Genomic DNA, 56,781 nt, shown 5'->3' on the forward strand with positions numbered 1-56,781 from the left:
CTTGTGGCGCGGCGTGATCGTCGGCGCTTTGGCCGGGCTGCTGTTCGGCTTCGACACCGCGGTGATCGCGGGCACCACCGAGGGCCTGCGCCGCGCCTTCGCGCTCGATGCGACCGAGCTCGGCATCACCGTGTCGAGCGCGCTGTGGGGCACGCTGCTCGGGGCGATGTTCGCGGGGCGGCCGGGCGATCGCTACGGCGCGCGCGCCTGCCTGCGCTGGGTCGCCGGCCTCTATCTGCTCTCGGGCCTGGGCTGCTTCCTCGCCCCGAGCTGGGGCGCGCTGATCACCTTCCGCTTCCTGGCCGGCATCGCGGTCGGCGCCTCTTCGGTGCTCGCCCCGGTCTATCTCTCCGAGATCGCCCCACCCGCGCGCCGCGGCGCGCTGGTCGGCGCCTTCCAGTTCAACATCGTGTTCGGCATCCTGATCGCCTATCTCAGCAACTATCTGGTCGGCCTGGCCGGGCTCGGCGCCTATGACTGGCGCGTGAAGTTCGGGATCACCGCGCTCCCCGCCGCGCTGCTGCTCGCCCTGCTCTTCGCGATCCCGCAAAGCCCGCGCTGGCTGGCGCTCAAGGGCCGCCGCACCGAGGCGCTGCTGGTCATGGAGGAGATCGGCGTCGCCGATCCGCAGGCCGAGGTCGATGCGATCGCCGCCGCGGGGGAAAGCGGCAATGCCCGCCTCAGCTGGGCGCGCCACAAGCGGCCGATCCTGCTCGCGGTCGCGGTCGCGATGTTCAACCAGCTCTCGGGGATCAACGCGATCCTCTATTATCTCAACGACATCTTCGCCGCCGCCGGCTTCCACGGCGTTTCGGCCGACAGGCAGGCGATCGCGATCGGCGCGATGAACCTGGTCTTCACCGGCCTCGCGCTGGCGGTGATCGACCGGCTCGGGCGGCGGACGCTGTTGCTGATCGGCGCGGTGGGACTGACGGCGATGCTCGCCGGCGTCGCGGGAATCATGATCACCGGCCTGCACCGCGAGCTGTTGCTCTACCTGCTCGCCGGCTTCATCGCCTTCTTCGCCTTTTCGCAGGGCGCGGTGATCTGGGTGTACATCGCCGAGGTCTTCCCGACCGAGGTGCGCGCCCGCGGCCAGGCGCTCGGCGCCGGCACGCACTGGCTGATGGACGCAGTCATCGCCACCGGCTTCCCGGTGATCGCCGCCCGCTCGGCCGGCGCGCCCTTCGCCTTCTTCGCCGCGATGATGGCGCTGCAGTTCGCCGTCGTCGCGCTGTTCTTTCCCGAGACCAAGCGGCTGCCGCTCGACCGGCAAATCCCTGAATGACTGGAGTTGAAGAATAGGCATGATTCAGATCGGGGTGGATTTCGGAGGTACCAAGATCGAGGCGGCGGCGCTGGATGCCAGCGGGCGCTTCCTCAGCCGCGGGCGCGTGCCCAATCCGGGCAGCTACGATGCGGCGATCGAAGCGGTGCGCGCCCTGATCGCGCGCGCCGAGGACGAGGCGGGCAGCGAAGGCACGATCGGCATCGGCTCGCCCGGCTCGATCAGCCCGCGCACCGGGCTGATGCGCAACGCCAATTCGACCTTCCTCAACGGCCGCTCGTTCCGCGAGGACCTCGAGCGCGCGCTCGGCCGCGAAGTGCGCATGGCGAACGACGCCAATTGCCTGGCGCTTTCCGAAGCGGTGGACGGCGCCGCGGCGGGCGCGCGCGTCGCCTTCGGGCTGATCCTCGGCACCGGCTGCGGCGGCGGGCTCGTCGTCGACGGGCAGATCGTCGAGGGCGCCAACGGGATCGGCGGCGAATGGGGGCATGTGCCGCTGCCCTGGCCTTCGCGCATGGAATATCCCGGCCCCGAATGCTGGTGCGGCCAGAATGGCTGCCTCGAGACCTGGATCTCGGGCTCGGGCCTGCGCCGCGATCACGAAGCGCGCACCGGCGACACGCTCGACGGCGCGGCGATCGTCCAGGCGTTCCGCCGCGGCGACCCGTCCGCCACCGCGACCTTCGAGGCCTATGTCGACCGGCTCGGCCGCGCGATCGCGATGCTCGCCAACATCGTCGACCCCGACGCCTTCGTGCTGGGCGGCGGCATGTCGAATGTCGAGGAGCTGTACGCGCTGCTCCCCGCCGCGGTGCGCCGCCATGCCTTTGCCGACAGCTGGGATGCGCGCATTGTCCAGGCGCGCTGGGGCGACAGCTCGGGGGTGCGCGGCGCCGCGCGGCTCTGGGCCGCGGCATGACCGCGCGCCTGCTCTAGGCAAACGGGGCGGACCGCAGCCCGCCCCGCCCGTCGCTTAGTCCTCCGCCGCCGGAGCCGGCGCGCCGGCCGGCGTGCTGGCCCCTTGGCGCATCTGCCGGCGAAGCTTCTTGCGCGGCTTGTCGGGGCCGCCGCCCTTGCCGTGGCCGGCACCGGCCTCGCCGCCCTCGAGCTTGCCCTTCACCACGCCGCCCGGCTGGCGTTCCGGCCAGGGATCGACGAACGACTTGGCCGCCCACTCCTCATATTGCGCCGCCAATCGCTGCACGACATCGGGATGCGCCGCGGAGAGGTTCTTCGTCTCGGTGCGGTCCTTCGCCATGTCGTAGAGCTCCCACGGAGCGCCCCAGCGCGCGACCAGCTTCCAGTCGCCGTCGCGCACCGCGCGGTTGCCCTCATGCTCCCAGAACAGCGGCTTGCCGCGGGTCAGCTTCGCGCCGCTGAACGCCGGCACCATCGAGCGGCCTTCCATCGGCAGGATGTCATGCCCCTGGAACTGGCTGGGATATTTCGCCCCCGCCAGCTCGAGCACCGTCGGCATCACGTCGATCAGATGCCCCGGCTCGCGCACCAGGCTGCCGTCGAGCCTGGGGTCGATGCCCTTCGGCCAGGAGGCGATCATCGGCGTCGCGATGCCGCCCTCCTCGGTATAATGCTTGAAATACTGGAAGGGCGTGTTCTGCAGCGTCGCCCAGTTGAGCCCGACGAACACCATCGACTGCGGTCCGCCCATCGGCGCCTGCCCGCCGGTGCGCCCGTCCGGGCCGCTCTCGGCATTGCCGCCATTGTCGGCCATGAACAGGATCAGCGTGTTGTCGAGCTCGCCCTGCTTCTTCAGGTCCTCGACCAGCGTGCCGACCGCCTTGTCCATCCGCGTGATCGCGGCGGCATAGATCGACATGATCGTGTCGAACCGGTCCTTGTCGGCGGCCGAGAGCTTGTCCCAGTCATAGGCCTCGTCGAGCGGCGCGGAGAGCTTCGCGTCGGGCGCGATGATGCCCATCTTCTTCTGGCGCTCGAGCCGGGCCCGGCGCAGCGGCTCCCAGCCGGCCATGTACTTGCCCTTGAACCTGGCGATGTCCGCCGCCGGCGCCATCACCGGGAAGTGCACCGCGGTGAAGGGCAGATAGAGGAAGAAGGGCTTGTTCTGCGCCTTGGCCTCGCCGACGAACTTGTTGGTCCAGTCGACCAGCAGGTCCGAGGCATACCATTCGCCCTCGCCCACCTCGGGCGAATCGAGCGGCACCTTGCGTCCGTCGATGCGCACCGCGCCCTTGGGCTGGTCGGGGAAATAGGTGCCGCCCGGGAAGTCGAACGCGCGCTGGAAGCCCTTGGATTCGGGCGGCGTGCCGTGCGAGTCGCCGAGATGCCACTTGCCCGCCATGCCGGTGAAATAGCCCGCCGGCTGGAGCACTTGCGCGATCGTCACCGCGCGCTCGTCGATGCGGCCGTGCAGGCCCTTCGACTCGGGCTGCCGGACATTCTCGAGATTGCCCATGCCCGCTTCGTGCGAATAGAGGCCGGTCATCAGCGCCGCGCGCGACGGGCTGCAGCGAGCATTGTTGTAGAATTGGGTGAAGCGGATGCCGTGCGCGGCGAGCTTGTCGAGGTTCGGCGTCGGGATCTCGCTGCCATAGGGCCCGATGTCCGAGAAACCCATGTCGTCGACCAGGATGACGATCACGTTCGGGCGCCGCGCCTGCTGCACCGGCGCCGCCGGCGGCGCGCTGGCGCCCTTGTCGCCCGGGCCCTGCGCCAATGCCGGGCCGGCCAGCAATGCGAGTGCGGTGACGCCCAGCAGCCCGCGACGGAACGCGCTGCGCCTGTTCTTGCTCATACCCTCTTCCCTCTTGCGATCGCTGTGGATCCGTTGTGCCAAGGCTTACCGGCTTTACAGCGCACCCTCAATTAAATAAGATAAATAGTAATAAGAAATGTGTCGCAAATTGTATCAGCGGCGCGGGGAGTGGATGGCATGTCGATCGGACGTCGCGACTTCTTTTTGGGCGCACTCGGCAGCCTTTCCGCGCTCGCCGCTGCACAGGCACTGGCAAAGGGCGGCAAGCGGCCCAATTTCGTCTTCATCCTCGCCGACGACATGGGCTGGGGCGATCCCACCGTCTTCAATCCCCAGTCCGGCGCGGCCACGCCGAACATCGACGGGCTGGCGAAGCAGGGCATGCGCTTCACCGACATGCACAGCTCCTCGGCAGTGTGCACCCCCAGCCGCTATTCGATCCTCACCGGCCGCTATTGCTGGCGCTCCGAGCTCAAGAAGGGCGTGACCGGCGGCTTCGATCCCTCGCTGATCGAGAAGGACCGGCTCACCGTCGCGGGCATGCTCAAGCGAGCGGGCTATTACACCGCCGGCGTCGGCAAATGGCATCTCGGGCTCGGCGACACCAAGCCGGTCGACTTCGCCCGGCCCTTCCACCCCGCACCGACCGATCACGGCTTCGACTATTATTTCGGCATCCCCGCCTCGCTCGACATCCCGCCCTATCTCTATTTCGAGAACGACCGCGCGCTCGCCGCGCCGACCGCGCGCACCGAGGGCAGGAAGGAGGGCGGCGTGTTCTGGCGCGCGGGCGAGATGGCGCCGGGCTTCGACTTTCCCGCGGTGGTGCCGACGCTGACCGACAAGGCAGTGCAGGTGCTGGACGACCGCGCCAGGGCGCCCGGCCAGCCCTTCTTCCTCTATTTCCCGCTGCCCTCGCCGCATACGCCCTGGCTGCCGACCGACGAATTCAAGGGCAGCTCCCAGGCCGGGCTCTATGGCGACTATGTCCGCGAGACCGATGCGATGGTCGGGCGCGTGCTCGACGCGCTCGAGAGGAACGGCCAGGCCGAGAACACCGTCGTCGTCTTCACCAGCGACAATGGCGCGCACTGGAAGCCCGAGGACCAGCGCCAATATCCCAACCACAAGGCCAATGGCGACTGGCGCGGCATGAAGGCCGATGTCTGGGAAGGCGGCCACCGCATTCCCTTCGTGATCCGCTGGCCGGGCCAGGTGGCGCCGGGCAGCGTCTCGAGCGAAACCGCCTCGCTCACCGACTTCATGGCCACCGCCGCGGCGATCGCGGGAGCGACGCTGCCCGACGATGCCGCCGAGGACAGTTTCGACCTCACCCCGGCGCTCCACCGCACCAACAGGAAACCGATCCGCAGCTCGATCATCGATCATTCGATCGACGGCATGTTCACGATCCGGGAGGGCGACTGGAAGCTCGAGCTCGGCCTCGGCTCGGGCGGCTTCTCGCATCCGGCGCGGATCGCACCGGTGCCCGGCGGGCCGCAGGGCCAGCTCTACAACCTGGCGAGCGATCCGGGCGAGCAGACCAACCTCTGGTCCGCGCGTCCGGAGATCGTCGCGCGGCTGACGGGGCTGCTCAAGGCGCAGCAGGACGCGGGGCGGACGCGGCCGCGCACCTGACGACAGGGTTGCAATGTAGGATTTCGCATGGTTCCCTCAGCGCCCGGGTGCCTCTCCCGGCCGCTCTTTCTCATGGCGCCGCCGCGCTGCACGATACTCGAACCGGGTAAATCCGGCTGCCGGAAAGTCACCCCCGCGCACCGCCATGGGCGTTGCGGCCTTTATGACCTTTCGTACCCAGCCTGGGTAAATCCTAGAGCTTCCGCGAGACACAGCGAAAGCCGATATGGCTGGTCGCGCTGTCGATATGCTGGGGGTGGCGCGCCGCCGGGCGGTAGCGCTGGCAATAGTTCACCGCGCACAGATGCGATCCGCCCTTGAGCACGCGGCGGCCGATCCGCGACCCCGGCGCGCCCGCCTCATAGCTGTCGCCGATCGTGGCGCCGCGCGGATTGACCGCCTCGCAGCAGCCCCCCTTGGCGGGCTGGGCAGTGCCATACCAGTCGCGCGTCCATTCCCAGACATTGCCGATCATGTCGAGCAGGCCATAGCCGTTCGCCGGGAAGCTGCCCGTGGCGGTGGTGCGATACTGGTCGTCGGGCTTGAGCGTGGCGAAGGGGAACATGCCCTGCCAGTAATTGGCGAGGATCGCGCCGTCCGGCGCCAGCTCGTCGCCCCAGGCGAATTCCTTGTCGACCAGGCCGCCGCGTGCAGCATACTCCCATTCGGCCTCGGTCGGCAGCGCCTTGCCCGCCCATTTGGCATAGGCATCGGCATCCTCGAACGCGATATGGACGACGGGATGATCCTCCAGGCCTTCGATGCTGCTGCCGGGGCCCGTCGGGTGCCGCCAGTCGGCGCCGGGCACGAAGGCCCACCATTGCGAATGGTCGCCGAGCGGCACCGGATGCGGCGTGCGCTGGAAGACGAGCGAGCCCGGCACCGCAAGGGCCGGGTCCATCCCCGGATAGTCCTTCGGATTGGGCGGGATCTCGGAGAAGGTCCGATAGCCCGTCGCCTCGACGAACGCGGCGAATTGCGCATTGGTGACGGGCGTTTCGTCGATCCAGAAGCTGTCGACGCGCACCTTCCGGAGCGGGCGCTCCTCCTCGTAGAACTGCTCGGAGCCCATGGTGAAGCTGCCGCCCTCGATCAGCTTCATGCCCTCATGCGAAACCTCGCGGGCGGCGGTGCGGGACGCGACCTTCTTCATCGTGCTGCTCCTATCAAGGCCGCGTCCCGTCCGATCAAGGCTTTAGCGGCCTTGCCATCTCGGCGAAGGTCGCCGCCGGCAGCTTCTCGACCTCGCGGTCATAGGTGAGCAGGCCGTTGAGCTCGCCCTCGACATCGGTGGTCTGGGTGTAGACCGAGGCGCTCAGCCCCGCCTCGCGCGCCTGGCGCACCACCTCCTCGAACTTGCGCTTGTAGCGCGCCTGGTAGTCGGCCGTATCGCCTGCGGTCTGGTAGATCTTGTTCGCCCGGTCGGGGAACCAGATATGGCCGGGCACCAGCAGGCCGACGCCGCCATATTCGCCGATTACCAGCGCGCGGCCGCCATGCGGCTCGGGCGTCTTGGGCGTCTCCTCATAGGTGTGGATGTCATACATCGACGAGGCATCGCCCGCGGTATCGAGCCAGCCGCTGGTCGCGTCGACCAGCCGGCTCGGATCCATCGAGCGGACGAGCGTCGCCATGGTCCGCGCGTCATATTGGCCCCAGCCCTCGTTGTTGGTCACCCAGGTGACGATCGAGGGGTGCCCCCGCAGCGTGCCGATGATCCGCGTCGATTCGAGCTGGTACTGCGCCGCCGCTTCGGAGGAGAAGGTCGCCTCGCTGTCGCTGCCGCGGTGGATCGCCTGGTCGGCGAATGCGCCCGAGGGCATGTCCTGCCAGATCAGCATGCCGAGCCGGTCGGCATCGGCATAATATTGCGCCGGCTCGACCTTGATGTGCTTGCGCAGCATGTTGAACCCGGCCTTTTTGAGGAAGACCATGTCGCTCTTCGCCGCTTCTTCCGAAGGCGGGGTGAGCAGCCCGTCGGGCCACCAGCCCTGGTCGAGCACGCCGTTCTGGAAGACGAACTTGTTGTTGAGCAGGATCACCGGCTTGCCGGTCCTGGGATCGGGGCCGAGCGCGACCTTGCGCATGCCGAAATAGCTCGAGACCTTGTCGCCGCCCGCTGCGACGGGCTCCAGCCCGGCATAGAGCTCGGCTTCCTTGTCGCTCGACGGCGCCGGCGCCCGGCCGGTCGGCGCGGCGACCTTCACCAGCTCGGCATCGAGGTCGTAGAGGAACGGGTCCTCGGGCGACCAGAGATGCGCGTTCGGGAGGGCGATGCTGGCGGTGCGGTTGCCGCGGATCAGCCGGGTCGCCACCACCGTGCCCTGGCTGCGCACCGTGAGCCGCACCGCATCGCTGGCGGAGCCGGCGCCGCTCAGCGCCACCGCGACGGAGACACTGCCCTTGTCGATGTCGGGCGTGGCGCGGACTTCCTCGATATGGAAGTCGGGCACCGGCTCGAGCCACACCGTCTGCCAGATGCCGCTGACCGCGGTGTACCAGATGCCGCGCGGCTCCAATGTCTGCTTGCCGCGGGGCTGGTTGCCGTCCGAGGTCGGATCGGCGACCTGGACGACCAGCTCGTTGCTGCCGCCCTTGAGGTAGGGCGTCACGTCGAAGGAAAACGGGTCCGAGCCGCCCTTGTGGCTACCGACCAGCGCGCCATTGACGAACACGCTCGCCTCGAAATCGACCGCGCCGAAGTGGAGCAAGGTGCGCTTGCCGGCCCAGCCCTGCGGCACGGTGAAGCCGCGGCGATACCAGATCCGGTCATCGGGCAGCACCTTGCGCTGCACGCCGGAGAGCTTCGATTCGACCGGGAACGGCACCAGGATCTTGCCGTCCATCCGAGTGGGACGCGGCTTGTCGGCCTTGACCAGCGCATAGTCCCACAGGCCATTCAGGTTCTGCCAGGCCTCGCGGACCAGCTGCGGGCGCGGATAGCTGCGCCAGGCATTGGCCGGAGTCACCGCCCGGCCCCATTTGGTCAGGATCGGGCCGGCATAGGCGGGGCCGCCCCGGGCGGCGGCATCGGGCGCCGTCGCGCCGGCGGTGCCGGTCACCGAGTTTCTCGGCTTGGGCGCGGCGTCCTGGGCGAATGCGGGCGCAGCGGCGGCCAGGGCCAGGGCTGCGGCCCCGGCAAGCAGGTGTCGGATCATGCTCGTGTCCCCTTGGATCAGTCCGAGAAGCTCTCTTCGGCATCGGGTGCGCTGCCGCCGGCGGCGCCCGGCTCGGCGCGCAGCTTGAGGCCGACCGAGGCCGCCCAGCCGAGCCATTCCCTCGCCAGGCGATCGACGATCTCGGGATGCTGGCCGGCGAGGTCCTGCGTCTCGGTGCGGTCGCTCGCCAGGTCGAACAGCGCCCAGTTGCGGTAGTTGTGGGCCTTGCCGCGCGGCGCGAGCGAGACGAGCTTCCACTGCCCGTCGATCACCGCCCGGGCGCCGTAATGCTCGAAAAAGAACGGGCGCGGCGCGGGCAGCTTCCTGCCGGTCAGCGCGCCGGCGAAGGACTTGCCGTCCATCGGCGAGCCCTTTTGCGACGGCGCGATCCCGGCCAGGTCGAGCAGCGTCGGCGTCACGTCGATGATGTGCGTGCCCTGGTCGACGGTCTTGCCCCCGCGGCCCTTCATGCCGGCGGGCCAGCTGATGAAGAAGGGCGTGTGGGTGCCGCCTTGATAGCTCTCGGCCTTCCACCAGTGGAACGGCGTGTTCGCCGCGCTCGCCCAATGCGCGCCGATGCCGGTCTCGTTGAGCTCGGTGCCGATGCCGTCCGGATATTCGCCATAGCCGACCTCGCGCCCGTCGCGCGTCTGGCTCTGCCGGTCGTAACCCGGGCGCGTCATGATCTCCGGCGAGGCGCCGTTGTCGACCAGGAACATCACCACCGTGTTGTCGTATGCGCCGGTGTCCTTGAGCTTCTGGATCACCCGGCCGATGCCCTGGTCCATTACGTCGATCATCGCGGCATGGGTCGCCATCTTGCGGACCTGCGCGCTGCGGTGCTCGGGGGTGAGCGCGTCCCAGGCGGTCCTGGCGTTGGCGGCATAGTCGTCGTCGAGCGGCGGCAACGGGTTGGTCCTGGGATCGACCAGGCCGAGCTTCACCTGGCGCTCGTAGCGGCGCTTGCGCATCGCATCCCAGCCATCCTCGAAGCGCGGCAGATATTTCTGGATGACGTTCTCGGGCGCCATCAACGGCCAGTGCGCCGCGGTATAGGCCAGGTACATCATGAACGGCTTGTCGCCCTTGGCGAGCTTGTCGACCTGCGCCACCGCATGGTCGCTGATCGCGTCGGTCAGGTAGAAGTCCTTGGGCACGTCGCGGACCGGGGTGAAGTTCTCGACCAGCGAGAAGGGGTCGTAATAATCGGCGACGCCCCAGATGATGCCCCAGTGGTAATCGAAGCCGCGCGCCGCCGGATAGGTGCGCTTGTCGCCGAAATCGCGGTCGAAATGGCCCTGGTGGTTGAGCCACTTCATATGCTCGGCGGGCGGGGTGAGCGGCTCGGCGGCGGTGAGGTGCCACTTGCCGATCATGCTGGTGGCATAGCCACCGGCGCGCAGCTGCTCGGCGACGGTCGGCGTCTCGAGCGCCAGGCTGGTACCGTTGCCGGTCATGTTGACGCGGTGCGGATAGCGGCCGGTGAGCAGGCTGGCGCGCGACGGGCAGCAGCGCGACATGTTGTAGAAATTGGTGAAGCTGACCGAGCGCCCGGCGAGCGCGTCGAGGTTGGGCGTATCGACGTCGCCGCCGCACACGCCGAGGTCCGAATAGCCAATATCGTCGCCCATGATGACGATCATGTTGGGCCGGCTGTCGCGGCGCTTGCCCCAGGCGAGCGTGCTGCCCGCGCCGAAGGCCGCCGCGGCCATCGCGCCGAGCGACAGTCCGCCCTTGAGCGCCTGGCGCCGGTTCATCCCCCTGATTTCGTCAGCCATGATTCTCTCCGAACTGGACGCGCCGCGGCGCGCCGAAATGGTCTCAGTCGTCCCCGGCGGCTGGCGCCGGCTGCGCCTTACCCGGCGCGGGCACGCCGTCGATCGGCCCCTCCTCGAAATGCGGCGTGCCGGCAACGGGATGATCGTCCTTCTGCGCCGCCCGCCACGCGGCGAGCCTGGCGCGCAGCCGCTTGAGTACTGGGGCGTAGCGCGGTTCTGTCGCAAGATTGTGCCGCTCCTCGGGATCGGCCTTCACGTCGTACAATTCCTCCGCGGGCCGGTGGAAATAGCGGGTGACGATGTCCTTCGCCGCCGGATCCTTCGCCGCCGCGCGCCGCCAGGAGGGGAAATAGGTGCCCGAATCGACGCGCTGCACCCATTGATCGATATGCGTGGTGTAGGTGTATTCGGGGTGGAGGTTGTTGATGTACTTCCACTGGTCCGTGCGCACACTGCGCATCGGATAGACGTTGACGCTGCCGTCATTGTTGTGGGTGGTGTAGATCTCGCTGCGGCCCTGGAAGCGGACCTTCGTGGTCAGCGCGGCCGCGAAGCTGCGCCCGTCGATATCCGCGGCGGGCTTGCCGCCGGCGAGGTCGACCAGGGTCGGCAGGATATCGACCCAGCTCACCATCGCGTCGGTGCGCGTGTTCGGCACGACATGCCCGCGCCAACGCACGATCATCGGTACGCGCGTGCCAGTGTCGTAGAGGTTCCACTTGCCGAACGGCCACTGCGCGCCGTGATCCGAGGAGAACAGCACGAAGGTGTCCGGCCCGAGCGTGGCATCGACCGCCGCCAGCGTGTCGCCCAGCTCCTGGTCGAGCCGCGAGACCGCGGCATAATAGCGTGCGCGGGCATCGCGGGTGATGTCGGTGTCGACCGTCTTGGGCGGGAGCTTGAGCGCAGCGGGATCATAGCCCTCGGTCGTGGTCGGCCAGGGAACGTGCGGCCAGTTGCTGCCGACGAAGATCGCCAGCGGCTTCGACTTGTCCTTGCGTGCCTTGAGCCAGCGGATCGCCGAAGGAATGCCTTCGGGATCGTGGAAATTGTCGTGCTCGTAGTGATCGAACCCGTACATCCCGGTCTGCCTGTAGTGCGAGACCTTGCCGAACGCGACGACCTCATAGCCCTGGTCGTGGAGATAGGCGGGGAGCTTGCGGACGTCGTCGCGCGGCGCCTGCTGGTTGGCCTCGGCGCCGTTGCGCGCGGGCATCAGGCCGGTGAGCAGCGCCGCGCGGCTGGGCGCGCAGGCGGGCGAGGCGACGAAGGCGCGGTCGAACGACACGCCGTCCTTGGCAAGCTGGGTGATGTTGGGCGTACGCGCATTGCCGTCGCCCCAGGGCGGCACGTCGCGCCCGAGGTCGTCGGCAAGGAAGATGACGAGGTTGGGCCGCGCGGGCGGTGGAGCCGGCTGGTGCTTGCCGCCGGCGACCGCCGGTGCCTGGCCCAACGCGGCCAGCGATGCGCCCGCCAGCGCGAATCGCAGCAGGATACGCGCGACACCAACGCCCTTCGGGAACTGCCCCATTCCGACCTCCTCCTCGTTCGGCCCGCGGGGTTTCCCGAGGGGCGCAGTGCGGCAAGCCGCCCGCGTTATTCTTAAACGAATTTCGTTATTGAGTTTTATAAGATAAATCGGAGGTGGTCAATTCGAGCTTGGTTTCCTTACATTTCGACACAGACTTGCGATTGCGAGTGAATCGCAATAATTAAAATGCAGCAAAAAGAGGGACCGCCATGCGATTTGCCAAACTCATCATCCTCGGCGCGCTGGCACTGGGCACCGCCGCGCAGGCGCACATGCCCTATCTGCTGCCGACGATGTTCGACGTGGGCAAGGGCGATCACGTCACCGTCACCTCATCCTTCGGCGAAGACGCGTTCGTGCCCGAGATCGGCATGAAGGACGCGCCCTTCCACTTCATCCGGCCCGACGGCACCCAGGGCGAAGTCGGCAAGCCGACCTATCTGCGCGACCTCACCATCTTCGAGGCGGACCTCTCGGCCGAGGGCACTTATCGCCTCACCACCGGCCAGCGGCTCGGTCGGATGGGCAAGATGTACCAGGCGGGCGGCCAGTGGATCATCGCCGGGGAGGACGGCGCCCCGCCCGCCGGCGCGCGCACGGTGGACGTGCAGAGCACGACGCTCGCCGAGGCCTATGTCACCCGCGGTGCGCCCAGCGCCGGCGCATTGAAGCCGATCGGCACCGCGCTCGAGGTCCAGCCGCTCACCCATCCGGCGGAGATCGCATCGGGCAGCGACGCGCAGTTCCGCCTGCTCTTCGACGGCAAGCCGCTCGCCAATACCGAAGTCACGCTGTTCCGCGCCGCCGGCAATTACGACGGCAAGAAGATCGCCGCGACGGCCCGTTCGGACGCGCAGGGCAATTTCACGCTGCGTCCCGCCGATGCCGGCCTCTACCTGATCCTCGTCCGCCACCGCACCGAGGCACCGGCCGGCTCGGCGGCGCCCTATCGCAGCTACACCTACACGCTGGCGTTCGACGCGGCCTGAGCGCGCACGGCTCGTCGCCGCACAACCACGATATGCCGCACCAATGGCCCGCCGGTGTGGATTTGTTCACCGATCGGCGGCAGGCCCGGCCCCGGGCAATGTGGGGCGCAGGCAATGGGGGCAAGGTTCGAGCGAAGGATGGCATTTGCCGCCATGGCAATGCTGCTTTCGCCTTGCGCGATCTCCCATGCCAACGCGCCCGGCCTGGCGTCCGCCGCCGCGATCGCCACGGGCGAGGCGAGCTATTATGCCGACCGCTTCGCCGGCAAGCGCACCGCGAGCGGCGAAGCCTATGATCCCGGTGACTTCACCGCCGCGCATCGCAGCCTGCCCTTCGGCACGCGCGTGCGCGTCACCGATGTCGCGAGCGGGCGCAGCGTGGTCGTGCGGATCAACGACCGCGGCCCTTGGGACAAGGGCCGGCTGATCGACGTTTCGCGCGCGGCGGCCACCGAAATCGGCCTTGCCCGCCGGGGCCGGGGCACCGTCTCGCTCGCGCTGGCGGAAGACGAGGCCGAGACCGGCCAGGACTAGAGTCCCTAGCGGAACGCCCAGCGCAAGGTGCGCGCCACGCCGCGCGTGCCGATGCGCACCGCCGGCGTCGCCAGCCCGGCGCCCGAAAGCCCATGCATCGCCCGCGCCCAGCCGGGCAGCAAGTCGACCGCCGCGCCGAAGGTGAGCGCCTGGAAGGGCATCACCACCGGGCTCGGCGCCGGTTGATCAAGCACCATGCGCGCCACTTCGCGGGTACGGTCGTCGACAACGAGCTCGGGACGCATCCGGGCGATCAGCGCATCGGCCTCGGCGCGGCTGCGCGGCACGTCGATCGTGCCCAGTGCTTCGGCGATGCGGGCGAAATCGGCGAAATAGCTGTCCTGGTCGGCCAGGCTCATGCCCGGCTCGGCATAGCGGATCCAGGCATCAAGGAAGCTCACCGCCTCGGTGACGTGGACCCAGGCGAGCAGGCGCGGATCGTCAGCCGCATAGGGTGTGCCATCGGGCAGCACGCCCTTCACCCGGGTGTGCACGTCGCGGACCTTGTCGATCATCGCCTGCGCCTCGGCGGCCGAGCCATAGGTGGTCACCGCGATGAAGCGCGCGGTGCGCCTGAGGCGCCCGAGCATGTCGCCGCGGAAGGTCGAATGGTCCCACACGCCGGCGAGCACTGCGGGATGGAGCATCTGGAGCAGCAGCGCCGTCACCCCGCCGACCATCATCGTGGTGACGTCGCCATGCACGCGCCACACCACCGATTTGGGCCCGAACAGACTTTCGTCGGGCTTGCGCTGCACCGGCTTCTCGCCCTTGGCCTGGTCGTTGAACACCGCGCGCACCTGGCCGATCAGCGCGCCGCGCATCCGTTTCGCAATGCCGTCCGCCGGGTTCATGCTGCCCAGATTAGGGCCCGCCACTTCCAGCGCAAGAAGCGGAGTTCGCGCGCCCGCGGCCGATCCTAGGCGTGGCACCGTTCGCAATCACGGAGCTCCCATGACCGATTCCCCTGTCTCGATTCCGCATGTCACGATCGAACCCTCGATCCTCTATCTCGGCACCCCCGTTGTCCTGGTCAGCACGCTGAACCCGGACGGCACCGCCAATCTTGCGCCGATGTCGTCCGCCTGGTGGCTCGGATGGCGGTGCATGCTCGGCCTGCAGACTGCATCGCAGACGCCGCAGAATATGATCCGCACCGGGCAGTGCGTGCTCAACCTGGCGTCGCCGGCGCAGGGCGATGCGGTGAACCGGCTGACCCGGCTGACCGGCACCAGGGAAGTGCCCGAGCTCAAGCAGCGGCTGGGCTATGCCTATGAACCACGCAAGTTCGAGGCGGCTGGCCTCACACCGATCGCCGCGCAGACCGTGGCGGCGCCGCGCGTACTCGAATGCCCGATCCAGCTCGAAGCGGTCGTCGCCGAGCGGCACGACATGATGGCCGACGACCCCCAGGTCGCGGGGCTGCTCTCGGCCTTCGAGGTGCGCATCACCCGGGTCCATGTGCATCCGAGCCTGCTCATGGAAGGGCATGAGAACCGGATCGACCCGGCCAAATGGCAGCCGCTGATCATGAACTTCCAGAAGCTCTACGGCGTCTCGAGCAGCGAGATCGTCCCGTCGCGCCTCGCGGCGATCGACGAGCGGATCTACCGTATGCCCGATGTCGATCGCGCACGAGAGGCAATGCTCGAGACGGTCGGCTGACCGGACTCAGGACTCACAGCTTTCGCGCAACCGCCCCGTTTTCGTTGCAGGCGCGAACTGATAGGGTGTCATGACGCCAAATCCCGGGGGTGAGTCTTGCTGCGATCCAAGCGAATCCGCGCGCTGTTGCTCACGGCCGCCACCGGGCTGCTCGCCACCGCCGGTGCCGCGCAGATGCGTCCGATCGGCGGCGGCAGCGTGATGGCGTCGGTCGCGCGGCTGCAGCCCGGCGAGTTCCTGTGGGTGCCCGAGATCGCCCCCAGGGGGCCGATGCTGGTGGTGGTCAACATCGCCACCCAGCGCGTGGTCGCCTATCGCAACGGCGTGCCGATCGCAGTCTCGACGATCTCGACCGGGCGCGAGGGCCACCGCACGCCCACCGGCGTGTTCACGATCCTGCAAAAGGCCAAGTGGCACCGCTCGAGCAAATATTCGAACGCGCCGATGCCGTTCATGCAGCGGCTGACCTGGTACGGGATCGCGCTCCACGCCGGCAATCTGCCGGGCTATCCAGCCTCGCATGGCTGCATCCGCCTGCCCGAGGCGTTCGCGCGGCTGCTGTTCGACGAGACCGAGCTCGGCATGACCGTGATCGTCACCAACCAGGCGCCGGCGCTGCGGATCGGCGCCAATCCGCTGTCGCCTGCGCTGCCGGCCGGGCCCGCGGTGTGGCGCCCCGAGCTCTCGCCCTCCGGCCCGGTCTCGATCGTGGTGAGCGGCGCGGACCGGCGGATGGTGGTTCTGCGCGGTGGCGTCGAGATCGGATCGGCGCCGGTGGCGTTCGACGGCGAGATCGAGCGGATGCAGGCCTATGTGCTGCAGGACGTGGTGGCTGGCGACTATCGCTGGAAGCGCATGGCGCTGCCCGGCGAGGGGAGCGCCGCCGCCGGCTATGCCGCGCCCGATGCCGGCCGTTTCCAGGGCAGCGACCCGTTCCGCCGCGCGCTCGCCGGCGTGGTCGGGCCGGGTACGACGCTGGTGGTGATCCCCGATTCGCTCGGCCTGGGCGCCGATCTCGCCCCGCCCGCCGAGAACCCCGATGCGATCATCGAGAATGATCCCGGCCTGGGCGGCTGGGGAAGCGATGCGGAAGTCACTTCGCGCTGATTCCTCGGACGTTTGCGGCGAAAAGCGAAACTAAACGCACCCCCAAGCGCTTATCCATTGACCCCGTAACGTTCCGCAGTGCAGCAACGCGCCTCATGGCTAGCCTCGCAATCGCAAATAACGAGGATGTTCGCTTCCTCGGTCGGCTCCTCGGCAACGTGATCCGTGCCTATGGCGGCGAGGAGCTGTTCAAGCGCATCGAGTATATCCGCTCGACCTCGGTCGATCGTGCGCGCGGCGTGGCGGGATCGGGATCGGTGGATCGCGGGCTCGACCGGCTGAGCCTCGACGAGACGCTCGATTTCACCCGCGGCTTCATGCTGTTCTCGATGCTCGCCAACCTTGCCGAGGATCGCCAGGGCGTCGAGGTCGAGAAGGACGCCGACATCGCCTCCGCGCTCAAGCGGCTCGAGGGCGAAGGCATCGGCCATGACGCCGTGATGGCGCTGCTCGATCACGCGCTCGTCGTACCCGTGCTCACCGCGCACCCCACCGAAGTGCGCCGCAAGTCGATGATCGACCACAAGAACCGGATCGCCGAGCTGATGCTGCTGCGTGACCGGGGCGTCGCCGAGACCGAGGACGGCGACAAGGTCGAGGAAGCGATCCTGCGGCAGATCGCACTGCTGTGGCAGACGCGCGTCCTGCGCCGCGAGAAGCTGGGCGTCGCCGACGAAGTGGAGACCGCGCTCTCCTATCTGCGCGACGTCTTCCTGCCGACGCTGCCCGCGCTCTATGCCCGCTGGGACCGCGCACTCGGCAACCGCACGCCCTCGTTCCTACGCCCCGGCAGCTGGATCGGCGGCGACCGCGACGGCAACCCCTTCGTCACCGCCGATTCGCTGCAGTTCGCGCTCGCCCGCGCGTCCGAGGCAGTGCTTGGCTATTATCTCGACGCGGTCCATGCGCTCGGCGCCGAGCTGTCGATCTCGACCGAGCATGTCCAGGTCAGCGAGGCGCTGCTCAAGCTCGCCGAAGCCAGCCATGACGAAGCCAAGAGCCGCGCCGACGAGCCCTATCGCCGTGCGATCACCGGCATCTATGCGCGGCTTTCCGCCACCCACCAGAAGCTCACCGGCAAGGCCCCGCCGCGCCCGGCCGCCATCGCCGCCGAGCCCTATGCCACCCCCGCCGAGTTCCGCGAGGAGCTGGTCACCGTCGCCCGGGCGCTCGCCGATGAGGGCAACGGTCCGCTCGCCACCGGCGGCGCGCTCGGCCGGCTGATCCGCGCGGTCGAGACCTTCGGCTTCCACCTCGCCACGCTCGACATGCGCCAGAACAGCGCGGTGCACGAGCGCGTGATCGCCGAGCTGCTCAAGGCCGGCGGCGTGGCCGAGGACTATGCCGCGCTGCCCGAGGACAAGCGCGTCGAGATCCTGCGCAAGGAGCTCGCCAATGCGCGGCCGCTGACCAGCCCCTATGCCGAATATTCGGAAGAGACCGCGTCCGAGCTCGCCATCGTCCGCGCGGCGGCGCAGGCGCATGCCAAATACGGCCGCCAGTGCATCACCCACTATATCGTCTCGATGGCGCAGTCGGTGTCGGACCTGCTCGAGGTCCATATCCTGCTCAAGGAAGCCGGGCTCTATATCCCCGGCGAGACTCCCCAGGCGCACATCATGGCGATCCCGCTGTTCGAGACGATCAGCGACCTGGAGGGCGCGCCGGCGATCATGGAAGCCTGGCTCGGCCTGCCCGAGGTGAAGGCGATCGCGGCGAAGCGCGGGCACCAGGAAGTGATGATCGGCTATTCCGATTCGAACAAGGACGGCGGCTACCTCACCTCGACCTGGCAGCTCTCGCGCGGCTCGACCGCGCTCAAGCCGGTGTTCGAGAAGGCGGGCCTGGGCATGCAGCTGTTCCACGGCCGCGGCGGCGCGGTCGGGCGCGGCGGCGGCTCGAGCTTCGCGGCGATCCTCGCCCAGCCCAAGGGCACGGTGCAGGGCCGCATCCGCGTGACCGAGCAGGGCGAGATCATCGCCGCCAAATACGGCACTCTGGAAAGCGCGCGCACCAACCTCGAGGCGATGGCCTCGGCCACGCTGCTCGCCAGCCTCGAGCCCGAGAAGCTGAACAAGGCCGATGCCGACCGCTTCGCCGCGGCGATGGACCAGCTCTCCGACGCTGCCTTCAAGGCCTATCGCGGGCTGGTCTACGAGACCGAGGGTTTCACCACCTTCTTCCGCCAGGCGACGCCGATCGCCGAGATCGCCGGCCTCAAGATCGGCTCGCGCCCGGCCAGCCGCAAGAAATCCGACGCGATCGAGGACCTGCGCGCCATCCCCTGGGTGTTCAGCTGGGCGCAGGCTCGCGTGATGCTGCCGGGCTGGTACGGCGTCGGCCAGGCGATCGAGGCGTTCGAGGACAAGGGCCTGCTGCGCGAGATGGCGACGGCCTGGCCGCTCTTCGCCTCGACGCTGGCGAACATGGAGCAGGTGCTGGCCAAGTCCGACATGGAAATCGCCGCGCACTATGCCAAGCTGGTCGAGGACGAGGGACTGCGCGACAATATCTTCGGGCAGATCCGCGACGGCTGGCAGCGGACCCAGGACGGCCTGCTCCAGGCGACGCGACAGACGCGGCTGCTCGAGAAGCACCCGGGGCTCGAGACCTCGATCCGCCTGCGCCTGCCCTATATCGAGCCGCTCAACCTGCTCCAGATCGAGCTGCTCAAGCGCCACCGCGCCGGCGAGGACGATCCCCGGATCGGCGAGGGCATCCTGCTGTCGATCAACGCGATCGCGACGGCGCTGCGCAACAGCGGATGATCCAATCCTCCCCCATCGGGGGAGGTGGCATGCGAAGCATGACGGAGGGGGCGGCGAGGCGAAGCCACGCCGTCCTGAACGCGCGGCAGGCGGTGGATGCGCCGTTGGCGCGCCCCTCCACCATTTGCTGCGCAATGGTCCCCCTCCCTCGCCGCTGCGCTCTGGGGGCGGATTTAGGAAAGAAACGGCGCCGCCACTTCGGGCGGCACCCGGATCAGCCGGCCCGTCGCGCGGTCGATGATCGCCCAGGTGGTCTTGGCCTCGACGCGGACCTTCCCGTCTGCCCCGGTGAACTTCATGTAGCGATCGAAGCGCGCGCCGCGGGGCGGTTCGGGCACCCAGGTCTCGCCGGTCACCGTCTCGCCGGCCACGACATTGCCGCGATAGTCGATCTCGTGGCGGGTCACGACCCACATATAGGCTTCGCTATGCTCGGGCGCGGCGACGGCATACCAGTGCGCGACCGCGACGTCCTGGATCCACTTCACCCAGACGGCATTGTTGACATGGCCGAGCTCGTCGATGTCCTCGGGCCCGGCAGTGATCTGTGCGGTGTAACTGGCCATGCGCCCCTTCTAGCTTAACCAATCTCGGAAGCGCAGCCTTCATCCCCCGGCGCTATCCCGGCACGATGATCCCGCGCCGCCCTTCCCGCATCTTCCGCAGCCGCTGGGCCGCGCTGTTCTGGGCGGCCGGCGTGATCTTCACCGCGGTCACCTTTGTCGGGATGGGCGACAAGGAGAGCCACCAGGCGGCGGCCGCGCTCGAGGACGCGACCGGCACCAATGTCAGCAACAGCGATCTCGGCGTGCTGGAAAACTTCGTCAACGGCTAGCGGATCACCGCGCAGGCGATCGGCGGCTGGCCGGGCGCCTCGAAGGCCATGGTGTCGCCCTTGCCCTGGAAGCTGATGCGCCCATCCGAATAGCGGATGCCCGAGGCCATGCGCTGCTGCTTGAGAACGATCGTGCGCCCGGCGCGGACGAGCATCACCTGGCCGTGGTCCGGATCGAAGCGCGCGACGATGCGCACCCCGTCGATGCAGCGGAACCGCGCCTGCGAGCGATTGTCGACCGTCGCCGGCACCGCCTCGCCCGGGCGCGGCTTCAGGTCGCTGGCGCTGATATGCCAGCTTTTCTGCTCGGGCGTGGCGCCATCGACCACCGCGCGGCTCAGCGTCACCGATCCGCGCAGGTTGAACGGGCCGCCGGCCTTGAGATTGCCATAGGCGCGCACCGGCACGGTGACATAGCGTGATCCCGCCGCACCCTCGATGCCCGACGGCGCGCCGATCTCGGCATGATAGTCGCGATATCTGGCGAAGCTGGCGGCGAACGCGTCGCGCGGCATTCCCGCAGCGCCCGGCTTCCACAGCGCATAGGCTTGGCCATATTTGCCCTCGCCGAGCAGCGCATAATAGGTCTGGACGACATTGGCCGCACCCTGCGCGCTGTCCGCAGCGAACGGCGCCTCGCTTACCACCTCGCGCGTCGGCGTGGCAGCAGGCGCCGGCGATCCGATCGTCGTGGTCGCCTTGGTCGTCGTCCTGACCGGGGCCTTGTCCAGCGGCGCAGGCGACGCGTCGTCGGTGACGTTGGTCACCTCGCTCTGCACGATGCTGTTCTCCGGCGCCGGCTGGCTGGAGCAGGCACCGAGCGCGAGCAGGGCAATCAGGGGTAGGCGCATCCGGGAATTCCTCATTCGTTCGGGAGCGTAACGAATGGCCGGATGTGCCCGTTCCTTCAGTCGAGCGGCTTGTTGCCGACAAAGCCGAGCTTGGTGATCCCGGCGCGCTTCACCACGGCGAGCACGCCGTCGAAGCGCTCATAGCGTGCCTCAGGATCGGTCTGCACGTGTAGCACCGCGCCCGATTGCTGGAGCGCCGACAGCTTCTGCGGCAGCACCGCATCGGCGATCGCGCTGCCGTTCCAGTAAAGCGCCCCCTGCCGGTCGATCGCCAGCACCGAGGGCGGCAGCTGTTCGGCTGCGCTCGGATTGGGCGGCGGCAGCTCGATCGGCAGCTTGTGGGTGGCGATCGGGATGGCGAGGATGATGACGACGAGGAGCACCAGCATCACATCGATCAGGGGCGTGATGTTGATCGCGCCGATCGGGGCGGATTCGGCAATGCGAGCACGGACGACACGGGCCATGGCACCTCTCCTCGTTATGATGTTGTAACATATCATGCGAAAGGCGGATGGCAAGCTTCTCCCTCTCCCCTTTTGGGGGAGAGGCGCAGTACGTCTTGAGACGATTGCGCAGGGAACGCGGCGGAATCCTGCCTCTCTCCCCGCCAGCGGGGAGAGGGAGGTGCTCAGCAATTCTCGTATTTCCAGTTGCGGCGCTTGCCCTCGCGCATCCAGGCCATCGCTTCGCCGACGCGTTTGGCCCTGGTCTCGGGCCGCTTGGCCTCGCCGATCCACTCGCAATATTCGCGGCGGCAGCTCGGCGGAAAGCCATCGAAGGTCGCGCGGGCGGCTTCGTCCCCGGCCAGCGCCGCGGCGAGCTCGGGCGGCACTTCCACTTCGCCCTTGGGCGCCGCGCGCGGCCGTGCCGGCTTGCCCTCGCCCAGCGTCGCCGCCGCCTCGCGGATCAGCCGCTCGACTTCGGCGGCATCGGGCAGGTCGGCGAGCGACTCGATCCGGCCGAACTGGCCCATCGCCTCGCCTTCCTTGCCGGTCTCATTGGCCTGGCGGTTCCAGAAGCCGAAGCTCGCATGCGCCTTGAACGCCGCCATGTTGGCGAAAGGCCTGCCGCCAAGCGTGAAGAAGGGGTGCGACCATTTGATCGTCTCCTCCACCTCGGGGACCGCGGCGTGGAAGCGCGCACGAATCCAGGTGAGGATCGGCCGCGCGAATTCCGCACGGCTGGCGATATAGGCATCTACCTTGGGGTCGCTGGCCATGGGGCGGCATGTTCCGCCGCCCCCGGCCGAACGTCAAGGCTCGAGCGAATCCTCGTCTGCGTCGTCGAGGTCGTCGTCATCGTCCTCGTCGAAATCCTCCTGGACCTCATCCTCGGCGACGGCAGTCTCGGCCTGGTCGGCGTCGTCGTCTTCCTCGCCGATCTCGTCATCGACCATCTTGAGGTCGTCTTCGTCCGCGTCGTCGTCATCGCCATAGTCGGGCGCGAGGTCGGTCAGGAGATTGCCGTCGCTCGGGCCGTCATTGGTCGCCTCCAGGATCTCGGCGCGCTGGCTTTCGTCATAGCCCTCTTCGTCGAACCCGTCGTCGCCCGAACCGCGTCCCGGAACCTGATGACCACCCATATCTGACCTCACTCCTGTCGCTCGCCCTGTTGACGAGGCTTCACGGGTGCGAACGGCGGGAAAGGCCCAAGCGTTCCCTCAGCTGGGCCGGAACATCCGTCCGCGCTCGGTCACTGCTACTACCACGAAAGCGATCAGCCCCATAAGCAGGAATCCGGCGTAGAGCGGCACGGTGGTGCCGTTAAAGGCCTGGCCGATCGCCGCGCCGATCAGCGCCGATCCCAGCGTGGTGACGAAGCCCTGCAGGCTCGAGGCGGTGCCGGAGATCTCGCCCATCCGCTCCATCGCCATCGCCGAGAAGTTCGAGGTGGAAAGGCCGACACAGCCCATCATCAGCGCCTGGAGCACGGTGAAGCTCCAGATCGATTCGACCCCGGCCAGCGTCACGACCAGATGGATCGCGGCGAACAGGATCATGCCGCTCAGCGCCGTGTGCGAGATGCGGCGCATGCCGACCTTCATCACCAGCCGCGAGTTGAGGAACGAGCCGAGGGCCATGGTCGAGGCGACGCAGGGGAACACCACCGCGAGCAGCTGCGGCGCGTGGAACACTTCGTCCATCACCTGCTGCACCGAGCCGATGAAGCCGAACATCCCACCCGAGAGCAGCATGATGCCGATCGTATAGCCCACCGCCTGGCGGTCGCGCAGCATGAGCGCGTAATCGGCGAACAGCCGCGCGGGGCTGAGCGACAGCCGCCCCTCCTGCCCCAGCGTCTCGGGCATGCGCAGCCAGAACCAGGCCACCACCAGGCAGGCCAGCCCCGCCACGCCCCAGAAGATCAGCCGCCACGATCCGGCATAGAGGATCAGCTGGCCCAGGCTCGGCGCGACGATCGGCGCGGCCATGAACACGATGAAGGCCAGGCTCATCACCCGCGCCATCGCCCGCCCGGCGAAGCAATCGCGCACCAGCGCCACCGAGACGACGCGCGCGCCCGCCGCCGAGGCACCCATCGCCGCGCGGGCGATCAGCAGCAGCATGAAGCTGCCCGAAAGCGCCGCCACCGCGCTGGTCACCACATAGGAAGCGAGCGCGATCGCCAGCACCGGGCGCCGGCCATAGCGGTCGGACAGCGGGCCATAAGCGAGCTGCGCGAAGGCGAAGCCGATCAGGAAGGCAGTGATCACATATTGGCGGTGATTGGGCGCGTCGACGCCCAGGCTCGCGCCGATCGCCGGCAGCGCGGGCAGCATCGAATCGATGCCGAGCGCGGTCAGCGCCATCATCGCCGCGACGAGGCTGACGAACTCGCCGAACGCGAGCGGCGCCTTGTTGGCGGCTTCGGCAGTGAGGTGCGGCTCTTCCATGGCCGCGCAAATGGCGCATCGCGGCGCCCGCGTCACCCCCTTGTTGCGCCCGATTCCGCCATCTGTTAGTGTATTGCAACGATAACACGCTCACGGAGATCGCCGATGCGCCGCCTGCCGCTCCTCCTGCTTCCCCTCGCGCTCGCTGCCTGTGGCGGCAAGGGCACCTCGGTCACGATCAACGCGCATTCCGAGGATGGCGACAATTCCACCTTCGCGATGAACAACGGCACCGTCGCGATCAAGGGCGACGGGTTCGAGGGCTCGTTCAAGGTGCCGCAGATCAAGATGACCGCCGAGAATTTCGACATGGACGGGGTCAAGCTCTATCCCGGCTCGACGATCACCAGCTTCAACATCGACGCGCAGGACCATCCCGGCAAGGCCAAGGACGAAGGCAAGGTGACCGCCGACTTCACCAGCCCCGCCGCGCTCGCCACCGTGCAGGGCTGGTTCCGCGACAAGCTCACCGCCAAGGGCTTCAAGTTCGCCGCGCAGGGCGACGGCTTCGCCGGCACCACCGCCGACGGCGAGACCTTCACCATCGGCCTGTCGGGCGATGGCGGCGCCAGGACCAAGGGCCGGATGGAGATCGTCGGCAGCTAGGGGCATCGCGGTTTGACCTGGCGCAATCCGCCGTGCCGGCGCACTTGTCGCGTCGGCACCGGCGGGTCTAACTGCGCGCCAAGGAGACTCGCATAATGGCTACTATTCTCGACGAGGTGCCTCTCGTCTCGATGGCGGATCAGGCCGCCGACCCGGACGGCTTCGCGCAGGCGTTCGGCCAGTCCTTCCAGCGCTTCGGCTTCGCGATGGTCGCCGATCACGGCGTGCCGCAGGGGCTGATCGACCGCGCCTGGGCGATGACCAAGGCATTCTTCGACCTGCCCGAGGACGAGAAGCGGCAATATCACATTCCCGGCGGCGGCGGCGCGCGCGGCCTGACGCCGTTCAAGACCGAGATCGCCAAGGGCGCCAAATATGTCGACCTGAAGGAATTCTGGCACGTCGGCCGCGAGCTGGCCAAGGGCCATCGCTTCGAGGCAGAGATGGCGCCGAACATCTGGCCGAGCCGGCCCGAGGGCTTCAAGGAGACCTTCCTCGAGCTGTTCCAGGCGCTCGACGATGCCGGCGACCGGCTGCTCTCAGCGATCGCGCGCTATCTGGGTCTTGCGCCCAACTGGTTCGACAAGGCGGTGCGCGACGGCAATTCGGTGCTCCGCCTGCTCCATTATCCGCCGGTTGCCGAAGACGCGCCCGAAGTCCGTGCCGGCGCGCATGAGGACATCAACCTGATCACCCTGCTGCTCGGTGCCGAGGAAGCCGGGCTCGAGCTGCTCGATCGCGACGGCCGCTGGCTGCCGGTCAAGCCGCCCCAGGGCGCGATGGTGGTCAATGTCGGCGACATGCTGCAGCGGCTGACCAACCACGTCCTGCCCTCGACCACCCACCGCGTCGTCAACCCGCCGGTCGAGCGCCGCGGCACCCCGCGCTACTCGATGCCCTTCTTCCTGCATCCGGCGCCCGACTTCCTGATCGAGACGCTGCCCGGCACGATCAGCGCCGAGCGGCCCAACCGCTATCCCACTCCGATCACCGCGCACGACTATCTGCACGAGCGGCTGGTCGAGATCGGGCTAATCAAGAAGTAACAAGCAAAACTTGCTTCCCCTCCTTGAAAGGGAGGGGCTAGGGGTGGGTCAGCGGCGGACGGGCTCGATGCCCGGCCGTCGCTTTCTTGTCAGGCGTAAGCTCGCTTCGCTCGCAACCCACCCCCGACCCCTCCCTTGCAGGGAGGGGAGTGAGAAATAAGATGACCGAACCGCTTCGTATCGCACTTGCAGGCCTTGGCACCGTCGGCGCGGGCGTCATTCGCCTGATCGACGCGAATGGCGAACTGATCGCCCGCCGCGCCGGCCGGCCGATCGAAGTGGTCGCGGTCTCGGCACGCGACCGGGCCAAGGATCGCGGCGTCGACATCACCCGCTTCGACTGGGTCGACGACACCGCCGCGCTCGCGCATCACCCCCGGGCCGATGTCGTCGTCGAGCTGGTCGGCGGATCGGACGGCCCCGCCCTCGCGCTCGCCCGCAGCGCGCTGGCCGGCGGCAAGAGCTTCGTCACCGCCAACAAGGCGATGATCGCACATCACGGGCTCGAGCTCGCCAAGGCCGCCGAGGATGCGAACCTCGCGCTCAAGTTCGAAGCGGCGGTCGCCGGCGGCGTCCCCGTCATCAAGGGCCTGCGCGAAGGCGCCGCGGCGAACGAGATCGCCCGCGTCTACGGCATCCTCAACGGCACCTGCAATTTCATCCTGTCGAAGATGGAAGCCGAGGGCCGCGACTTCGCCGACATCCTCGCCGAAGCGCAGCGCCTGGGCTATGCCGAAGCCGATCCCAGCTTCGACATCGACGGCGTCGACGCCGCGCACAAGCTCTCGATCCTCGCCAGCCTCGCCTTCGGCACCCAGCCGGCGTTCGACCAGGTCGCGGTCGCCGGCGTGCGCCACGTCCTTGCCGCCGACATCGCCGAGGCCGCCGCGCTCGGCTACCGCATCCGCCTGCTCGGCCTGGCCGAGGCGAACGGGCACGGGCTGTTCCAGCGCGTCCACCCGCATCTCGTGCCGCTGAGCCATCCGCTCGCGCATGTCACCGGCTCGACCAACGCCGTCGTCGCCGAAGGCAATTTCGTCGGGCGGCTGCTGTTCCAGGGCGCCGGCGCCGGCGACGGCCCGACTGCGTCCGCCGTGGTCGCCGACCTGATCGACATCGCCCGCGGCGAATTCGGCCCGCCCTACGCGATGCCCGCCGCCGCGCTCGCAGCACCCGGCGCGGCCGATGCGGGCGAACGCACCGGCCGCGCCTATGTGCGCTTCACCGTGGCCGACAAGGTGGGCGTGCTCGCCGAGATTGCCGCGGCGATGCGCGATGCCGGCGTCTCGATCGAGAGCCTGATGCAGCGCGGCGCCAATCCGGACGGCAATGTGCTGGTCGCGATCGTCACGCACGAGGGCCCGGAGCGCGCCGTCGCCCAGGCGCTCGCGCAGCTCCGCGGCTCGGCCAGCCTGATCGGCGAGCCGATGTGGATGCACATCCTGGCGGGTTAATTGTCGCCCAGGCTGGTCTTCAGCACCTGGCGGCCGTCGCGCGGGCACCAGGGCGCGCCGGTGGTGCCGCAGGCCATGCCGGTGCTCTTCACCGCATCGACCTTGGCATCGACCACCTCGGTGCTCGGCAGCGGCAGGCGGTAGCGCTGGCCGGGATCGACCGCGACGATCGGGATCTTCACCTGCGGCGCCGCGCGCGCCGGAATCCGGGTGACGCGCACCGTCCGCGCCTTGTAGCGCCGCTGTTGCGGCTGGACGGCGGGAAGCGCGTGGGACATCGCAAGCGCGAGCAGCAGCATGGGGCTCTCCGAATAACAGGTTCGCCGCACTCAACGCACGGTTTACCGCCTTGGCTCCCAAGCATCTGAAATCAGGGCGCGAGCTCGCGCCGCACATAATGGACGCCGCCCGCATTGGCGCGCACGCTGACCCCCGCCGATCCGCAGCGGACCATGAACGCACCCTCGCCGCAGGGGGCGTGGCCGTCATTCGAGGCGAAGAACCGGTCGAGTTGGTCATCGGAATTGTCGCTCGAGCCATGCTCGACCAGCGGCACGCGATATTTGTCCGCCTCGCGCCGCGCGCAGACCGTGATCTCGTTCTCGTCGCGTGCGCGCACGCAGCTCGGGTTCGCCGCCCAGCGCGCGCGATGCATCTCCAGCACCTGGGCGGGAGTCATTTCAGGGTGATCCTGGGCAAGCAGCAGCACAGCGAACAGCATCGCACCTCCTCCGCCCCCGGAGGCGCATCGCTAGCGAAACGATGTGGCCGAATTGCGGGCGGATCGGCCTGACAACGTTAGCGGCATCGACAATGCGGCCGCCCCTGCCTAATCGCCGGCCCAAGTCCACTCACCCGGGGGTTCCCTTTCGCATGACTCAGCCCAGCCACGCACTCGATCGCGTCCTCGTCCTCGAAATGGTGCGCGTGACCGAGGCGGCGGCGATCGCGGCCTCCACCCTCACCGGCCGCGGCGACGAGAAGGCCGCCGATGCCGCCGCGGTCGAGGCGATGCGCGATGCGCTCAACAAGCTCTATCTCGACGGCACCGTGGTGATCGGCGAGGGCGAGCGCGACGAGGCGCCGATGCTGTTCATCGGCGAAAAGGTCGGCGCGGCGCAGGGCAAGGGCCCGGCGATCGACATCGCGCTCGATCCGCTCGAGGGCACCACGATCTGCGCCAAGGCCGGGCCGAATGCGCTGGCAGTGCTCGCCGTGGCCGAAAAGGGCGGGCTGCTCAATGCGCCCGACGTCTATATGGACAAGATCGCGGTCGGCCCGGGCTATCCCGAAGGCGTGATCGACCTCGCCAAGTCCCCGACCGAGAACGTCAAGGCGATCGCCGCCGCCAAGGGCGTGCAGCCGAACGAGATCATTGCCTGCGTGCTCGATCGCCCGCGCCACGAGAAGCTGATCGCCGAGCTGCGCGATCTCGGCTGCGGCGTGGTGCTGATCGGCGACGGCGACGTCGCCGGCGTGATCGCCACCACCAATCCCGAGACGACGATCGACGTCTATATGGGCCAGGGCGGCGCCCCCGAGGGTGTGCTCGCCTGTGCGGCGCTGCGCTGCGTCGGCGGCCAGTTCAAGGGCCGGCTGGTCTTTCGCAACGACGACGAGCGCCAGCGCGCGCGGAAGTGGGGCATCGAGGATCTCGACAAGATCTACGACCTGACCGAGCTGGCCAAGGGCGACTGCATCTTCGCCGCCACCGGCGTGACCGACGGTTCGCTGCTCGAAGGCGTCAAGCGCTTCGCCACCAAGATGACCACCGAAAGCGTCGTGATGCGCGCGCATTCGGGCACGGTGCGCTGGGTGAAGGGCGAGCATCGGCTGTAAGGCGCACGCATCGGCACTGCCCGCTCCCCTGCGAAGCGGGGGCCCAGGGTCACGAGCGGGACGGCAGGGAAACCCCGGCCCCGGCCCGCCCCCCGGCTTCCGCCGGGGGACAGGCGCTTGCAATGTAGGATTTCGTCTGGTTCCCTCCCCCGGCCGGAAGCCTTTTCGGCCGCTCTTTGGCTCGTAGGAAATATAGGACGCGTCCAGATCGGCGCCCCGGCAGCAAAGTTGCAAAAGTCCCGGCCCGGCAGGGCTTTGGCTGTCGCGGCTTTCGTGACTTTCCAGGGATTCGCCCGGGTGCCGTGTAGGAAGCGCTAGGCGGCGGCAACCAGTCCGTTTGCGGCGGCGAAGGGCAGCCAGCCGGCGATGCGCGGCTCGTGCGGCACGGCCCGCGCAGGGTCGTCGGGCAGCATCACCAGCCAGTCATAGTGCCAGGGCTCGAGCGGATGGCAGGCGACGCGGTACCCCGCCCGCGCCACGGCGAGCAGCATCGCCTCGCCGCGCGGCGGCAGCGGCGCGCCGCTCGCCAGCATCTCGGAAAAGTCGAAGGGCAGCGCCAGCAGCCGCACGCTGTCCGGCCGCCACCAGCGTTTGGCCTCGGCCAGCGCGAGCAGCTCGGCGATCGCCGGGTCGATCCCCGGCCAGGCCGCCTCGCGCCGCTCGATCCCCTGCGCCCGGTGCACTTCCGCCTTGGCCCGCTCGATCCGCGCCAGCGCGGCGGGGATCGCGCCGACATCCTGCGGCCCGCCCGGCGGCCGGGCGCCGTCCAGCCAGTCGGCGAAGCCGGCGCCGAAGTCGTAGAGCGTGTAGCTGCGCGAAGGATGCGCGGCGATATAGCCCTTGGCGAACAGCGTGAACGCGGTCGGGCCGGCAAGGGCTGCGAGCAGCGGATATTCGCTCTCCAGGCACTCGATCAGCCGCTGGCGATAGCTGCGCGCATAGATGTCGACCCGGTCCTCGGCGGTCAGCCGATTGTCGCCGCGGACATGCGCACGGGCATCGGCACCCGACGCCGCCAGGATCGCCGCCTGCATCCACGCCTGCAATTCGGAGAGGTCAGGCGGCAAGCGGCAGCCCTTCGCGCACGCGCCGCGCCTTGGCCAGCTCGGCGGCAACCACCTCGAAGGCGGGCACCTTGGCGTCCCATTCGACCATCGTCGCCACCGGCCCGCAGCGCTCCCACAGCCGGGCGTAGAGCGGCCAGACCGCATCGGGCACCGGCGCGTCGTGCGTGTCGATCAGGTGGGTGCCATGGTCGCTCGGCCCCGCCAGATGCACCTGCACGACATGCTCGGCAGGGACCGCGTCGATATAGTCCAGCGGATCGAGCGCGTGGTTGAAGCTGGAGACATGGACATTGTTGACGTCGAGCAGCAGCCCGCAGCCGGTCGCCTCGCACAGCCGGGCGAGAAACTCGGCCTCGGGCATCTGGCTGGTGCGGAATTCGAGATAGGTGCTCGGGTTCTCGACGATCAGCGGCCGGCCGAGGAAATCCTGCACCGCGCGCACCCGGTCCGCGACATGATCCAGCGCCGCCTCGGTCAGCGGCATCGGCAGCAGGTCGTGGCTGTTCACCCCCTGCACCCCGGTCCAGCAGAGATGGTCGGAGATCCACAGGGGCCGGAAGCGCTCGGCCAGGTCCCTGAGCTTGCCGAGATAGGCCAGGTCGAGCGGCGCGGTGCTGCCGATCGACAGCGACACGCCGTGCAGCACCACCGGCCGGTGCGCCGCGACATGCTCGAACACGGCAAGGCCATAGCCCTGGTTGTCGAGCAGGTTCTCGGTGATCGCCTCGAACCAGTCGACGCCCCACAGGCTCGGGGGCGTCGACATCAAATGCGGGAAATGCTCCTCGCGCAGCCCCAGCCCGTCGCCGGGATTGGGCAGGCCGAGCCGGGGGGCCGTCATCAGGTCGAGGGCGGGTAAGCGAGACGCAGGTCGTTCGGCGGCTGCTGGACCAGCCCCTGCACCGGCTTGTCGGGATCGCCATTGACCTTGTACGCGACCACCTTGGCGAAGGCCTGGAAGGCGATGTCCTCCACCTTGTCGCCTTCGTTGAAGGGGATCGTCGCGATCATCTTCGACTGGGTGGGCGTTGGGGTCGGCGAGGGCGACGGGGTGCCGCAGCCGCTCTTGTCCGTCGCGGTCGAGCAGCCCGAAGGCGCCGGCGTGGGCGACGGCGTGCCGCACAGCACCGGCTTGGTGCTGCCGGCCAGCGCCCAGACCTCCATCGTGCCCGACTTGGGATAGAGCTGCATCGCCGAGATCGGCACCGCGCAGCCGCCGAAGCCGCCGCAGATATTGTCGCTCGGCGCGGTGTACATCGGCCCGCTCGGGGTCGGCGTGGGCGTGGGCGAAGGGGTCGGCGTGCCGCAGCCGGCGGGTGCGGGGGACGGCGTCGGCGTGCCGCACAGCCCGCCATAGGCACGCAGGCTCACCGCCGAGCAGCCGCCGCCCTTCACCGTGGTCGGCGTGCCGCAGCCGCCGGTCGCCACCGGATTGGCCTTGGGCGCGTTCGAGGTCTTGGACGCGGTGCCGCAGCCGCTCGATGCCCCGCCGCAGCTGCCGCCGCCGCTGGTTAGCTGGACGAAGCCGCAGCCGCCCTGGCCCTTGCACAGGTTCGAGCCGCGGCAGGTGTGGTAGATCGCCGTCTGCGCGCAGGCATTGCTGCCCCATTTGCCGCCGACATCGGCGACGTCGAGCCCCTGGCAGGCATGGTTGACGATGTTCTGGTTCGGATTGGCGACGCCCAGCGACAGGTCGGGCGTCTTGCCGAACACTGCCCAGGCGGTCGACATGCGGTCGCCCGATCCGGCCATCGAGGGGAAGGGGAAGGAGACGCTGGCGCCCTCGGGGTTCCAGTAATTGTCGAGCACGGTGGTGACGCCCTTGATCGCGCCGCACACCGCCTGGCTCATCTTCGCATAGTTGCCCGCCGCATCGGCGGCGTTGTGCAGGTTGTTGAGCGCATCGGCGATCGCCTGCGGCGCGGGCAGCTTGTGGGGGTTGTTGTTCGGATCATAGCCGTCGGTGGTCAGGTCCTTGCCCGTCCATTTGCCGACCTTGGGCGACTGGTCCCAGGTCTCGAGCCCGCCGCTGCCGCGGATGTCCTCGATCTCGCGGAAGCGGGTGTAATGGTCGACGCCGTCATTGTCGGCGCGCGCCGCGGCATCGGCGGAGGGGATCAGCTTGCCGTCGGGCGAATAGCTCGGATAGTCCGAGGCGAGCGCATCGCGGTCCGGGCAATAGTGGGGATTGACCGCGCCCTGGATCAGCTTGGCCTTGTCGTCCGGCCGGCGCTGGCCCTTGTCGTCGTAGCGCGCACCAAGCGTGGCGCCTTCGCCCTGGTCGGTGATCGCGTTCATCATGTTGAGCGCCTGCTTCAGCGCGATCTCGGGATCGGTGAGCGCGATCGTCGACTCGAAGCCCATGAACTCGCGCATCGGATGGCCGGGGAAGCTGAAATTGTTGAACAGGTCGTTCTGCTGGCCTGACGCGTCCATCACATGATCCCAGAGACGCGAACCGTCCTCATAGGTGATCAGCAGATAGTCGCGGTAGCATTGGTACATATAGCCGATCGAGCCGAACATGATGTTCGCATCGAGCTCGGGCACCGTGGTCCACTGGAAGGGGACCTTGGGGAAATACTTGCCCTGGTTGCGGACGATGTCCTTCTCCGCGGTTTCCTGCGGCTGCTCGATCGCCAGGAACAGCTTGATCCGCTCCTCGTCGAGCGGGCCGACATTGACCTTCACGTCCTTGAACCGGTTGGTGTCGGTCAGGTCGACCACGCCGGGGATCGCGGTGAGGCTGGGGCCGTAGCAGGTCCAGCCATGGTTGCCGTCCTGCAACGCCGTGGCAGTGAAGCTCGGAGTCGCGCCGATCGCGGTGGCGAGGTTGGCCGCCATCTGCAGGTGGAGCATCTCCTGGATGAACACCGAGAAGACGATGTTGAACGCCTTCTTGTTGCCCCAGCCCTTGGCGCCGGGCTTGTAGTCGGTGAAGGCGCTGGTCTTGGCGCCCGGCCATTGCCGGCCCTTGTAGAAGCTGTTCCCCTGGCTGGTGATCGGGTGCATGCCGGTGATCGAGTAGAGCGAGGTCATGTAGAGCGGGATGGTGAACAGCTCGACGTTCACAGCGGCCTGCGCGATCCATCGGACCACGAGCTTGTCGGTTGGCAGGAAGGATAGCGGGCGCGCGGACAGTTCGCCCGCATTGTGCGTCAGATGCATGACAATTTCCCCAAGCTCTGCAGAAACCTGCTGCGGCACTTGGTTCCACCAACGCAATTGGTCCGTCAATCGCCGATAGGACCAATATAGTTGCATGCACTATTTGTTACGGTTGTTCGTCAATTTACGCTTTTCTTGGCAGAAGCGGCGTACTTGCCTCGCCGGCCGGGCAGGCTATCCCGCCTGGATGAGGGGGGATCGACGATGCACGCACTGATGCCGCCGGTGGCGCTGATCGCCACCCTGGCGCTGCTCGCCTGGTTCCACCGCAACGACCGCCGCAATTTCGAGCGCTTCCGCAAGATCGAGGACACCCGCCTGCGCCAGCGCGCCTTTCTGCGCGGCGCGATGAAGGCCTGCGCGCTCTATCTCGGCATGCCGCTCGTCGGCCTGGTGCTGCTCGGCCGAATCGACGCGCTGTGGATTTTCCCGAGAGAGTTCTGGCCGCTGCTTCCCTATGCACCCGTCTTCGCGCTGACGGACCCGACCTTTCTCGCCGAGGCAGCCGCCGGAGCGCTGGGCGGCGCGGTGCTTGGCATGGCCATCCTCTTCCGGCGCCGGCGCGGGCCGCGAAAGCCGGCGCGCGCGCTCGACATCACGCCGATGCTGCCGCGCAATCGCGCCGAGACGCTCCACATCCTGCCGCTGATCCTCAATGCGGGGGTAAGCGAGGAGATCTGCTTCCGCCTCTATGTCCCGCTGCTGATCACTATGTGCGGCGCGCCGGCCTGGGCTGCCTTTCTCGCCGCGGCAATGCTGTTCGGCTGGCTGCACCGCTACCAGGGCTGGCTGGGCGTCGTGCTCACCGGCGTCATCGGCGCCGCGCTCGCCGCCTGCTATGTCGGGACAACGGGCCTCGTCTTCCCGATCGTGCTGCATCTGCTGACCAATCTCAACGCGCTGATCCTGCGCCCCGCGATCCAGAAGCGGTTTCGCGCCCGCGCCGATTGACAGGCGCAACCCACCGATTACCCCTCCGCATCTGTTCTGGCGGGAGGAAAGCATATGCGGTTGGTTAGTCTCTTGGCGCTGGCGGCCGCCGCCGCTCCGATCGCCGCGCTCCCCGCCAGGCAGACCGCACCCGCCCCGGCCCAGGCGCAAGACGGCGCCTTCACCTTCGAAGAAGCGATGATCCCGGCGCGTGACGGGGTGAAGCTCCACACCGTGATCATGCGCCCCAAGGGCCAGACCGGCCCGCTGCCGATCCTCTTCCAGCGCACGCCCTATGGCGTTCCCGGCCAGGCGCCCCGCGCCATTCCGGCAAGCTGGGCGGCTCTTGTCAAGGACGGCTATATCTTCGTCTTCCAGGACATGCGCGGCCGCTTCGGCTCCGAAGGCGGGCCCTTCACGCTCTCGACCGAGATCAAGACCGGCAAGGGCGCCGTCGACGAAGCGACCGACGCCTATGATTCGATCGACTGGCTGGTGAAGAACGTGAAGCCGAACAACGGCAAGGTCGGCATGTGGGGCGTCTCCTATCCCGGCCTCACCGCCGCGATCGCGCTCGCCCGCCCGCATCCCGCGCTCAAGGCGGTCAGCCCCCAGGCGGCGTGGACCGACTATTGGAAGAGCGACGACCTCCACCGCTGGGGCGCGATGCGGCTCACCTATGCCAGCGACTGGGTCAACAGCCTCCAGGCCGACAAGACCAATGCCGGCATCGACCTCTACGACCGCTACGACACCTATGAGTGGTTCCTCAAGGCAGGCTCGCCGGCGGACATCGAGGCGAAGTATTTCAAGGGCCGGGTGCCGCGCTACCAGGAGATGATCGACCATCCCGACTATGACGATCACTGGAAGAAGCAGGTCTGGTCGGACACGCTGAAGAAAACCACCGTGCCGACACTCAACGTCGCCGGCTACTGGGACCAGGAAGACCCCTGGGGCAGCTGGCAGATCTTCCACAAGCAGCGCGAGAACGATCCCAACAAGCTCGCGCTGATGGTCGCGGGGCCGTGGAACCATGGCGGCTGGCGCTCGGCGGGCAATGCGCTGGGCCGCATCCCGTTCGGCGTCGACAGCGGCACCCAGTTCCAGGAACAGGTCGAGGCGCCGTTCTTCGCCTATTGGCTGCACGGCACCGGCACCAAGCCCGACTTCGCGCTCAAGAGCTTCCAGTCGGGCAGCTGGCAGTGGAAGACCTACAAGGACTGGCCGCTCGCCAACATGAGCAGCAAGAGCATCTATCTCCACGCCGATGGCAGCCTGTCGTTCACCGCCCCGGCCGAGGGCGAAGGCTGCCGCGACTATATCTCCGACCCCGCCAACCCGGTGCCGTTCCGCCAGCGCCCGATGTCCGAGACCTACAAGACGCCCGACTGGCGCACCTGGGAATCGGACGACCAGCGCTTCGTCGAATATCGGCCGGACGTGCTGAGCTACACCAGCGCGCCGCTCGACGCAGATCTTACCGTCACCGGCAGCATCACCGCCGACCTGATGGCGGCGACCAGCGGGACCGACAGCGATTTCGTGGTCAAGCTGATCGACGTGTTCCCCGACGATTACGAGAAGCCGCCGACCGCGCTCGGCGCCTATGCCAAGGGGCTGAGCGGCTATGAGCTGCCGATCGCCATGGAAGTGCGCCGCGGCCGCTATCTCGAATCGCTCGAGAAGCCGACGCCTTTGGTGCCGAACCAGGTGACCAACTGGATGATCCCGCTGCGCGAGCATGACCATGTCTTCAAGAAGGGCCACCGGATCATGGTCCAGATCCAGTCGACCTGGTTCCCGATGATCGACCGCAACCCGCAGACCTTCGTGCCCAATATCTACAAGGCCAAGCCGGCGGACTATCAGAAGGCGACGCAGAAGGTCTGCGCCGGCTCGGCGATCATGCTGCCGGTGGTGCAGTGAGCGCCGTCGCCAGGCTGGCAGCGGCACTTGTGCTGAGCTGGGCTTCGCTGTGCGCCGCGCACGCCCAGCAAGGCCAGCCGCCGAAGGTCCAGAACTACAACGCCCCCGGCAATCTCGAGCAGACCGCCGATCTGGGCTGCATCGCGCTGAAGGACGCGGCGCCGCGTTACACCCCGGTCGATCTCTTCCGCGCCGCGGGCACCTGCATCTCGGCGCACCGCTATGACGACGGCGCGAGGCTGTTCGTCCTGGCGGGCGCCTATGGGCGTTTCGACATGCTCCGCGTCGCCGATACGACCGCACACCAGGCGATCCTGGTCATCCGCTCGGAGATTTTCGGCGATCTTCCCCAAGCCGATTCGGATGCCTTCTCCGCGTCGCTGAAGACCATCATCGTCGACGGCAAGCTGGCGCCGGATCTCTGCGCCACGATCCAGAGGATCGGGGCACCGACCTACCACCCCCGCTACATGATCCAGCATGGCATGGGCGCGTTCACGGGCAACAAGGGCAACGGCCTGGTCGACAAGTTCGACGCCGACGCCGCCTGGAAACAGGTGCGCGCCGACTATCTGAAGTGCGCGGCGAAATAGCCTAGGCTTCCCCCCGCGCCGCGAGGATCTGCACCCAGGGGTTCGGCTTCGCCTCGCCGACGCGGTGCAGCGTGTTGCGGTCGTGGTGATCGAAGCTGCCCTGGCCCTTCACCGCGAGCGTGGTGTGGATGTCGTAGCTCCAGCCGCCGTCGTCGGCGAACACGATGTCGAGCGTATAGGCGTCGGTGCGGAAGGCATATTCGAGGAAGTCGGTCGAGCAGATGCCATAACTGGTCGGGCCGCGCGTCGCTTCCACCCGGAGCGCCTTGCCGTCCGCCGAGGCCTTGCCGCTGGCGAGCAGCACCTGGCCGCGCGGGATCGCCAGCGTCTGCAGGATCATCCCCGTTGCCGGCTCCCACAGCCAGTATCCCACCTGGTCGTGGAAGGTGATGTCCTCTTCCGCGGTGGTGATGTGGATATGGTAGCGCAGCCCATAGAGGAGCTGCGGGCCGTTCGCCTGCGGATCGATGGGCACGAACTCGATCCGCTCGATGAAGTCGCGCTGCTCCGGCCCCTCGGCCTTGGGATTGATGTCGATGCCCTTGTGCCCCTCCCAGCGGCCGGCGAGGCGCGCGAGGGGGCCGAGATTGGCCAGCGTGTTCGGATCGACATCCTCGGGTTCGGTGAAGATGTCGAGCGGGAACGGCGTCATCTCAGTTCTTCAGCCGGTAGCCGGTGCGGAAGATCGTGACGATCAGCCCGAGGCAGAGCGCCAGGAAGCCGGCGATGAAGCCCAGGCTCCAGCGCACGTCGATGTCGCCCACCGCGCCGAAGAATGCCCAGCGGAAGCCGCTGATCAGATAGGCGATCGGGTTGAACAGGCTCACCGTGCGCCACGGATCGGGCAGGAAGGTGAGCGGATAGAAGGTGCCGCCGAGGAAGGTCAGCGGCGTCAGGATCAGCGCCGGCACCACGTTGAGCTGCTCGAAGCCCTTGGCCCAGATGCCGATGATGAAGCCGAACATCGAGAAGCTGACCGAGGTGAGCAGCAGGAAGGCGAGCATCGCCAGCGGGTGATCGATGCGCAGCGGCACGAACAGTCCCGAGGTCAGCAGGATGATCAGCCCGATCACCACCGACTTGGTCGCCGCCGCGCCGACATAGCCGATCACCAGCTCGACCGCCGAGATCGGCGCCGAGAGCAGCTCGAACACGGTGCCGGTGAACTTGGGGAAGTAGATGCCGATCGAGGCATTGGCGACGCTCTGGGTGAGCAGCGACAGCATGATCAGCCCGGGCACGATGAAGCTGCCATAGGCGACGCCGTTGATCGACGGGATGCGGCTGCCCATGCCGGTGCCGAACACGATGAAATAGAGCGAGGTGGTGATCACCGGGGTGGCGATCGACTGCCAGAGCGTGCGCAGGGTGCGCGCCATCTCGAACTTGTAGATGGCCCAGATGCCGTGGAAGTTCATGCCCGGGCCTCCCCATTTCCAGCAGACTTGTTCTCGACGAGACCGACGAAGATGTCCTCCAGGCTCGACTTGCTGGTATCGAGATCCTTGAACGCGATACCCATCTCGCTGAGCTTCCTGAGCAAGGACGGGATGCCGGTGCGCTCGGCCTGCGCATCGAAGGTGTAGCGCAGGCGATGCCCCTCGTCCTCGAGGCTGAGATGCCATTCCTCGAGGCCGGCCGGGATCACGGTCATCGGCTCGACCAGGCTGAGATCGAGCTCGCGCTTGCCGAGCTTCTTCATCAGCTCGGCCTTTTCCTCGACCAGCAGCAGCTGGCCCTTGTCGATCACGCCGACCCGGTCGGCCATCTCCTCGGCCTCTTCGATATAATGGGTGGTGAGGATGATTGTGACGCCGCGCTCGCGCAGCTTGCCGATCATCTTCCACATGTCGCGGCGCAGCGACACGTCGACACCGGCGGTGGGCTCGTCGAGGAACAGGATGTCCGGCTCGTGGCTCAGCGCCTTGGCGATCATCACGCGGCGCTTCATGCCGCCCGACAGCTCCATGATCTTGGCGTTCCGCTTGTCCCACAGCGACAGGTCCTTGAGCACCTGGTCGCAATAGGCCTGGTCGGGCGCCTTGCCGAACAGCCCGCGCGAGAAGCGCAGCGCCGAGCCGACGGTGGAGAACATGTCGACCGCGATCTCCTGCGGCACCAGCCCGATCTTCGAGCGGGCCGCACGCGGCTCGCGGATCGCGTCGTGCCCGTCGACCAGGATCGTGCCGGTGCTCGGCGTAACGATGCCGCAGATAATCGAGATCAGCGTGGTCTTGCCCGCGCCGTTCGGCCCGAGCAGCGCGAAGATCTCGCCGCGGCGGATTTCGAGATCGACATGATCGAGCGCCTTGTGGCCGGAGCCATAGGTCTTGCTCACGCCGCGTATCGTAAGAATGGATGCCATGATGCCCCCGGCCGGGAAAGGACCCGCTAAGTAGGGCGCCCGACGCGACGCGGCAACCGGTCGGTACAAAAAGTGCGAAAAGTCACGAAAGCCGCGACATCCACGCGCGTGTGCGCGCGCGAGAAAGTCGGGTTCGGCTATTTCCCCTTGCGGGCCTCGGCCACTGCCGCCGACAGGCTGGCATAGTCGCGGGCGCCGTAGAGCACCTGGTTGCCCACCACCCAGGTCGGCGTGCCGCTCATCCCGATCTGGCCGGCGATCTCGCGGTTCGAGCCGAGCTCGTCCTCGACCGGCTTGGACTTGAGCGCGGCCTGGGCCTGGGCCGTATCGAGCCCGGCCGCCGCGGCCGCCCTGGCGATATTGGCCGCGCTCGGGCCGTCGCTGGCGAACAGCGCATCGTGGAACGGGCGGAACTTGCCCTGCTCGGCCGCGGCCAGCGCCCAGCGCGCCGCGACCACGCTGTCGGGCCCGAGCACCGGGATCTCGCGATAGACGACGCGGACCCGCGGATCACGCTGGAGCAGCTCGGCAAGCGCGGGCAGGCTGGCGCGGCAATAGCCGCAGGCATAGTCCATGAAGGCGACGACGGTGACGTCGCCCTGCGGATTGCCCGCCCAGGCGCCGGCGAACGGCGTGTGGACGCGCGGGCCGACCACGGCGAGCGCCTGCGCGGCTGCCGCGGCCTGCTGCTTCTGATGATAGGCATCGACCGAATCGAGCAGCACATCGGGATGCGCGACGATATAGTCGTGGACCACGCGCTCCTGCGCAGCCTTGCCCGCGCCGGGCAGGGCCGCCTGGATCGCGGCGAAGATCCCGGCCCCGAGCAGCGCGCACAGCACGAAGGCGCCGGCCAATGCCAGCGGAGACCGCAGAAGCCGCTCGATCATCGGTCTTTCTTCTTCTTCCGGATTTCGTCCCACGCCGTCTGCGAGACCATGTTGATGTCCTGGGCGCGCACCCAGTCGGGCGAGCCCTGGGGCAGCCCCGCCATCGCCGCACGCGAGCTCATCAGCGCGGTGCCGACATCGCCCATCAGATGCGCGCGCTCGGCAGTGGCAAGCGCGGTGCGCGGCTCGTCGCCCTTGCGGTCATAGACGGTGCCGAGGTTGAGCCAGGCGAAGGGATTGTCGTTGTCGCGCGCCACGGCCTGCTTGAGCACGCGCTCCGCCTCGTCGAGATTGGCCTTGTTCTCGGTGGCGAGCAGCGCATGGCCGAGCGTGCTGGCGATCAGCGGCTGGTTGTTGGAAAGCGCGGTCGCCTCGCGCAGCGGCACGATCGCGCCGACCGGATCGCCCGATTCGAGCATGATCTGCCCCTCGAGCTCGAGGAAATAGGGATCCTTGGGCGCGATCTTGATCAGCGCCTCGGTCTCCGCCGCCGCCTGCTCGGGATAGCCCGATTTGTGATAGGCATAGGCGCGGGCATAATGGGCATAGACCGACTGGTCGCTCACCGGATATTTCGCCAGCGTATCCTTGGCGTCGTTGACATAGCCGCGCAGCTTGGCCTGGACGCGCTTGAAGCGGATCTCCAGCGCCGGATCGTTGGGCTTGGTCCAGCTGGGCGAGTTCATCAGGTCCGCCTTCAGCGTCTCGACACGGTCCTGCGACATCGGGTGGGTCTGCGCGAAGGGATCGACCTCGGGGTCGGTCGAATAATAGCCGTAGCGGTGCATCTGCGCCGTGAGCTTGTCGAAGAAGCTCAGCATGCCGCGGCCGCTGATCCCGGCGCTGTTGAGGAACTTGGAGCCCGCCGCGTCGGCCGAAGCCTCCTGGACGCGGCTGAAGGCGAGATACTTGCCGAGCGCGGCGCGCTGGCCGGCCATCAGGATGCCGGTGCCCGCCTCGCCGCTGCCCGCCGCCATCGCGGCGACGCCAAGCAACAGGCTGAGCAGCGAGATGTTGGTATAGCCGCCGTCGTTCTGGAACACGGCATGGCCGCCGACGATGTGGCCGATCTCGTGCGCGATCACGCCCTGGACTTCGTTGGCGCTCGAGGCGGCATCGATCAGGCCCGAATGGACATAGACGACCTGGCCGCCGGCGACGAAGGCGTTGATCGAACTGTCGTTGATCAGCACGACCTTGGCATTGGCGGGCGAGAGCCCGGCCGCGACGAACAGCGGCTTGGCCATGTCGCCGAACAGCGCCTCGGTCTCCGCATCGCGCAGGATCGATTGGGCAACGGCGGGCTGGATCCAGAGCAGCAGGGCCGCGGAGATCAGGGCGTAGATACGCTTCATGGCCGTCCGTATCCCCCGATTTGCCGTTGCGATCAATGCCGTTGGGCGTGCGTCCGGCTCGATGAACCGCTGGTGAAGCCCGGGCGAGCGCGGCCATGAGAAAGGGCGCCGGTCTCGCGACCGACGCCCCTTTTTCTCAGGCCTTCGGATCAGGCGCCGAAGGTGCGCTGCCACCACCCGCGGCGCGGCGAGCCGTCCTCGTTCACGCCTTCCTCGCCTTCGGCATCCGCGGCGGGCGCGGTATCCTGCGCGACGGGCGCTTCCAGGGCGGGCTCGGGCGCAGCCGCCGTAGTCACGGCCTTGCGGCGCGTGCGCTTGGGCTTGGCCGGCGCTTCCTCGGCAACCGGCTCGGCGACGACCTCGACCGGCGCTTCGACCGCAGGTGCGGCCTCGGCCTCGACGGCTTCCGCCCCTTCGGCATCGCTCAGGGCAGGCTTCTTCTTGCGGCTGCGCTTCGGCTTGGCGGGCGCTTCCTCCGCGACCGGCTCGGGCGCGACTTCGACCGGCGCTTCGACCGCAGGTGCGGCTTCGGCCTCGACGGCCTCGACCCCTTCGGCGTCGCTCAGGGCCGGCTTCTTCTTGCGCGAGCGCTTCGGCTTGGCCGGGGCTTCCTCGGCGACCGGCTCGGGCGCGGCTTCGGCCATCTCGGCGACGTCGCTCACCGGCGCATCGCCGGCCTCGTCCTCGCCACCCTCGGCACCACCCTCGACGCGGTCCCCACGGCGACCGCCGCGACGGCCACGGCGGCGACGCTTGCGGCCGCCTTCGCGGGCCTCGCGCTCGCCTTCGGTCTCGCCGGCGACGGGAGCGTCTTCGCCCTCGGCCTCGGTCTCGGCATCCTCGCCGGCCTCGACCTCGGTCTCACCCTCGGCGCCTTCGCCTTCCTCACGACGGCCACGGCCACGGCCACGGCGGCGGCGGCGGCGCTTGCCGTTACCCTCGCCCTCGGCTTCCTCGCGCTCGCGGCGCGGGCCACGGCCCTGGCGACGATTGTCGCTCTCGGCCTCTTCCTCGAGCTCCTCTTCTTCCTCGTCGATCTCCTCGACGTAATCGTCCTCGGGCTCCTCGGCGAGCTTCTCGAAGCGCGGCGCATGCGCCGGTGGCGGGCCGGAGCATTCGACCGACATGCGCGCGCCCTCGAGCTCGCCGTCCGACAGGATCTCGACGGTGACGCCGTAGCGGTCCTCGATCTCGGCGATGTCGGCGCGCTTCTTGTTGAGCACGTAGAAGGCGGCTTCCTGGCTCGCGCGCAGCGTGATCACCGAGCCGCGGCCGCGCGCGGCCTCGTCCTCGATCATGCGCAGCGCCGACAGGCCGGCCGACGACGCGGTGCGGACGAGGCCGGTGCCTTCGCAATGCGGGCACTGCACGGTCGATGCTTCGAGCACGCCGGTGCGCAGGCGCTGGCGGCTCATCTCCATCAGGCCGAAGGCCGAGATGCGGCCGACCTGGATGCGGGCGCGATCGTTCTTCAGCGCCTCCTTCATCGCCTTCTCGACCTTACGGACGTTCGAGCCATGATCCATGTCGATGAAGTCGATCACGACGAGGCCGGCCATGTCGCGCAGGCGCAGCTGGCGGGCGATCTCGTGCGCGGCCTCGAGGTTGGTCGCGGTCGCGGTCTGCTCGATATTGTGCTCGCGGGTGGAGCGGCCGGAGTTGATGTCGATCGAGACGAGCGCCTCGGTCGGGTTGATCACCAGGTAACCGCCGGACTTCAGCTGGACGACGGGATTGTACATCGCCGAAAGCTGGTCCTCGACGCCGGCGCGCTGGAACAGCGGCACTGCGTCGGCGTACTGCTTCACCTTCTTGGCGTGGCTCGGCATCAGGAGCTTCATGAAGTCCTTGGCCTGGCGATAGCCGTCCTCGCCCTCGACGATCACCTCGTCGATGTCGCGATTGTAGATGTCGCGGATCGCGCGCTTGAGCAGGTCCGAATCGCCATAGACGAGCGCCGGCGCGGTCGACTTGAGCGTCTCCTCGCGGATGCCGTCCCACAGCCGGGCCAGATAGTCGAAGTCGCGCTTGATCTCGACCTTGGTGCGCTGGAGGCCCGCGGTGCGGACGATGCAGCCCATCGACGGCGGCAGCTTGAGGTCCGCCATGATCGTCTTGAGGCGCTTGCGATCGGCGGCCGAGCTGATCTTGCGCGAGATGCCGCCGCCATGCGCGGTGTTGGGCATCAGCACGCAGTAGCGGCCGGCGAGCGACAGATAGGTGGTGAGGGCGGCGCCCTTGTTGCCGCGCTCTTCCTTGACGACCTGGACGAGCAGCACCTGGCGCCGGCGGATCACGTCCTGGATCTTGTAGCGGCGGCGCAGGTTCATGCGGCGCTGGCGCAGGGCCTCGGCCGGGCTGTCCTCGCCACCACCCCCACGGCGCTTGCCGCGGCCACGGCCACGGCCACGGCCTTCGTCGCTGCTGCCTTCGCTCTCCGAGGTCTCGCCTTCGGACTCGTCGTGATCATGATCGTGGTCGTGATCATCCTCGTCGTCGTGCGGACGCTCGAGCACTTCCACGCCGTCATCGCCGTCGAGGTGATCCTCGTCGCCATCTTCCTCGGCGCGCAGCGCAGCTTCCTCGGCGGCGTGCTCGGCCTCTTCGCGCAGCAGCGCTTCGCGGTCTTCCTTGGGGATCTGGTAATAGTCGGGATGGATTTCGCTGAAGGCCAGGAAGCCGTGGCGATTGCCACCGTAATCCACGAACGCCGCCTGGAGCGACGGCTCCACGCGGGTCACCTTGGCCAGATAGATATTGCCCTTGAGCTGCTTGCGCTCAGCGGACTCGAAATCAAACTCCTCGATTCGGTTTCCCTTGACGACGGCAACGCGGGTTTCCTCCCGGTGCCGTGCGTCGATCAGCATACGCATGGTCATTTATTATTCTCCGGGCGCGCCGGCCCGAGCCCTCTAAGCTTGTGTCCTGTCGGGCTCGCGCAGGCGCGCGACATACAATGCGGCCGTGGCCGGCAGATGTGCCGGCGCTGGTCTCGCGGGTTTCGAAAACTGCTGCTGCTTGCAGGGCACGCGCGAACCGGTGGTCCGCAGGCTCCGCCGTCATCACGCGGCCGGCCACCCTGGCCGGTCGGTGTGAGCGTTGCGGAAATTGCCTCATGCGAGCGTCAACCTGAACTGTCGCGGCAAGATGTGGCCGCGGGAAAGGCCCGGCGCAAGGGCCGGCCCGATGTGCCTAGCACCCCCGGGGCGACGCGGCAACCTTGGGCCATTGCAACGCCCTACCGGCAACTGCTCCGGCAAGCCGTTGCCGCCTTGCCGGCAAAATTATGCCGAATCTGAAATTAACCGCATAGTTTCACGGCGATTTGAGGCGCGTCTCCTAGTCCGGTCTCGTCAGGGCAGACGCGTAACTCAGAGTATCAATCTATGGTTTTGGGCTGGACCCCCAGAGCCCCGGCGCGGCATAGCGTCAGGGTGCTGTTCCTGCTCGCCTTGCTCTCCGGTTGGCTAACTGGAGTTCCCAGCTGGGCGGGCGCCGTGCAGGAAGTGCGCGTGAAAGGCGACCGGGTAATCGTCAGGTTCGACGAGCCGGTGGCCCAGGCGAGCGCATTCATGCTCGCGGGACCGCAACGCATCGTACTCGACGCCAAGGGCGCCGAGCCGGGCAGCCGCGCTTATGCGGAAGGCCCCGTCACGAGCATCCGGCAGGGCTCGCAGGGCGCCGAGGGCGCGCGAATCGTGCTCGATCTCGCGCGGCCGGCGATCGTGACCGAGGGCAGCTTCGGCAAGGACGGGCGCACGCTCACGCTGCAGTTGCGCACCGTGGACGATGCGCAGTTCGCCCGTGCCGCCGCCGAGCGCAAGATGAGCTTCCTGCCGCCCTTCTCCTATGTGCAGCCCGCCGGGCGCAGCAGCTATGGCGAGACGATCGCGCTGCCGCGCCGCGCGCCGGCCGCCGCGCTGCCGCGCGTCTATGGCGAGGCGGACCGGCCGCTGGTGGTGATCGATGCCGGCCATGGCGGGCATGATCCGGGCGCGATCGGGCCCACCGGGCTGCGCGAAAAGGACCTCACGCTCAAGACCGCGCTGGCGATCAAGGACGCGCTGCTCGCCTCCGGGCGCGTGCGCGTGGCGCTCACCCGCGAGGACGATCGCTTCCTGGTGCTGCAGGAGCGCTACGGCCTTGCCCGCAAGCTGGGCGCCGACCTGTTCATCTCCGTGCACTGCGACAGCGCCGGCAATGCCGATGCCTCGGGCGCGACGATCTACACGCTGTCCGAAGTCGCCTCCGACAAGGAAGCGGCGCGGCTGGCAGCGCGCGAGAACAAGGCCGACATCATTGCCGGCGTCGACCTCGGCACGCAGAATCCGGACATCTCGTCGATCCTGATCGACCTGACCCAGCGCGAGACGATGAACGCCTCGGCAGGCTTCGCCCGGCTGCTCGGCCGCGAGGCGCAGCCGCTGATGCCGATCAAGGCGAACTTCCACCGCATGGCGTCGCTCATGGTGCTCAAGGCGCCGGACATGCCCTCGATCCTGTTCGAGACGGGCTATATCTCGAACAACGACGATGCCAGCTTCCTGGCCTCGGACGAAGGGCGCAGGAAGGTGGCGCAGAGCGTGCGCAAGGCCGTGGAAATCCATTTCGCGACGCGCATGGCGTCGCGGACGCTGGCGTCCCGCTAGGTACATCCCCTTAACTCCCCTCGGGTCTCATTATAGAGGGCCGAGGGGAAAGTGGTTCCGGCGCCGGTATATTCCCATTTCGGCTTAATTCATGCCCGAGCGCGCTCGGGGAGCAGGACCATTCGCAACGCGAATGGTCGAGGGCGCGCGACTCAGTCGGCGGTGTTCCACCGCCGCCCCTCGACCCCCGCCTTCGGCGGCGGTCCCCCTCCCCCAGACAAGCTGGGGGAGGATTAGAGTCTGGCTTCCTTCCGCTCCCAATCCTGCTAAACCGCGACCCGCATGTCCGACGGTTCGACCACTTCCAGCGTAAAGATGCGCATCAAGCGCGAGATCGGGGGCTTCAAGGGGCTGTTCGGTCGCGTGCGCCACCGCTGGTGGTTCCGGATCCTCGCGGTGCTGGCGCTGCTCTCGGGCCTGTTCGTCTTCCTGGTCTGGCTGTTCATCGCGCGCAACCTGCCCTCGGTCGACACGCTGAAGAACTACGAGCCGCCGCTGCCGACCAATGTCCGCTCGGTCGAAGGCCTGCCGATCCACAGCTATGCCCGCGAGCGCCGCGTCCAGCTGAGTTACGCCGAATATCCCGAGCAGCTCGTCCACGCCTATATGTCGGCCGAGGACAAGACCTTCTTCGAGCATCACGGCGTCGACTTCCCGGGTCTGGTCCGCGCCGCCGTCCAGGGTCTGGTGAGCGGCTCGACGCCGCGCGGCACCTCGACGATCACCCAGCAGGTCGCCAAGAACCTGCTGGTCGGCAACGAGAGCAGCTATCTGCGCAAGGCCAAGGAAGGCATCCTCGCCTGGCGCATGGAGGACGTGCTCTCCAAGCAGCAGATCATGGAGCTCTACCTCAACTCGATCGAGCTGGGGCGCAACGCCGGCGGCGTCGAGGCGGCGAGCCAGGCCTATTTCGGCAAGGAGCTGAACGAGCTCACCTTGCCGCAAATGGCCTATCTGGCGATCCTGCCCAAGGGCCCGTCCAACTACGACCCCGAGCGACACACCCAGCGCGCGCTCGATCGCCGCAACTGGGTGCTCGGGCAGATGCTCGAGAACGGCTTCATCACCCAGGCCCAGCATGATTCGGCGGTCGCCTCTCCGCTCGGCACGGTTCCGCGCCAGACGCCCAAGTTCGAGCGCGTCGGCGGCTATTTCGTCGAGGAAGTGCGCCGCCAGCTGCTCGACAAGTTCGGCGAGACCGACGAGAGCGGGCCGTACAGCGTCTATTCGGGCGGCCTGTGGGTGCGCACCTCGCTCGACCCCAAGCTCCAGCAATATGCGCAGAAGGCGCTCCGCGACGGCCTGCTGCGCTACGACCATGGCCGCGGCTGGTCGGGCCCGATCGGCCATGCCGATGCCGAGAACTGGCTGCAGTCGTTCCTCAACACCAATATCGGCCTCGACTATGAGGATTGGCGCGCCGGCGTGCTGATCGCGCAGAATGGCGACAGCTGGCAGATCGGCTTCGACGACGGCACGACCGGCACGCTGCCCAAATGGGGCGCGACGATGCCGGTGCGCGGCAAGGGCGGCCAGGCGTTCGATGAGTTCGCGGCCGGCGACATCGTCGCGGTGGCGCCGGAGAAGGGCGGGCAATGGTCGCTGCGCTCGGTGCCCAAGGTCTCGGGCGGCATGGTGGTCGAGGATCCGCGCACCGGGCGCATCCTGGCGATGCAGGGCGGCTTCGATTCGCGCATCCAGAGCTTCAACCGCGCCACCCAGGCGCAGCGCCAGCCGGGCTCGACGATCAAGCCGATCGTCTATGCCGCCGCGCTCGAGCAGGGCATGACTCCCGCCTCGATCGTCGTCGATGGCCCCTTCTGCGTCTGGCAGGGCGCCAATCTCGGCCAGAAGTGCTTCAAGAATTTCGGCAATGCCCGCGGCGCCGGCCCCAAGACGCTGCGCTGGGGCATCGAGCAGTCGCGCAACCTGATGACGGTGCAGATCGCCAACCAGGCGGGCATGGATCACGTCGCCGACCTGATCCAGCGCATCGGCGTGTCGCGCCAGAAATTCCCGCCCTATCTCTCCTACGCGCTCGGCGCCGGCGAGACGACGGTGACGCGGATGGTCAACGCCTATTCGATCCTGGTGAACCATGGCCGCGCGCTCAATCCTTCGCTGATCGACTTCGTCCAGAACCGCCACGGCCAGGTGGTGTGGCCCGAGAACTGGCGCCCGTGCGAAGGCTGCAACGCGCCCGACTGGAAGGGCGGCCGCATGCCGCGCCCGGTCAACCGCGCCAAGCAGGTGATCGACGCGCTCTCGGCCTATCAGATCGTCCACATCACCGAAGGCGTGATTCAGCGCGGCACCGCCACCGTGCTGCGCGACCTCAACCGACCGATGATGGGCAAGACCGGCACCACCTCGGGCCCGACCGACGTGTGGTTCGTCGGCGGCACCCCGCAGATGATCGGCGGCCTCTATATCGGCTATGACACGCCGACCAACCTGGGCGGCTATGCCCAGGGCGGCTCGATCGCCGCGCCGATCTTCAAGCAGTTCGCCATCCCCGCCTTCGAGGGCATGGACAAGGTCGCCTTCACCGCGCCCCAGGGCATCCGCATGGTCCGCATCGACCGCGCCTCGGGCAAGCCGGTGACCGGCGCCTGGCCGACGAGCGATCCGCTCTCCGGCGTGATCTGGGAAGCCTTCAAGCCCGAAACCGACCAGCGCCGCGGCCGCCGCGACCGGGAAGAGCAGCCCGAGACCAAGGCGGTCGAGAAGAAGGCCGAGCCCAAGAAGCAGGAAGGCGACAGCGATTTCTTGCAACGCGAGGGCGGAATCTACTAGCGCGGCGCATTATATACACACCCGTCATCCCCGCGAAGGCGGGGATCCAGGGTAACGGGCGACGCCGCTCCGGGCTCTGGATCCCCGCCTTCGCGGGGATGACGAATTGAAAAGTTCGAAAGGTAAAACCCATGCGCGCCGAAGCGCAGGCTCATGTCGACAACATCAAGGAGTCGCTCGCGCTGCTCCGCCGGTTCCTCGATTGGGACCGCGCGCTGCGCCGGCTCGACGAGCTCAACGCGCGTGTCGAGGATCCCACGCTGTGGAACGACGCCAAGGCCGCGCAGGACGTGATGCGCGAGCGCCGCCGTCTCGACGAGGCGATCAGCGCCACGCGCGCGATCGAGACCGAGCTCAACGACACCGCCGAGCTGATCGAGATGGCCGAGGCCGAGGGCGACGAGGAGATGGCGAGCGAAGGCACCGCCAGCCTGGGCCTGCTCGCCGCGCGCGCCGAGAAGGACAAGGTCATGGCCCTGCTCTCGGGCGAGGCCGACGCCAACGACACCTATATCGAGATCAACTCGGGCGCCGGCGGCACCGAGAGCAACGACTGGGCGGGCATGCTCCAGCGCATGTACACGCGCTGGGCCGAGCGGCACGGGCTCAAGGTCGAGCTGGTCGACTATCATGCCGGCGAGCAGGCAGGCATCAAGTCGGCGACGCTGCTGGTCAAGGGCGAGAACGCCTATGGCTATGCCAAGACCGAGAGCGGCGTGCACCGGCTGGTGCGCATCAGCCCCTATGACAGCGCCGCGCGCCGCCACACCAGCTTCTCGTCGATCTGGGTCTATCCGGTGATCGACGACAATATCGAGATCGAGATCAACGAGAGCGAGCTGCGCATCGATACCTACCGGGCATCGGGCGCCGGCGGCCAGCACATCAACACCACCGATTCGGCGGTGCGCATCACGCACTTGCCCACCGGCATCGTCGTGCAGTGCCAGAACCAGCGCTCGCAGCACAAGAACAAGGCCGAGGCATACAACCAGCTGCGCGCCCGCCTCTACGAGCGCGAGCTTGCCGAGCGCGAGGCAGTGGCGAACGCGACCAACGCCACCAAGAGCGACATCGGCTGGGGCCACCAGATCCGCTCCTACGTCCTCCAGCCCTATCAGCTGGTCAAGGACCTGCGCACCGGCGTGACCTCGACCGCGCCGGGCGACGTGCTCGACGGGGATCTCGACGCGTTCATGGCGGCTGCGCTATCCCAGCGCGTGACCGGCGAAGCGGTCGAAGTGGAGGATGTCGATTGAGACGCGGCCCCGCCCTGCTCCCGATATTGATGCTCGCGGCGTGCAGCGGCGCGCCGGCGATCGGGAACAGGCAGGAGGCCACGCCCTCGACCAATAACGGCTTCCCGGCCGCCGACCGCCCCGTCGCCTCGATCCTGTCGCCGCGCTGGTCGACCGAGGAAGCGCGCGACCGGCTCAACGAGGCGGGCCAGGTGATGGACCTGGCCGGGATCAAGCCCGGCATGACCATCGCCGATATCGGCGCGGGCGAAGGCTATTACACCGTCCGCATGGCCACCCGCGTCGGCAAGAAGGGCCGCGTCGTCGCCGAGGACATCGTGCCCGAGACGCGCGACTATCTCGCCACGCGCGTGCTGCGCGAGAAGCTCGACAATGTCAGCGTCCGCCTCGGCCTGCCCGCCGATCCGCGGCTGCCCGAAGCCAGCTTCGATCGCGTGCTGATGGTGCACATGTATCACGAGATCGAGAGCCCCTATGAGTTCCTCTGGCGGCTGCGCCCCGCGCTCGCGCCCGAGGGCCAGGTGGTGGTCGTCGATGCCAACCGCCCGACCGAGCTGCACGGCACTCCGCCCGAGCTGCTCAAATGCGAGTTCGCCGCGGTCGGCTATACGCTCGTCTCGATGAAGCCGATGCCCTCGGCAGGCGGCTATATCGCGATCTTCGAGGCCAAGGGCGACCGCCCCGAGCCGAGCGCGATCCGCGCCTGCAAGAGCGGCAAGACCGCTACTCCGGCAAGCATGCCTGCAGCGGGATCAAAGGAACCCTAGGCTGCGGAAGCTGGTGATGCCGCGCGTCGCGACCACCAGGTGATCGAGCAGCCGCACCCCCAGCGCATCGAGCGCGCGGGCGAGCCGCCGCGTCGCATCGCGGTCTGCCTGGCTCGGCGTCGGGTCGCCGCTCGGATGGTTGTGCGCCATCACCACGCCGAACGCATCGAAGGCGATCGCATCCGCCGCCACGTCGCGGATCGGCAGGTCGAGCCGGGTGCGGAACGCCGATCGCGCATGGCGGATGCCGAGCACCTGCTGGTTGCGGCCCAGATAGACGAAGGCGAGCACCTCCACGCGCTCGCGCGCCAGCGGTGCGAACAGGTTCCCGGCAGCCTGCGGGTCGGGCAGGCGCCAGGGCGGGCGGGGCGGTTGTTCGGATGACACCCCTGCCGCCTGCCACCCCTGCGTCCGCGCCCGAAGCAGGACCGCATCCGCTCCGGAGCCAAGGTTTCTCCACAATGGAGATACACCGCCCGCTTGGCGCGGCGCCGGCCGGGGTCTAGGTTCGCGCGATGCAGCAATATCTCGACCTGATGGCCCGCGCGCTCGAGACCGGCGCCGAGCAGATGGACCGCACCGGCACCGGCACGCTGAGCGTGTTCGGCGCGCAGATGCGCTTCGATCTCAGTCAGGGCTTCCCGCTGCTCACCACCAAGAAGCTGCATTTGCGCTCGATCCTGATCGAGCTGCTCTGGTTCCTGCGCGGCGACACCAATGTGAAGTGGCTGCAGGAGCGCAAGGTCAGCATCTGGGACGAATGGGCCGACGAGGCGGGCGAGCTCGGCCCGGTCTATGGCAAGCAGTGGCGCGACTGGGAGGCGGCGGACGGCCGCCATATCGACCAGATCCGCGAACTGATCGAGACGCTGAAGACCAATCCGGGCTCGCGCCGGATGGTCGTCTCCGCCTGGAACCCCGGCGAGCTGCACGCGATGGCGCTGGCGCCCTGCCATTGCCTGTTCCAATGCCATGTGGCGAACGGCAAGCTCAGCCTGCAGCTCTACCAGCGCAGCGCCGACATCTTCCTCGGCGTGCCGTTCAACATCGCCAGCTATGCGCTGCTCACCCATCTGCTCGCCGAGCAGACCGGGCTCGAGGTCGGCGACTTCGTCTGGACCGGCGGCGACTGCCATCTCTATTCGAACCATCTCGACCAGGCCCGCGAGCAGCTCAGCCGCACGCCGGGGCCGATCCCGCGGCTCGAGATCCTCCGCAAGGCGCCGTCGATCGACGCCTATGAATATGAGGATTTCGTGATCCACGACTATGTCGCCCAGCCGCACATCAAGGCGCCGGTGGCGGTCTGAATCTGAACGGGCCGGGCTTCCCTTATGCCCGGCGGAAATCACGGAGAAAACAAGTGGCAGCTCCCCAGGACAAGGCATGGCAGGACGGCCATGCGGCAGGAAAGAACGGCAAGCCGGAAACGGCCTGCCCCTACAAGAAGGGCACGCTCATGCTCGCCTGGCAGCAGGGCTGGCAAACCGGCGCCAAGGCGCGCGACGGCGCAAATGCCTGAGGCCTTGCCGGGGCGCAGAAACGGGATCGCCCGCAGCCCCGCAGGCCCCGCATGCAAGTGATCTCCTTCCACCTCGCCCGCGCCGACAATGGCGTGATCGGCGTCGATGGCACGCTGCCCTGGCACCTGCCCGCCGACCTGAAGCGCTTCAAGGCGCAGACGATGGGCAGGCCGATGATCATGGGCCGCAAGACCTTCGAGAGCTTTCCCAGCCCGCTTCCCGGCCGCCGCCATATCGTGCTGACCCGCGACCGCGGCTGGCAGGCGGAAGGCGCCGAAGTCGCGCACTCCCCTGCCGAGGCGCTCGAGCTCGCGGGTGACGGCGATGTCGCGGTGATCGGCGGCGCCGAGGTGTTCGCGCTGTTCACGCCCGACCGGGTCGAGCTCACCGAGGTCCATGCCAGCCCCGAGGGCGACGCCCATGTGCCCCCTTTCGGGCTTGAATGGCGCGAAGTTGCACGCGAGGACTATGCGCAAGAAGCGGGGCGCCCTGCCTACAGCTTCGTGACGCTGGAGCGGGTGCAATGAAGAAGAAGATCCTGTGGGGACTGCTTGCGGTCCTCGTGCTGGCCGCCGTGGGCTTCTTCGGCTTCGCGCCTGGGATCGTCGAGGGCAGCATGAACAAGGTGGTGCCCGTCAAGCTCGCGCGCCCAAGCGACGCGGCGAAGCAGCTCCACGCCTCGCTCCAGATCGCCGACATGCATGCCGACACGCTGATGTGGAGCCGCAGCCTGCTCGATCGCTCGAACACCGGGCAAGTCGACCTGCCGCGCCTGCTCGAGGGCAATTACGCGCTCCAGGTCTTCTCCTCGGTCACCAAGACGCCGAAGCACCAGAACTACGATTCGAACCCGGGCGACACGGATCAGATCACGCTGCTGACCATCGCGCAGCTCCAGCCGCCCAAGACCTGGACCTCGCTGCTCGAGCGTTCGCTGTTCCATGCCCGCAAGCTCGACCGCGCCGCGGCGGGATCGAACGGCAAGCTGCGCGTGATCCGCACGCCCGCCGATCTCGACCAGCTGCTCGCCGATCGCGCGCGCGGCCAGAAGGTGGTCGGCGGCATGCTCTCGATCGAGGGGCTGCAGGACCTCGAGGGCAACCTCGCCAATCTCGACAAGCTCCACGACGCCGGCTTCCGCATGGCCGGCATGGCGCATTTCTTCGACAATGACGTCGCCGGATCGATGCACGGCGTGAGCAAGGGCGGGCTGACTCCGCTCGGCCGCCAGGTGGTGGCGCGGATGGAGCAGCTCGGCATGGTCGTCGACATCGCCCATTCGAGCCATCAGACCGTTGCCGAGATCCTGGCGATGGCGAAGCGCCCGGTCGTCTCCAGCCATGGCGGCGTCCAGGCGACCTGCAAGGTCAACCGCAACCTGACGGACGACGAGATCAAGGGCGTCGCGCGCACCGGCGGCGTGGTCGGCATCGGCTATTGGGACGCGGCGGTCTGTGGCACCGAGCCGGCGAACGTCGTCCGCGCGATCCTGTACGTACGCCAGCTGGTCGGCGTCGACCATGTCGGCCTCGGCTCCGATTTCGACGGCGCGGTGACCACCGGCTGGGATTCGTCGCAGCTGATCGCGATCACCCAGGGGCTGATGGACGCGGGGCTCCCGGCGGACGACATCCGCAAGGTGATGGGCGGCAATGTCCTGCGCGTGCTCCGCGCCGGGATCGCGGCGGGGAAGTAAAATTCCTCCCCCAGCTCGCTGGGGGAGGGGGACCGTTCGCGCAGCGAATGGTGGAGGGGCCGCCGTCGCAGACGGCGGTGTCCCACCGCCGCCCCTCCACCACGACGCTTCGCGTCGCGGTCCCCCTCCCCGAGGCAAGCTCGGGGAGGATTTGATTGCGGCAACGCTTCCCCTATAGCCCCCGCCATGGAGCGTCTCGACGGCGGCGCGCCGGTCCCGCCCCGCTATAGGGGTGCGATCGTCGCGCTGGGCAATTTCGACGGATTTCACCTGGGGCATCAGGCAGTGGTCGGCCGCGCAGTGGCGCGGGCGCGCGCCGAGGGGCGCCCGGCGCTCGTCGGCACCTTCGATCCGCACCCGCAGCGCTATTTCCGTCCGGACAGCCCCTGGTTCCGCCTGACCACGATGGACCAGCGCCAGCGCCTGCTCGCCGAAGCCGGCGTCGATGCGATGCTGGTCTTCCCGTTCAACGCCGAGCTGGCAGCACTCAGCGCGCGCCAGTTCGGTGCGCGGCTGGTCGACCTGGTCGGCGCCGGCGGGGTGGTGACGGGCAACGACTTCACCTTCGGCAAGGGCCGCGAGGGCGATGTCGCGATGCTCGCCGCGCTCGGCGCCGCGCTGGGCTTCTCCGCGGAGACGGTCGATCCCGTCCAGCTCGACGGCGAGACCGTCTCGTCGAGCCGCATCCGCGCGCATCTTCGCGAGGGCCGCCCCGCCGAGGCCGCGCGCCTGCTCACCCGCCCCTTCACGATCGAGGGCGTGGTCCAGCACGGCGACCAGGTCGGCCGCACGCTGGGCTATCCGACCGCCAACCTGAGCCTCGCCAATTATCTGCGCCCCGCCTACGGCATCTATGCGGTGCGCGGGCGGCTTCCGGACGGCCGCGTGCTCGGCGGCGTCGCCAGCCTGGGCATCCGCCCGACCTTCGAGCCGCCGGTCGAGCTGCTCGAGCCGCATTTCTTCGATTTCGAGGGCGACCTCTACGGCCAGGCGATCGAAGTCCAGCTGATCGACTATCTGCGCCCCGAGACGAAGTTCGATTCGCTGGACGCGCTCACCGCGCAGATCGCCGCCGACGCCGCCAAGGCACGCGCGATTCTCGGCTAGCGCGAATCGCGCACCACGCGCTGGTGCAGCCGGATCATCCGGAGGCGTACCCGGTGCCATTTGCTGACATCGTCCCAGCGCGACTCCTCGGTAGCGCGGGTGTCTGGACGTCGATCCGCGCCAGCGCTTCCCGCTCGGGAAGCAGCAGATATTGCCCGGCCAGATCGGCGATCTCGTCCCCTGCGGGTACGGTCGAGGGCTTAACATGGATCATACCCTTCCGACTCGCGAGAGCGGCCCCGGGTTCCCGGAATTGGTGGTGAATCGCCCGTTTGAACATCGGCTTTGCATGGGGCGCACGCTTCCTCTAATTCCCGCCCACTCATGACCGACGCAAAAGACACCCAGAGCGCCGATTGGCGCGACACCGTCTTCCTCCCGAAGACCGACTTCCCCATGAAGGCAGGCCTCGCCCAGAAGGAGCCCGCCATCCTCGCGCATTGGGAGAAGATCGGGCTCTACCAGAAGCTGCGCGCGCAGCGTGCCGGCCGCACCCGCTTCATCCTCCACGACGGCCCGCCCTATGCGAATGGCGACATTCACATGGGCCATGCGATGAACAAGGTCCTCAAGGACATCGTCGTGCGCTCGCAGAGCCTGATGGGCAAGGACGCGCCGTACGTGCCCGGCTGGGACTGCCACGGCCTGCCGATCGAGTGGAAGGTCGAGGAAGCGTACCGTGCCAAGAAGCTCAACAAGGACGAAGTCGACCCCGTCGCCTTCCGCGCCGAATGCCGCGCCTATGCCGAGAAATGGGTGGGCGTGCAGCGCGGCCAGTTCGAGCGGCTCGGCATCATGGGTGATTGGTCCACCCCGTATCTCACGATGAACTTCGAGAGCGAGGCGATCATCGCCGGCGAGCTCTTGAAGTTCGCCGAGGGCGGCCAGCTCTATCGCGGCGCCAAGCCGGTGATGTGGTCCCCGGTCGAGAAGACCGCGCTGGCCGAGGCCGAGGTCGAATATGAGGACATCGTCTCGACGCAGATCGACGTCGCGTTCGAGATCACCGAGGCGCCGAACGCGCCCGAGCTGGTCGGCGCGCATGCGGTGATCTGGACGACTACGCCGTGGACGATCCCGGTGAACCAGGCTTTGGCGTACGGGCCGGAGATCGATTACGTCCTGCTTGAGTACATTGTCGGCGTTGGTGGAAAGGTCGGGGACCCTCCAATCGACGCTCTCGAAGGCTGGGGTCATCCGAGCCTCGAGACGCTTCGGAGCAAGCGCGTACTGGTCGCTGCCAATCTGGTTTCTGCGTTCGAGGGTCGATTCGCTAGCAGCGCCCGGAAGAACCTCGCCGGGGATGCCCGCTATCCGACGCCGCACGGCACGGTCTTGGCTCATTTCAAGGGCTCCGACCTCGCCGGCGCCGTCGCCCGCCACCCGATGCACAAGCTCGGCGGGTTCTTCGCCAAGCCGCGTCCGTTCCTGCCCGGCGACTTCGTCACCACCGATGCGGGTACCGGCCTCGTCCATATGGCGCCGGATCATGGCGAGGACGATTTCCTGCTCTGCAAGGCGCATGGCATCGATCCGGTGTTCGCGGTCGATGCGGCGGGCATGTACCGGCCGGACTGGCTGTGGCTCGGCGGCCAGGGATCGGTGATCAACAAGAAGTTCGTCGCCAGCGACGGCCCGATCTGCACCGACCTGCGCGAGGCCAGCGCGCTGCTCGCCGCTTCGGACGACTTCACCCACAGCTATCCGCACAGCTGGCGCTCCAAGGCGAAGATCATCTTCCGCTGCACGCCGCAGTGGTTCATCCCGATGGATCGGCCGAGCGGTGCCACCCGCGACGCAAGCTGGGACGACGAATCGCGCGAGGCCACCGCCTCGAACGGCGCGACGCTGCGCGGCATCGCTCTGGACGCGATCGAGAATACCCGCTGGGTGCCCGAGCGCGCGATCAACCGCATCCGCGCGATGGTCGATGGGCGCCCCGACTGGGTGATCAGCCGCCAGCGCGCCTG

50 protein-coding genes (2 of these 50 cut by a window edge) are annotated in these 56,781 nt (G+C 68.0%); 26 read left to right on the forward strand and 24 right to left on the reverse strand.

Translation table 11 applies throughout. The features are described from left to right. Together ABLE38_RS07115 and ABLE38_RS07120 are read left to right on the forward strand one after the other, a co-directional pair. A protein-coding gene (locus ABLE38_RS07115; RefSeq protein ID WP_348973460.1) for a sugar porter family MFS transporter crosses the window boundary here: on the forward strand, positions 1-1,288 show its 3' portion. 11 nt of this gene lie to the left of the window's left edge; 1,288 of the gene's 1,299 nt are visible here — the last part of the coding sequence; its start codon lies off the left edge, out of view; the stop codon is at positions 1,286-1,288. Positions 1,289-1,307: 19 nt separating this feature from the next. Beyond that, complete coding sequence (locus ABLE38_RS07120) at positions 1,308-2,207, forward strand: ROK family protein (protein WP_348973461.1); 900 nt, start codon at positions 1,308-1,310, stop codon at positions 2,205-2,207. A gap of 54 nt (positions 2,208-2,261) precedes the next feature. Here the strand turns inward: ABLE38_RS07120 and ABLE38_RS07125 are convergent, their stop codons facing one another. Beyond that, on the reverse strand, positions 2,262-4,061 hold the full coding sequence (locus tag ABLE38_RS07125) for an arylsulfatase (protein ID WP_348973462.1): 1,800 nt from the start codon (positions 4,059-4,061) through the stop codon (positions 2,262-2,264). 138 nt (positions 4,062-4,199) lie between these two features. Between ABLE38_RS07125 and ABLE38_RS07130 the strand changes: the two genes are divergently transcribed. Then, on the forward strand, positions 4,200-5,660 hold the full coding sequence (locus ABLE38_RS07130) for an arylsulfatase (protein ID WP_348973463.1): 1,461 nt from the start codon (positions 4,200-4,202) through the stop codon (positions 5,658-5,660). A gap of 193 nt (positions 5,661-5,853) precedes the next feature. On the opposite strand, the gene ABLE38_RS07135 is transcribed toward ABLE38_RS07130, so the two are convergent. The 4 genes from ABLE38_RS07135 to ABLE38_RS07150 all read right to left on the reverse strand — a co-directional run bounded on the left by ABLE38_RS07135 (position 5,854) and on the right by ABLE38_RS07150 (position 12,127). Beyond that, the gene (locus tag ABLE38_RS07135; protein ID WP_348974460.1) at positions 5,854-6,762 is read right to left on the reverse strand and encodes a formylglycine-generating enzyme family protein; all 909 of its coding nucleotides are present in this window, start codon (positions 6,760-6,762) and stop codon (positions 5,854-5,856) included. An 85-nt stretch (positions 6,763-6,847) separates the two neighbouring features. Then, a complete protein-coding gene (locus tag ABLE38_RS07140) occupies positions 6,848-8,818 on the reverse strand; it encodes a sugar-binding domain-containing protein (protein WP_348973464.1) in 1,971 nt (656 codons plus the stop codon). Positions 8,819-8,835: 17 nt separating this feature from the next. Beyond that, positions 8,836-10,596 carry an arylsulfatase gene (locus ABLE38_RS07145; protein WP_348973465.1) on the reverse strand — a complete coding sequence of 587 codons (1,761 nt, stop codon included), beginning with the start codon at positions 10,594-10,596 and terminating at the stop codon, positions 8,836-8,838. A 43-nt stretch (positions 10,597-10,639) separates the two neighbouring features. Further along, positions 10,640-12,127 carry a sulfatase gene (locus ABLE38_RS07150; RefSeq protein WP_348973466.1) on the reverse strand — a complete coding sequence of 496 codons (1,488 nt, stop codon included), beginning with the start codon at positions 12,125-12,127 and terminating at the stop codon, positions 10,640-10,642. A 209-nt stretch (positions 12,128-12,336) separates the two neighbouring features. On the opposite strand from ABLE38_RS07150, the gene ABLE38_RS07155 reads away from it, so the two are divergent. Together ABLE38_RS07155 and ABLE38_RS07160 are read left to right on the forward strand one after the other, a co-directional pair. Continuing rightward, positions 12,337-13,116 carry a DUF4198 domain-containing protein gene (locus ABLE38_RS07155; RefSeq protein WP_348973467.1) on the forward strand — a complete coding sequence of 260 codons (780 nt, stop codon included), beginning with the start codon at positions 12,337-12,339 and terminating at the stop codon, positions 13,114-13,116. A gap of 153 nt (positions 13,117-13,269) precedes the next feature. Then, complete coding sequence (locus tag ABLE38_RS07160) at positions 13,270-13,650, forward strand: septal ring lytic transglycosylase RlpA family protein (RefSeq protein WP_348973468.1); 381 nt, start codon at positions 13,270-13,272, stop codon at positions 13,648-13,650. Between the two features lie 5 nt (positions 13,651-13,655). On the opposite strand, the gene ABLE38_RS07165 is transcribed toward ABLE38_RS07160, so the two are convergent. Further along, positions 13,656-14,504 carry an oxygenase MpaB family protein gene (locus ABLE38_RS07165; protein WP_348973469.1) on the reverse strand — a complete coding sequence of 283 codons (849 nt, stop codon included), beginning with the start codon at positions 14,502-14,504 and terminating at the stop codon, positions 13,656-13,658. A gap of 100 nt (positions 14,505-14,604) precedes the next feature. Here ABLE38_RS07165 and ABLE38_RS07170 point away from each other — a divergent pair, with 100 nt between their 5' ends. The 3 genes from ABLE38_RS07170 to ppc all read left to right on the forward strand — a co-directional run bounded on the left by ABLE38_RS07170 (position 14,605) and on the right by ppc (position 19,190). Beyond that, on the forward strand, positions 14,605-15,315 hold the full coding sequence (locus ABLE38_RS07170; protein WP_348973470.1) for a flavin reductase family protein: 711 nt from the start codon (positions 14,605-14,607) through the stop codon (positions 15,313-15,315). A 96-nt stretch (positions 15,316-15,411) separates the two neighbouring features. Next, the gene (locus ABLE38_RS07175) at positions 15,412-16,422 is read left to right on the forward strand and encodes a L,D-transpeptidase (RefSeq protein ID WP_348973471.1); all 1,011 of its coding nucleotides are present in this window, start codon (positions 15,412-15,414) and stop codon (positions 16,420-16,422) included. A 95-nt stretch (positions 16,423-16,517) separates the two neighbouring features. Further along, complete coding sequence (gene ppc, locus ABLE38_RS07180) at positions 16,518-19,190, forward strand: phosphoenolpyruvate carboxylase (RefSeq protein WP_348973472.1); 2,673 nt, start codon at positions 16,518-16,520, stop codon at positions 19,188-19,190. 173 nt (positions 19,191-19,363) lie between these two features. Here ppc and ABLE38_RS07185 read toward each other — a convergent pair whose 3' ends face one another. Further along, complete coding sequence (locus ABLE38_RS07185) at positions 19,364-19,756, reverse strand: acyl-CoA thioesterase (RefSeq protein WP_348973473.1); 393 nt, start codon at positions 19,754-19,756, stop codon at positions 19,364-19,366. Positions 19,757-19,821: 65 nt separating this feature from the next. Here ABLE38_RS07185 and ABLE38_RS07190 point away from each other — a divergent pair, with 65 nt between their 5' ends. Continuing rightward, positions 19,822-20,025 (forward strand): hypothetical protein, encoded by a 204-nt coding sequence (locus ABLE38_RS07190; protein ID WP_348973474.1) that lies wholly within the window; start codon positions 19,822-19,824, stop codon positions 20,023-20,025. Here the strand turns inward: ABLE38_RS07190 and ABLE38_RS07195 are convergent. From ABLE38_RS07195 to ABLE38_RS07215, 5 genes are all read right to left on the reverse strand, one after another. Further along, positions 20,022-20,876 (reverse strand): MliC family protein, encoded by an 855-nt coding sequence (locus ABLE38_RS07195; RefSeq protein WP_348973475.1) that lies wholly within the window; start codon positions 20,874-20,876, stop codon positions 20,022-20,024. The two genes, ABLE38_RS07190 and ABLE38_RS07195, sit on opposite strands and share 4 nt — an antisense overlap. A gap of 56 nt (positions 20,877-20,932) precedes the next feature. Further along, entirely contained in the window at positions 20,933-21,343 is a 411-nt protein-coding gene (locus ABLE38_RS07200; RefSeq protein ID WP_348973476.1) for a biopolymer transporter ExbD, read from the reverse strand. A gap of 164 nt (positions 21,344-21,507) precedes the next feature. Beyond that, a complete protein-coding gene (locus ABLE38_RS07205; RefSeq protein ID WP_348973477.1) occupies positions 21,508-22,098 on the reverse strand; it encodes a YdeI/OmpD-associated family protein in 591 nt (196 codons plus the stop codon). Positions 22,099-22,131: 33 nt separating this feature from the next. Then, a complete protein-coding gene (locus ABLE38_RS07210) occupies positions 22,132-22,461 on the reverse strand; it encodes a DNA primase (RefSeq protein WP_348973478.1) in 330 nt (109 codons plus the stop codon). A 78-nt stretch (positions 22,462-22,539) separates the two neighbouring features. After that, complete coding sequence (locus tag ABLE38_RS07215) at positions 22,540-23,772, reverse strand: multidrug effflux MFS transporter (protein ID WP_348973479.1); 1,233 nt, start codon at positions 23,770-23,772, stop codon at positions 22,540-22,542. Positions 23,773-23,877: 105 nt separating this feature from the next. On the opposite strand from ABLE38_RS07215, the gene ABLE38_RS07220 reads away from it, so the two are divergent. From ABLE38_RS07220 to ABLE38_RS07230, 3 genes are all read left to right on the forward strand, one after another. Then, complete coding sequence (locus tag ABLE38_RS07220) at positions 23,878-24,378, forward strand: hypothetical protein (RefSeq protein ID WP_348973480.1); 501 nt, start codon at positions 23,878-23,880, stop codon at positions 24,376-24,378. 95 nt (positions 24,379-24,473) lie between these two features. Beyond that, positions 24,474-25,424, forward strand: coding sequence for a 2-oxoglutarate and iron-dependent oxygenase domain-containing protein (locus ABLE38_RS07225; RefSeq protein ID WP_348973481.1), 951 nt, complete (start codon positions 24,474-24,476; stop codon positions 25,422-25,424). Between the two features lie 161 nt (positions 25,425-25,585). After that, complete coding sequence (locus ABLE38_RS07230; protein ID WP_348973482.1) at positions 25,586-26,878, forward strand: homoserine dehydrogenase; 1,293 nt, start codon at positions 25,586-25,588, stop codon at positions 26,876-26,878. Here the strand turns inward: ABLE38_RS07230 and ABLE38_RS07235 are convergent. Both ABLE38_RS07235 and ABLE38_RS07240 read right to left on the reverse strand, forming a co-directional pair. Continuing rightward, complete coding sequence (locus ABLE38_RS07235; protein WP_348973483.1) at positions 26,875-27,177, reverse strand: hypothetical protein; 303 nt, start codon at positions 27,175-27,177, stop codon at positions 26,875-26,877. The genes ABLE38_RS07230 and ABLE38_RS07235 overlap by 4 nt on opposite strands. 71 nt (positions 27,178-27,248) lie before the next feature. Continuing rightward, positions 27,249-27,599 carry a hypothetical protein gene (locus ABLE38_RS07240; protein ID WP_348973484.1) on the reverse strand — a complete coding sequence of 117 codons (351 nt, stop codon included), beginning with the start codon at positions 27,597-27,599 and terminating at the stop codon, positions 27,249-27,251. Between the two features lie 152 nt (positions 27,600-27,751). On the opposite strand from ABLE38_RS07240, the gene glpX reads away from it, so the two are divergent. Then, positions 27,752-28,717: a class II fructose-bisphosphatase gene (glpX, locus tag ABLE38_RS07245; RefSeq protein WP_348973485.1), complete on the forward strand. Its 966-nt coding sequence runs from the start codon at positions 27,752-27,754 to the stop codon at positions 28,715-28,717. A gap of 314 nt (positions 28,718-29,031) precedes the next feature. Here the strand turns inward: glpX and ABLE38_RS07250 are convergent, their stop codons facing one another. Genes ABLE38_RS07250 through ABLE38_RS07260 form a run of 3 tightly spaced genes read right to left on the reverse strand, consistent with a single transcriptional unit; the run spans position 29,032 to position 32,952 of the window. Further along, a complete protein-coding gene (locus ABLE38_RS07250) occupies positions 29,032-29,784 on the reverse strand; it encodes a DNA-binding domain-containing protein (protein ID WP_348973486.1) in 753 nt (250 codons plus the stop codon). Next, entirely contained in the window at positions 29,774-30,625 is an 852-nt protein-coding gene (locus tag ABLE38_RS07255) for a DUF692 domain-containing protein (protein WP_348973487.1), read from the reverse strand. Before ABLE38_RS07255 ends, ABLE38_RS07250 begins: the two co-directional genes overlap by 11 nt. Continuing rightward, positions 30,625-32,952: a ferritin-like domain-containing protein gene (locus ABLE38_RS07260; protein ID WP_348973488.1), complete on the reverse strand. Its 2,328-nt coding sequence runs from the start codon at positions 32,950-32,952 to the stop codon at positions 30,625-30,627. Before ABLE38_RS07260 ends, ABLE38_RS07255 begins: the two co-directional genes overlap by 1 nt. A gap of 204 nt (positions 32,953-33,156) precedes the next feature. On the opposite strand from ABLE38_RS07260, the gene ABLE38_RS07265 reads away from it, so the two are divergent. From ABLE38_RS07265 to ABLE38_RS07275, 3 genes are read left to right on the forward strand one after another with little or no spacing between them, the layout of a single operon-like run. Then, the gene (locus ABLE38_RS07265; protein ID WP_348973489.1) at positions 33,157-33,903 is read left to right on the forward strand and encodes a CPBP family intramembrane glutamic endopeptidase; all 747 of its coding nucleotides are present in this window, start codon (positions 33,157-33,159) and stop codon (positions 33,901-33,903) included. Positions 33,904-33,957: 54 nt separating this feature from the next. Then, positions 33,958-35,811 carry a CocE/NonD family hydrolase gene (locus ABLE38_RS07270; protein WP_348973490.1) on the forward strand — a complete coding sequence of 618 codons (1,854 nt, stop codon included), beginning with the start codon at positions 33,958-33,960 and terminating at the stop codon, positions 35,809-35,811. Continuing rightward, complete coding sequence (locus ABLE38_RS07275; RefSeq protein WP_348973491.1) at positions 35,808-36,404, forward strand: hypothetical protein; 597 nt, start codon at positions 35,808-35,810, stop codon at positions 36,402-36,404. The genes ABLE38_RS07270 and ABLE38_RS07275 overlap by 4 nt, the downstream gene beginning before the upstream one ends. A gap of 1 nt (position 36,405) precedes the next feature. Here the strand turns inward: ABLE38_RS07275 and ABLE38_RS07280 are convergent, their stop codons facing one another. The 6 genes from ABLE38_RS07280 to ABLE38_RS07305 all read right to left on the reverse strand — a co-directional run bounded on the left by ABLE38_RS07280 (position 36,406) and on the right by ABLE38_RS07305 (position 43,893). Beyond that, positions 36,406-37,056 carry a heme-binding beta-barrel domain-containing protein gene (locus ABLE38_RS07280; protein ID WP_348973492.1) on the reverse strand — a complete coding sequence of 217 codons (651 nt, stop codon included), beginning with the start codon at positions 37,054-37,056 and terminating at the stop codon, positions 36,406-36,408. Position 37,057: 1 nt separating this feature from the next. Further along, positions 37,058-37,822, reverse strand: a complete 765-nt coding sequence (locus ABLE38_RS07285; protein ID WP_348973493.1) for an ABC transporter permease — start codon at positions 37,820-37,822, stop codon at positions 37,058-37,060. Continuing rightward, complete coding sequence (locus ABLE38_RS07290; RefSeq protein ID WP_348973494.1) at positions 37,819-38,769, reverse strand: ABC transporter ATP-binding protein; 951 nt, start codon at positions 38,767-38,769, stop codon at positions 37,819-37,821. The genes ABLE38_RS07285 and ABLE38_RS07290 overlap by 4 nt, the downstream gene beginning before the upstream one ends. Positions 38,770-38,906: 137 nt before the next feature. Further along, positions 38,907-39,659, reverse strand: a complete 753-nt coding sequence (locus ABLE38_RS07295) for a DsbA family protein (RefSeq protein WP_348973495.1) — start codon at positions 39,657-39,659, stop codon at positions 38,907-38,909. Beyond that, positions 39,656-41,014 carry a M48 family metalloprotease gene (locus ABLE38_RS07300; RefSeq protein WP_348973496.1) on the reverse strand — a complete coding sequence of 453 codons (1,359 nt, stop codon included), beginning with the start codon at positions 41,012-41,014 and terminating at the stop codon, positions 39,656-39,658. Before ABLE38_RS07300 ends, ABLE38_RS07295 begins: the two co-directional genes overlap by 4 nt. A gap of 149 nt (positions 41,015-41,163) precedes the next feature. After that, on the reverse strand, positions 41,164-43,893 hold the full coding sequence (locus ABLE38_RS07305) for a ribonuclease E/G (protein ID WP_348973497.1): 2,730 nt from the start codon (positions 43,891-43,893) through the stop codon (positions 41,164-41,166). Between the two features lie 555 nt (positions 43,894-44,448). Here ABLE38_RS07305 and ABLE38_RS07310 point away from each other — a divergent pair. The 4 genes from ABLE38_RS07310 to ABLE38_RS07325 all read left to right on the forward strand — a co-directional run bounded on the left by ABLE38_RS07310 (position 44,449) and on the right by ABLE38_RS07325 (position 50,485). Continuing rightward, a complete protein-coding gene (locus ABLE38_RS07310) occupies positions 44,449-45,663 on the forward strand; it encodes an N-acetylmuramoyl-L-alanine amidase (protein ID WP_348973498.1) in 1,215 nt (404 codons plus the stop codon). Positions 45,664-45,945: 282 nt separating this feature from the next. Beyond that, on the forward strand, positions 45,946-48,459 hold the full coding sequence (locus tag ABLE38_RS07315) for a transglycosylase domain-containing protein (RefSeq protein ID WP_348973499.1): 2,514 nt from the start codon (positions 45,946-45,948) through the stop codon (positions 48,457-48,459). Positions 48,460-48,590: 131 nt separating this feature from the next. Beyond that, the gene (gene prfB, locus ABLE38_RS07320; protein ID WP_348973500.1) at positions 48,591-49,718 is read left to right on the forward strand and encodes a peptide chain release factor 2; all 1,128 of its coding nucleotides are present in this window, start codon (positions 48,591-48,593) and stop codon (positions 49,716-49,718) included. A gap of 29 nt (positions 49,719-49,747) precedes the next feature. Further along, a complete protein-coding gene (locus ABLE38_RS07325) occupies positions 49,748-50,485 on the forward strand; it encodes a methyltransferase domain-containing protein (RefSeq protein WP_348974461.1) in 738 nt (245 codons plus the stop codon). Here the strand turns inward: ABLE38_RS07325 and ABLE38_RS07330 are convergent. Further along, on the reverse strand, positions 50,471-50,872 hold the full coding sequence (locus tag ABLE38_RS07330) for a JAB domain-containing protein (RefSeq protein ID WP_348973501.1): 402 nt from the start codon (positions 50,870-50,872) through the stop codon (positions 50,471-50,473). The genes ABLE38_RS07325 and ABLE38_RS07330 overlap by 15 nt on opposite strands. 128 nt (positions 50,873-51,000) lie before the next feature. On the opposite strand from ABLE38_RS07330, the gene ABLE38_RS07335 reads away from it, so the two are divergent. The 6 genes from ABLE38_RS07335 to ABLE38_RS07360 all read left to right on the forward strand — a co-directional run. Continuing rightward, entirely contained in the window at positions 51,001-51,795 is a 795-nt protein-coding gene (locus ABLE38_RS07335) for a thymidylate synthase (protein ID WP_348973502.1), read from the forward strand. 53 nt (positions 51,796-51,848) lie between these two features. After that, positions 51,849-52,007 carry an Rmf/CrpP family protein gene (locus ABLE38_RS07340; RefSeq protein ID WP_348973503.1) on the forward strand — a complete coding sequence of 53 codons (159 nt, stop codon included), beginning with the start codon at positions 51,849-51,851 and terminating at the stop codon, positions 52,005-52,007. A 57-nt stretch (positions 52,008-52,064) separates the two neighbouring features. After that, the gene (locus tag ABLE38_RS07345; protein ID WP_348974462.1) at positions 52,065-52,535 is read left to right on the forward strand and encodes a dihydrofolate reductase; all 471 of its coding nucleotides are present in this window, start codon (positions 52,065-52,067) and stop codon (positions 52,533-52,535) included. Further along, entirely contained in the window at positions 52,532-53,704 is a 1,173-nt protein-coding gene (locus tag ABLE38_RS07350; protein ID WP_348973504.1) for a dipeptidase, read from the forward strand. Before ABLE38_RS07345 ends, ABLE38_RS07350 begins: the two co-directional genes overlap by 4 nt. Positions 53,705-53,890: 186 nt before the next feature. Then, positions 53,891-54,811, forward strand: a complete 921-nt coding sequence (locus ABLE38_RS07355; protein WP_348973505.1) for a bifunctional riboflavin kinase/FAD synthetase — start codon at positions 53,891-53,893, stop codon at positions 54,809-54,811. A gap of 324 nt (positions 54,812-55,135) precedes the next feature. Next, a protein-coding gene (locus ABLE38_RS07360) for an isoleucine--tRNA ligase (protein WP_348973506.1) crosses the window boundary here: on the forward strand, positions 55,136-56,781 show its 5' portion. 1,282 nt of this gene lie beyond the right edge of the window; only the first 1,646 of its 2,928 coding nucleotides appear in the window; its start codon is at positions 55,136-55,138; the stop codon falls past the right edge of the window.

The organism is Sphingomonas sp. KR3-1 (genome assembly GCF_040049295.1).
Lineage (GTDB): Bacteria > Pseudomonadota > Alphaproteobacteria > Sphingomonadales > Sphingomonadaceae > Sphingomonas.

Coding starts and splice junctions, on each gene's coding strand:
- ABLE38_RS07120 (WP_348973461.1), top strand. CDS start 1,308: ATGATTCAGATCGGGGTGGATTTCGGAGGTACCAAGATCGAGGCGGCG.
- ABLE38_RS07125 (WP_348973462.1), bottom strand. CDS start 4,061: ATGAGCAAGAACAGGCGCAGCGCGTTCCGTCGCGGGCTGCTGGGCGTC.
- ABLE38_RS07130 (WP_348973463.1), top strand. CDS start 4,200: ATGTCGATCGGACGTCGCGACTTCTTTTTGGGCGCACTCGGCAGCCTT.
- ABLE38_RS07135 (WP_348974460.1), bottom strand. CDS start 6,762: ATGAAGCTGATCGAGGGCGGCAGCTTCACCATGGGCTCCGAGCAGTTC.
- ABLE38_RS07140 (WP_348973464.1), bottom strand. CDS start 8,818: ATGATCCGACACCTGCTTGCCGGGGCCGCAGCCCTGGCCCTGGCCGCC.
- ABLE38_RS07145 (WP_348973465.1), bottom strand. CDS start 10,596: ATGGCTGACGAAATCAGGGGGATGAACCGGCGCCAGGCGCTCAAGGGC.
- ABLE38_RS07150 (WP_348973466.1), bottom strand. CDS start 12,127: ATGGGGCAGTTCCCGAAGGGCGTTGGTGTCGCGCGTATCCTGCTGCGA.
- ABLE38_RS07155 (WP_348973467.1), top strand. CDS start 12,337: ATGCGATTTGCCAAACTCATCATCCTCGGCGCGCTGGCACTGGGCACC.
- ABLE38_RS07160 (WP_348973468.1), top strand. CDS start 13,270: ATGGCAATGCTGCTTTCGCCTTGCGCGATCTCCCATGCCAACGCGCCC.
- ABLE38_RS07165 (WP_348973469.1), bottom strand. CDS start 14,504: ATGAACCCGGCGGACGGCATTGCGAAACGGATGCGCGGCGCGCTGATC.
- ABLE38_RS07170 (WP_348973470.1), top strand. CDS start 14,605: ATGACCGATTCCCCTGTCTCGATTCCGCATGTCACGATCGAACCCTCG.
- ppc (WP_348973472.1), top strand. CDS start 16,518: ATGGCTAGCCTCGCAATCGCAAATAACGAGGATGTTCGCTTCCTCGGT.
- ABLE38_RS07185 (WP_348973473.1), bottom strand. CDS start 19,756: ATGGCCAGTTACACCGCACAGATCACTGCCGGGCCCGAGGACATCGAC.
- ABLE38_RS07190 (WP_348973474.1), top strand. CDS start 19,822: ATGATCCCGCGCCGCCCTTCCCGCATCTTCCGCAGCCGCTGGGCCGCG.
- ABLE38_RS07195 (WP_348973475.1), bottom strand. CDS start 20,876: ATGCGCCTACCCCTGATTGCCCTGCTCGCGCTCGGTGCCTGCTCCAGC.
- ABLE38_RS07200 (WP_348973476.1), bottom strand. CDS start 21,343: ATGGCCCGTGTCGTCCGTGCTCGCATTGCCGAATCCGCCCCGATCGGC.
- ABLE38_RS07205 (WP_348973477.1), bottom strand. CDS start 22,098: ATGGCCAGCGACCCCAAGGTAGATGCCTATATCGCCAGCCGTGCGGAA.
- ABLE38_RS07210 (WP_348973478.1), bottom strand. CDS start 22,461: ATGGGTGGTCATCAGGTTCCGGGACGCGGTTCGGGCGACGACGGGTTC.
- ABLE38_RS07215 (WP_348973479.1), bottom strand. CDS start 23,772: ATGGAAGAGCCGCACCTCACTGCCGAAGCCGCCAACAAGGCGCCGCTC.
- ABLE38_RS07220 (WP_348973480.1), top strand. CDS start 23,878: ATGCGCCGCCTGCCGCTCCTCCTGCTTCCCCTCGCGCTCGCTGCCTGT.
- ABLE38_RS07225 (WP_348973481.1), top strand. CDS start 24,474: ATGGCTACTATTCTCGACGAGGTGCCTCTCGTCTCGATGGCGGATCAG.
- ABLE38_RS07230 (WP_348973482.1), top strand. CDS start 25,586: ATGACCGAACCGCTTCGTATCGCACTTGCAGGCCTTGGCACCGTCGGC.
- ABLE38_RS07235 (WP_348973483.1), bottom strand. CDS start 27,177: ATGCTGCTGCTCGCGCTTGCGATGTCCCACGCGCTTCCCGCCGTCCAG.
- ABLE38_RS07240 (WP_348973484.1), bottom strand. CDS start 27,599: ATGCTGTTCGCTGTGCTGCTGCTTGCCCAGGATCACCCTGAAATGACT.
- glpX (WP_348973485.1), top strand. CDS start 27,752: ATGACTCAGCCCAGCCACGCACTCGATCGCGTCCTCGTCCTCGAAATG.
- ABLE38_RS07255 (WP_348973487.1), bottom strand. CDS start 30,625: ATGACGGCCCCCCGGCTCGGCCTGCCCAATCCCGGCGACGGGCTGGGG.
- ABLE38_RS07260 (WP_348973488.1), bottom strand. CDS start 32,952: ATGCATCTGACGCACAATGCGGGCGAACTGTCCGCGCGCCCGCTATCC.
- ABLE38_RS07265 (WP_348973489.1), top strand. CDS start 33,157: ATGCACGCACTGATGCCGCCGGTGGCGCTGATCGCCACCCTGGCGCTG.
- ABLE38_RS07270 (WP_348973490.1), top strand. CDS start 33,958: ATGCGGTTGGTTAGTCTCTTGGCGCTGGCGGCCGCCGCCGCTCCGATC.
- ABLE38_RS07280 (WP_348973492.1), bottom strand. CDS start 37,056: ATGACGCCGTTCCCGCTCGACATCTTCACCGAACCCGAGGATGTCGAT.
- ABLE38_RS07285 (WP_348973493.1), bottom strand. CDS start 37,822: ATGAACTTCCACGGCATCTGGGCCATCTACAAGTTCGAGATGGCGCGC.
- ABLE38_RS07290 (WP_348973494.1), bottom strand. CDS start 38,769: ATGGCATCCATTCTTACGATACGCGGCGTGAGCAAGACCTATGGCTCC.
- ABLE38_RS07295 (WP_348973495.1), bottom strand. CDS start 39,659: ATGATCGAGCGGCTTCTGCGGTCTCCGCTGGCATTGGCCGGCGCCTTC.
- ABLE38_RS07300 (WP_348973496.1), bottom strand. CDS start 41,014: ATGAAGCGTATCTACGCCCTGATCTCCGCGGCCCTGCTGCTCTGGATC.
- ABLE38_RS07305 (WP_348973497.1), bottom strand. CDS start 43,893: ATGACCATGCGTATGCTGATCGACGCACGGCACCGGGAGGAAACCCGC.
- ABLE38_RS07315 (WP_348973499.1), top strand. CDS start 45,946: ATGTCCGACGGTTCGACCACTTCCAGCGTAAAGATGCGCATCAAGCGC.
- prfB (WP_348973500.1), top strand. CDS start 48,591: ATGCGCGCCGAAGCGCAGGCTCATGTCGACAACATCAAGGAGTCGCTC.
- ABLE38_RS07325 (WP_348974461.1), top strand. CDS start 49,748: ATGCTCGCGGCGTGCAGCGGCGCGCCGGCGATCGGGAACAGGCAGGAG.
- ABLE38_RS07335 (WP_348973502.1), top strand. CDS start 51,001: ATGCAGCAATATCTCGACCTGATGGCCCGCGCGCTCGAGACCGGCGCC.
- ABLE38_RS07350 (WP_348973504.1), top strand. CDS start 52,532: ATGAAGAAGAAGATCCTGTGGGGACTGCTTGCGGTCCTCGTGCTGGCC.
- ABLE38_RS07355 (WP_348973505.1), top strand. CDS start 53,891: ATGGAGCGTCTCGACGGCGGCGCGCCGGTCCCGCCCCGCTATAGGGGT.